Genomic DNA, 55377 nt, shown 5'->3' on the forward strand with positions numbered 1-55377 from the left:
GGTCGAGCTGACCGGCGAAGGCCGCCGCACGGCGGAGCGGGCGACCCGGGCGCACGGCGCCAACATCCGCCGGCTCGTCCTCGACTCGCTCACGCCCGGCCAGGCCGCGGCGATCCGGGCCTGGAGCGAGCAGCTGCTCGAGCAGACCTAGAAGAGCGCCGCGACCAGGGCGACCGCCGGGGGAACCGCCTGCGCGAGGGCGCCGCCCCGGCCCGCGCCGCGCGGCCGGCTGAGGGCGAGCAGGTCGGACACGCCCAGCACGATGCCGGCCAGGGCCATGTACGCGCAGGTGTAGAACACGAGCGCGCGTCCGGCGGCGGTCTGGCCGGTGTGCAGCAGGACCAGCCCGGCGATCGGCCCGGCGGCCAGGAACAGGTTGTAGAACCCGACGTTGAACGACCACAGCCGGGTGGCGGGCAGGTTCGCCGTGGGGATCTTGAAGATGCCCTCGTGCACCCCCGGGCGTTCGAACAGCAGGACCTCCCACGTGAACGCGAGCAGGTGCACCAGCGCCGCGATCCCGGCGCAGACCTGGACGACGGCGTTCACGGCCGCACCAGCTCGACGCCGTGCCGGCTCGCGATCTCCGGGATCCGCTCCGCCGGGGCCTGGTCGACGTCGCGGAAGAAGCGGCCCATGGCGTCGGTCAGGCTGACCGCGAGGAACTTCGCCGACGGCGTGTGCACGGTGAAGGTGTTGACCGCGCCCGCCGGGATGCTGATCGACGCGCCGGGGCCCAGGTCGTGCAGCTCGCCGTCGACGTAGACCGTGATGCGGCCGTGCAGCACGTAGAAGCTCTTCGCCCAGGGCTCGGCGTGCGGCGGGACCGACGGCCCGCGGGGCGCGTCGACCTCGAACAGCTCGTAGGCCCCGCCGGTGTGCTCGGCACCGACCTTGACGGTGATCCGGGCGTCCTTCGAATCGAGTTCCGGGCCTTCGCCCGGGGCGCTGAAGTGGGTCATGGCGCCGACGCTAGGAACCGGACGGGCGGGGGACCATCCCGGGAATGTGGGATACCCGCACCGGCGCGCGGCGGCGCATACTGCGCTCATGTGGGAGGGTCGGGCGCAGGGCGCGCGGCGTGACATCGCCGCACTCGCGACGGCGGGCCTCGGGGTCGCCGAGCTGCATGCCGCCGCCATCGAGCTGGTCGAGCGGGTGGTGCCCACCGAGCTCAGCTGCTGGGCGTCGCTGGACCCGGACACCGCGGTGATCAGCTCGATGACCAGCGGGCGCGCCCGGATCCCCGGCGAGTACGAGCCGCTGCTGGCGGCCTACGAGTACGACGGCGCCCAGCCGCACACCTTCGCCGAGCTGGCCGCGCGCCCGGTGCCGGTGGCCCGGCTCTCGGACCTGCCGCACCGGGACGTCGAACGCAGCGGCCGGCTCAACGACGTCTGGCGGCCGCTCGGCCTCGGCCACGAGCTGCGCGCGGTGTTCCGCGTCGACGGGACGTCGTGGGGCGCGGCCGGCCTGGTGCGCCGCGGCGAGTTCAGCGACCGCGAAGTCGAGTTCCTGACGGCGATCGCGCCGGCCGTGGCGGCGGCGACGCGGGTGGCCGCGCGCACGCGGGACGCGGGGGAGCGGGCGGACCCGGCGATCGTTGTGGCCGGCCCGGACGGCAGGCAGCGGGCGGCCACCGCGGCGGCCGCGGCGTGGCGGTCCGAACTGGACGAGATCGCCCCCGGCCGGTTCGCGGTGCTGCTGCGTGCGGTGGTGACCGGCGCGCGGGCGGCGGCGACCGGCACCTTCCGCGCCCGCGTCCGCGACGCGCGCGGCGGCTGGATCGTGTTGCACGCCAGCAGGTTGGTCGCCGAGGACGCCGACGAGACGGTGGTGACGGTCGCCCGCGCGTCGGGGGCCGAGCTGCTGAGCGTGCGGCTGGCGGCCTACGGCCTGACCGCCCGCGAGCGCGACGTCTGCCGCGAGGTGCTGGCCGGGCGGTCCACTGTGGACATCGCGGACCGGCTCGGCATCTCGGCGCACACGGTGCAGGACCACCTCAAGGCGGTGTTCGCGAAGGTGGCCGTCCGCAGCCGCGGCGAACTGACGGCGAAGCTGCTTTCCTGACCGTTTTCGCGGGGCGCCGGAAACCGCCGAAGAACTGCGGGGTTTTCAGCCCGGAATTGCGGTGCCGGTTTTCCCGACTGCATGCTACGGTCCGCAAATTGCAGGGCGGTCAAGCCGAGGGGGCAGCATGTCCGACGACACCACGCGCTACTTGTGCGCGGCTTCCTACCTCGATCCCCGCTACAGCACCGAGGCGATCACCGAGTTCCTCGTCGAGCCGACCCGGCCGGTCCCGCCGTCACCGGGCCTCGACGCCGGCCGGGTGCTCACCGAAGCCGTCCGGGCGCGGGCGCGCCGCAAGAACTACGACGGCCTGCTGGTGGGGCTGATGGCCGTCGTCATCGGGCTGTCGTGGGACAACCCGCTGCTGTACGGCTGGATCGTGCTGTCGGTCGTGCTGGTGCTCGCGCGGGCGGGCAAGAACGCGTACGCGAACGAGCGGGTGTTCACCCCGAAGACTATCGCCTTGCTGATCGCCGCCGTCGTGGTCGCGTGGCTGCTGCTGCTCTACTCGGACCAGATCTTCGACTCCTCGAGCTCGTATTCGTCGCGCTACGCCGAGGACATCGACTACGGCGACACTTCCGGCGACGGCACCGCCCGGTTCGTCGTCGGCGTCGTGCTGGCCGTGATCGTGCTCATGGTCGTCACGTTCGAACGCTGGTCGCTGTGGAACCTGCTGACGACCCGCTTCAAGCGCTTCGCCCCGCCGGCCCCGGACACCGGCAGCCTTTCCGGGCTGTTCACCGAAGACTTCCGCGAGCAGCTCGGCCGCTACCAGCGCGGCGACGAGTTCGCCGGGGTGCCCGGCGCGCCGCTGGTGGTGTACCGCGGCTACAAACCGTTCGTGGGCGCCGGTTTCCGCCGGGACGCGTGGTCGATGGCGATCCCGCTGGAGCGGCTCGAAGACGACGAGAGCGACCCGGAGACCCGGCGGGAGCTGACCACCGAGACGCTGTACGAGGAGATCCGCGCGGCGATCGCGGACCTGCGGCGGTCGGCCGCGCTGTCGCCGGACCGGCGGCTGGGCGGCCTGACCGTGACCGACGCGGTGTTCACCCCGGCCGCCGAGCTCATCGACCACCTCGCGGAAGGCGAGGCCGCGTCCTTCCTGCCGGACATCGAGTACCCGCCGCACACCCGGCTGACCGAGGCCGAGGTCGAGCGGCTCCGGCGCGAGCCCAAGGAGTGGGCGCGCTACTACCTGTGCTTCCAGGTGGAGACCTGGGACCGGGACCTGGTGCTCACGACGTTCCTGCACGTGGCCGTGGACGACACGACGCTGTACGTCGAGTGGACGCCGTTCATGCTGCCGCCGATCCGCGCCGAGTACCGCGTCGTGGACAAGATGCGGCAGGAGTCGCTGCGCCCGTTCGGGCAGGGGCTGCTCGCCTGGCTGGAGCTGCCGGCGAGCCTGCCGGGCCGGATCGCCAACCTGGCGTCGTGGATCCGGCGGCCGAAGCGCGAGGCCGGCGTGATCGACCCGGAGCGCTACGGCGCCGCACGCACCCTGCGCGAACTCGCGGCGGTGAACCTCTTCACCGACTACTTCCAGCTCGTCGACGTCGAACGCTACGAGAAGATCATCGGGAGCAGGCTGCTGCCGACGATCGGCAAGCTGCTCGGCGACGCCGGGTTCTCGACGGCGAAGTTCGAGGAGCAGGCGGCGGTCGTGATCAACAACGACATCAGCATCGGCGGCGACAACCGCGCCCCGATCACCCAGACCGGGCAGCGCGGCCCGCGGCCGCGCGTGCCGAAGACGAACGGCCGCAACGCCGGCACGGAGGCCTGATGGGACACCGGATCACGAACAAGGTCAGCATCGGCGGCGACAACTCGGGGAAGATCACCCAGACCGGTATCGAAGGCGCCGCCGCCGACGACCCGGTTCCCGCGCTGCTGCGGCTCGTCGAGCGGCTGACGGCCGAGGTGCGCGGGGAGGACCTCGCGAAGCAGGAGGTGCTCGAGGACGCGCTGACCGACCTCGCGGGCGACCTGCGCGCGGGTGAGGCGGCGGAGCCGGCCGTGGTGCGCAGCCGCTGGGAAAAGATCAAGGGGCTGCTCGGCGGGCTGGCGCAGTTCTCCGAGCTGGTCGCGAAGATCTCCGACCAGGTGCAGAAGATCTTCACCTGAGCCGGGTCAGAGAACCTTCCGCAGCAACGCGGTGACCTCGTCCGGCCGTTCCATCGCCGGCAGGTGGCCGGTGTCGGGGAGTTCGGCGAGCTCGGCGTTCGGCAGCGACGCCGCGAGGTGGTGGGACAGCTCGACGAGGCCGGGCGCGTCCGCCGTCCCGATCACCACCAGGGCCGGCGTTGTGATCTCGCCCAGCCGGTGCCGGGTGTCCGGGATCTTCTCCGTCCACTGTGGAGCCGTCCAGTCGTGCCGGTAGACCTGCTCGCACATCTCCCGCACCAGTGCGAGCATTTCCGGGGGCAGGACCGAGACGTCCCGCTCGGGCCCGGCGACGAGGTAGCGGATGTTGGCCTCCGCCATGGCGCGCACGTCCGCCTCGTCGACGTCGATTTCGCGGGCGGCGTAACGGGCGAGGCGCCCGGCCGGGTCCACCTCCGCGGTCAGCTTCGCGATGTCGGCCTGCATGTGGTCCGGCCAGGTGTGCCCGGTCAGGCCCGAGCCGAGCAGCGCGAGCCGGGTGATCCGCTCCGGCGCGGCCAGGGCGGCGTCCAGCGCGCACGCCCCGCCCATCGACGCCCCGACCAGCGCGGCCCGCTCGATCCCCCGGGCATCGAGCAGGGCCAGCAGGTCCTCGAAGTGGGCGTACTCGCCGGGGCCGTCGGCGGTTTCGCCGAAGCCGCGGCGGTCGTAGCGGATCACCCGGTGCGTGGCGGCGAGCGCGGTGAACTGGGCGTCCCACATCCGGCGGTCGCCGATCGCGGCGTGCAGCAGCACGACCGCGGGCCCCTCTCCCGCTTCGTCGTAGCCGAACGCCGTCCCGCCCACTTCGATCGTCGCCATGGCCCCAAGCTAGCCACCCGACCGTGTCACACACCGCAGTTTTCGCTCAGGGCGAGAAGCTAGGGTGCCAACCATGACCGACGGATTCGAGCTGACGCGCGACGGCGAAGTCGCCCGGCTCACGCTGACCCGCCCGGAGAAGATGAACGCGATCACCTACGGCATGTGGTCGGCGATCCCGGACGTCGTGGCCGAGGTCGAGGCCGATCCCGCGGTGAAGGTGCTCGTGATCGCGGGCGCCGGGAGGAACTTCTCGGCGGGCGCGGACATCAGTGAGTTCGGCGAGCTGCGCACCACGGCCGAGGGCGCGGCGAGCTACGACAAGGCGGTCGAGGGCGCGGTGGCGGCGCTGACCGCGCTGCGCAAGCCGTCAGTGGCGATGATCCAGGGCAACTGCATCGGCGGCGGCTGCCAGGTCTCGGTCGCCTGCGACTTCCGGTTCGCCGCCGACGGCTCCCGGTTCGGTATCACGCCGGCGAAGCTCGGCATCGTCTACCACTTCGACTCGACGCGCCAGCTCGTGTCGCTGGTCGGGCCCGCGCACGCGAAGTACTTCCTGCTGTCGGGCGAGCTGATCACCGCCGCCCGCGCACGTGAGATCGGCCTCCTCAACGACGTCTTCCCGGCCGCCTCACTGGAGTCGTCGACGCAGGAGTTCGTCGCGACGCTCTGCTCCCGGTCGCAGGCGTCGATCCGCGGGATGAACCGGATCATCGAGAAGATCGTCGCGGGCCAGGAGACGCCGGACGCCGAGGTCGAGGAGATCCGGTCCGAGGCCCTGCACGGCGTCGACTACGCGGAGGGCGTCGCCGCCTTCCTGGAGCGCCGCCCGCCGCGGTTCACGTTCCGCTGAGGAGCGCGCGGACTGTCGCGTTCGGACAGTCACGCATCCAGGTAGGGGCGGAAGTGCTCGGCGACGATGTCCGTCACGCCGGCGGGGTCGAGCCTGCCGTCGATCTCGATGACGCGGATGCCGAGCTCCCGGGCCGAGCGCACGGCCTGCGCGGCGAGCATCCGGTCGCGCGTCAGGCGGGTGCGCTGGCGCGGGATGGCGGGCGCGTCCGACTGGTGCCGCAGCTGGTGCTGGCGGAACAGCTCCGTCGGCACCAGCACGACCATCCGGCTCGGCGAATCCACCAGCGGCGCCACCAGTTCCGGGCGCAGCCCCCGGCCCTCGGCGACGATCGGCCGCGGCGAGGTCAGGGCGCGCAGGTCGGCCAGCGCGCATTCGAACCGCTGCCGGAACTCGGCCAGCAGCGCGGCCAGCTGGTCGCCGGCGGGGGCGTCGTCGGCCGGACCGGCAGCGGGCCGGGTCCGGTCGTCGTGGTGGTAGGTCGTCAGCCCGTGCCGCTCGGCCAGCAGCCGGGCGACGGTCGACTTGCCCGTCCACGGGGCACCACCGATCCAGAGCGTTTTGCGCAGAGTCCCGAACGGATCCGAGGTCATCGTTCGACTATTGCGGCACCGGCGCCCCGAGGCCAGCGTTCGGGCGCTGGTTGATCCGTTCAGCTCAGGGGATCGCTTTCGTCGTCGACCACGAGCACGGTGGAGTCGTCGGCGAAGTCCGGTTTCCCGCCCAGCCGGAAGTGGAACCGCGAGCCGGGCCGGACCGCGGCGATCACCTGGGTCTCGGCCGTGTCGAGCACGATGATCGCGAGCTCGGTCGTGATCGGTTCCGGCGGCCGCAGGACTTCCGGCACGACCGGGATCGGCAGCGTCCCGCTGACCGAGCCGGAGCCGTCTTCGCTTTCTTCGACCGGTTCGAACGGCGGCGGCGGGACGAGCCGCGGCCGGCGGCGCCACCAGAGCCCGGCGATCAGGCCGGTCAGCAGCCCGCCGGTGCCGCTGACGGCCGAGGCGAGCCCGACGCCGAGACCGGACGGTTCCTCGGTGGGTTCGGCCCGCGCTGGTGCGGGAGCCGGGGGAGTGGCGGGCAGCGGCCCGAACCGCACGGCGGGGTCGCGGGCGTCGTCGGGCAGCTGCAGCACCTGGCCGGGTTCGATGGCGGCGGGGTCGGTGAAGGGCGTCCCGTCGGGTCTCGGCCGGCCCTGGTTCAGCTTGAAGATCTCGGGGAACCGGTTGCCGTCGCCGAGGGCTCGCTCGGCGATCTTGAACAGCGTGATGTCTTCCGGGTTGTCCGCGTGCGGGACGATGAAGTACTTGACGGCCGGCGGAGGCGGCTGGGTCTGCGCGAGCGCGGGACCCCCGGCGAGCACGGCGAAGAGGACACCGGCTGCCCCGGCCCGCCCGAGCACGCGGCGCACCGCGGGGTTTGCGACCATCGTCGGCACCTCTCCCCGGTGACCCCGGCGGGTCCCGGTGTTGCCCCTCTACACGGGGGCGGAGCGGGTGCGGTTCAGATCTCGTCCCACGGCACGGTTTCGTACGCCTCGGCGAGCAGCTTCACCGCGCGGTCCGCGGGCGGCAGCACGAGGTCGTCGACGGAGGCGACCGCGCGCCCCGGCGTTTCGGAGTTCGTCACGAACATCGCGTCGAAGTCGCGCAGGTCCGCGGGCCGGACTTCGCGCGTCTCCTGCGGGACACCGAGGCGGCGCAACGCTTCCTTCTGCACCAGCATCGTGATGCCCGGCAGCACCGCGGCTTCCGGCCACACGACGGTGTCGCCGGCCAGGAAACCGGCGTTCCACACCGAGGCCTCGCTGATCCGGCCGGCCGGGTCGATGAACAGCGCGTCGTCGAAACCGGCCAGCTCGGCCTGGCGGGAGTGGTAGATCAGCCCGAACGTGCCGAGGCGCTTCACCTGCGGCAGATCCCGCTGGTAGCGGACCGTCGCCAGGCGCAGGGGCGCCGGCTCGGGCGGGTGCGGCGGGAGCGTCCGGACCAGGATCTCCGGGGTCATCGGCTCGGCGAACGAGCGCGTCACGACCATGACCCGCACCGAAAGCGCCGGTTCGCCGGCGATCGCCTGGCGGACGTAGGACCGCACGCGGTCGACGTCGAGGTCGGTGCCGAACAGCAGCCGGGTGCTCGTCGCGAGCCGTTCGAGGTGGAAGGCGAGCCCGCGGACCCGCCCGTCCCGGACCTGCATCGCGGTGAAGTGACCGTAGGAGGTCATTCCCGCGACGAAGGCGTCCGGGCCGAGCGGGTCCCCGTTCAGCTCGATGCGCGGCGCCACTACTGGACGGTCACGCCCGTGAACTTGACCTGCTTCGTCGGCGCCCCGGTGCCGTCCTGCGGGTTCGGGTTCGCGATGCCGGCCTTGGCGACGGCGTCGAGGACCTTCAGGCCCTCGTCGCTGATGCTGCCGAACACCGAGTAGTCCGCCGGGAGGCCGTCGGCGTTGCCGTAGACCATGAAGAACTGGCTGCCGCCGGAGTTCGGGGCGGACGTCTTCGCCATCGCGAGGATGCCGCGGCCGTACTTGATCTGCGGGAACGCCTCGTCCGGCATCGTGTAGCCCGGTCCGCCCTGGCCGTCGGCCGTCGGGTCGCCGGTGGCCGAGGGGTCACCGCACTGCAGCATCTGCAGGCCCTCGGTGCCGAGCCGGTGGCACATGGTGTCGTTGTAGAAGTTCTGCTTCGCCAGGCTGATGAAGCTCTGCACCGCGCACGGCGCCAGCGCCCGGTCGAGCGTCAGCGGGATGTCGCCCGCCGTGCTCTTCAGCGTCACGTTCACCGTGCCGGTCGACGGGACGTTCTTGCCGTCGGGCAGGTTCACCTTCTTCGGCGCCTTGCCCGTCGTGTCGGCCTTGAAGTCGCACGTCGTCGGGTTCGGCAGGGCCGTGGCCCGCTTCGGCAGCGCGGTGCGCTGCGTCGGGATTTGGAGGTCGGTCGGCGGCGGCGCGGCCGAAGACGACGCCGCCGGGTCGGCGGTGTTGTCGCTGCCATTGGCGCTCACGATCCACACCACCACGCCCGCCACGACGAGCACGGCCACGCCGACGACACCAGCGCCGATCCTCCTGCGTCGCTTCTGCTGCTCCAATCGGCGCTCGAGCTGCCTCTCGAGCTTGCGCTTCGCAGCTTCGCGGCGCTGCTGGTTGGTCGCCACCCCGTACCCTCCAGGTTTCCGCTCGTGTCACACGTCTGAGGTAGCGGCAGTGTATGGGCACAGCCTGTGAGGACCATGTACAGGGCCCGCTAGTCTCAACCCGATCGTGATCGGCGCCATCCGGCGCGGATGTCCGGGAGGCGTTCGGTGCTCGTCGTCGGGTTCGGCAGCGGCCCGCTGCAGGCCAACTGCTACCTGCTGGCGGAGGCCGCCGGCGGGCCGTGCGTGGTCGTGGATCCGGGGGAGGACGTCACCGCCCCGCTCACCGCCGCGCTCGCCGAGCACCGGCTGGTCCCGGCGGCGCTGGTGGCCACCCACGGGCACCCGGACCACGTCGCTTCGGCCGCGTCGCTGTCGGCCGAGCACGGCGTCGCGCTGCACCTGCACGCGGGCGACGCGGAGCTCTACGGCGGCGACTTCGTGCCGCTCGAAGCGGGGACTTTCGCCGGTTTGGCCGTCGACGTCCGGCACGTGCCCGGGCACACGCCGGGTTCGGTGGTGCTGAGCCTGGAGACGGCCGAGGGCGGGCGGCTCGCGCTGACCGGCGACACGCTGTTCGCCGGGTCGGTCGGCCGCGGCGCCGACGCGGAGGCCGTACGGGACCTGCTGGAGAGCCTGCCGGACGACACGGTGGTGCTGCCGGGCCACGGACCGGCCACGACGATCGGGCGGGAACGCGCGGGCAACCCGTTCCTCGCCGGGACGGGGGCCTGAGCATGGCGGAAGAGACGACCGAGCGGCTCGCGCTGTTCGAGGAGGACCCGCGGGGCCGCCGGCGCCGCGGGATCTCGGGCCTGATCGGCGTGCTGATCGTCGCCGCCGCGTTCGGCGGCGTCGCGGGCCTGATCGGCGGCACGCTGATCGGCCTGGTCGTGGCCCTGGTCATCGCGCTGCCGCTGCTGTACGTGATGGCGGTCAGCATCCGCCGCCGCGTCTGGCTGGAGGGCTCGACGCTGCTCGTGCGCACCTGGGGCCTGCGCCGCGTCGACCTCGTCACCGCGACGCGGCTCGACCTGGTGATCGGCGACGTCCGCGGCTCCCGCACGGTGAGCCTGCTGGTCAACGCCGGCCAGCGCGGCAAGGTCGGGAAGGTCGACCTCGCGGTGTTCTCCGGCACCGGCGGCCGCGAGCTGGGCATCCTCCAGCTGCGGAAGCTGGCGAACGCGCTGATGAACAACACCGAGGCGAACGGCCTGGTGTTCGGCGAGCTGCTGGTCGCCGAGCTGAAGGCCGAGGCGCGCGGCTCCGGCGTGGCCGACCGCCCGCTCTACCGGCTGGCGTCGGTGGCGCCGTCGGGCAAGTACGTGCAGCGGTTCACGATGGAGGCCGTCAGCCGGTTCGTGGCGACTCTCGACTGAGCTCCTCGTCCGCCTCGCGCAGCTGCTCGAGCTGGTAGACGAGCTCCGGCACCTCCTGCGCGATGTACGCGGCGAGGCGCTCGACGTGGTGCAGGGTGGCCCGGACGTCCTCGAGCGCCGCGGCGATGCGCGGCAGCGACTCCACGGCCTGGACGGTGGCGGTGACCACCCGCAGCGCCCCTCGGACGAGGTACCGCGGACCGGCGAGCAGGAACATGGCGCCTCCCGGGTCGGCTGCCGCCTTCCTACCGCGTTCTCGCCGGTCAGGCTCGGTCGGGGTCCGCCGGTGTTACGGGTGGGACGGAACGGCCTTCGTGGTGCTGCTGAGGTACCCGGCGGGCTCGCGGGAGGCGATCAGCGCGGCCAGGATCGTTGTCACCGGGACGGCCGCCACGATGCCGACGCTGCCCGCGAGCGTCCGGATGATCTCCTGCGCGATCTCCTCGCTGCCGAGCAGCGAGCCCAGCCCGACACCGGAGATCGACGAGTACAGCAGCACCGGCAGCGCGGCGCCGGCGTAGGCCATCACGAGCGTGTTGACCGCCGAGCCGACGTGGTCGCGGCCGATCCGCAGGCCCGAGTGGTACAGCTCCCGCCAGCTCAGGTCCGGGTTGGCGCGGCGCAGCTCCCAGACGGCGCTGGTCTGGGTGACGGTGACGTCGTCGAGCACACCGAGCGCGCCGATCACGACGCCGGCGAGCAGCAGCCCCCGGGAGTCGATGCCGTGGCCGAGCGACCCGATGAGCGTCGACGTGCTGTCGTCGAGCCCGGTCAGCGACGCCGCGGCGGAGAAGATCGCCGACAGGACGCCGATGAGGGCCAGGCTGACCAGCGTGCCGAGGACGGCCGCGGACGTTCTCGCCGACAGCCCGTGGGTCAGGTAGAGGGCGATGAACATGATCGCGCCGGACCCGGCGATGGCCACCACCAGGGGGTTCTCCCCGGCGAGGATGGCCGGGAGGATGAACAGCGCGATCACGACGAAGGACAGGCCGAGCGCGACCAGCGCGGCGAGGCCCTGCCAGCGGCCGAGCACCAGCACGGCGACCGCGAAGAGCGCGGCGAGCACGAGCAGCGGGGTGCCGCGCTGGAAGTCGACGAGCTGGAAGCTGGCCGGGTCGCCGGCGTTGCCGCCGTTGTAGGCGAGCACGACGGCGTCGCCCGCGGCGAACCGCGGCGTGCTCGGCTCGATCGGGACGGTCAGCTTCAGCTGCTTCCCGCTCGCCGGACCGTCGGTCATGGTGAGGTCGACGGTCAGGCAGGGCTTCGCGTTCGGGTCGGTCTGGTCGCCGACCTGGACCTGGCCCTGGGCGAGACAGGGGCCGCTGGCGGTGGCGCGGATGTCCGCGGCCACCGGCGTGCCCTGCGGGACGACGCTCTTCGGGTCCGGTTTGCCCCAGGGGTAGAGCACGATCATGCCGACGACGGTCGCCAGCGCGAGCGGGGCGAGCAGCCAGATCAGCAGGAGCTTGACGCGCTTCGACGCGGGTGCGGCGGGCCCGTGGCCGTGCCCATGCCCGTGCCCGTGGCCGGTTTCGGGCTCGGGTTTCTCGGCCGGACGCGGTTTTTCGGCCGTGCGGGCCGGGCGGCGGCCGGGTTCGGCGGCGCGCTGGGGCCCGGTGTCGCCGCGCTTGTCGCGGGGAACGCGCGCGGCGCCGGCGTCCTCGGCCGGGACTCGCTGGGGTCCGGTGTCACGCCGGGCGGCGGTGGGTCGTGCGCCGGTCGGGTCGGCCGGGACTCGCTGGGGTCCGGTGTCGGTGCGCCGGCGAGCGGGGTCGGCGGCGCGGCGCGCGCCTTCGGGTGGCGGCGTCCGGCGAGCGGGTTTCCGGGGCGTACCCGGCGTTCCGGACGCACCGCGCGCCGGCGAAGGGGACACCTCGTCCGTGATCCGGCGAATCGGGCCGGTTGCGTCGTCGTCGGTGTCGGGGCGGTCCACTCGCACATCCTGACAGCGGGATCGCGCCGCCCGCACGAGGGGCCGCCGAGGGTCCGGTTCCTCCCGATGCGTCAGCCGTACGCCTGGCGGACGTGGACGCGCCGGTAGGCCGACGGCGGGGTGTCGAAGTGGTCGAGAAAGGCCTGGCGCAACGTCTCCGTCGAGCCGAAGCCGCAGCGGCGGGCGATCGTCGCCAGGGGGAGGTCCGTGCCGGACAGCATCCTCGCCGCGTGCTCGGTGCGGACCGTGCGGACGTACTTGCCCGGTGTCGTGCCGAGGTGGGCGTCGAAGAGGCGGGTCAGCTGGCGGGTGCTCAGGCCCGCCCGGGTGGCCAGGGCCGGGGTGCCGAGGTCGGCGTCGAGGTGCTCGGCGATGTACGCGGTCAGGTCGCGGACCTCGCGGTGCTCCGGCGGCGGGCCGGCCAGGAACAGGCTGACCTGGGCCTGGTTGCCGGGCCGCTGCAGGTACGTCACCAGCGACCGGGCCACTTCGCGGGCCAGCGTCGGCCCGTGGTCGGCCTCCACGAGCGCCATGGTCAGGTCGAGCCCGCTGGTCACGCCGGCGGCCGTGTACACGTTGCCGTGCTGGATGTAGAGCGGCACCGGATCGACGGTCACCTCCGGGTAGGCGTCCGCCAGCCGCGCCGCCCAGCGCCAGTGGGTCGTCGCGCGGCGGCCGTTGAGCAGGCCCGCCGCGGCGAGCACCTCCGCGCCGGTGCAGACCGACGCCACCCGCCTGCTGGTCTGGGCGAGGCGCCGGATGTGGGCGAGCACCCGCTCGTCGGTCGCCGCCGTCGCGCTGCCCCAGCCACCCGCGACGACCAGCGTGTCGAGGTCGGCCGCCACCTGGTCGAGCCGCAGGTGGGGCTGCAGGACCAGGCCGGAGCACGTGCGGATCGGCTGGCCGTCGATCGTGGCGAGCCGGATCTCGTACGGCGGGCGGGCGCCGTGGCGGTTGGCGGCGTCGAGGACGTCGGCCGGGCAGGCGACGTCCAGCAGTTCGACGTCGGGGAATCCGACGATCGTGACCCGTCTGGGTGAGCCGGCCATGATCGCACGCTAGCAGCCGGACCGGCCTTCGGACGCGGTTCGCAGGATTTCGGACATCCGCGTCCGGCCTGGCGGGGGCCGCCGCCAGGGTGAGGGCCATGACCGCTGAGCAGAAGACCCTCGCCTTCGTCGTCTACCCGGGCCTGACGCCGCTGGACCTGGTGGGCCCGCTCCAGGTGCTGAGCGCCTTGGCGCAGCTGGACCCCGGCTACCGGACCGTCGTCGTGGGCGCCACCACGGACACCGTCGGGACCGACACGCCGCTGAGCGTCGCGCCGAGCCACACGTTCGACGAAGTCCCGTCGCCGTACGCGGTCCTGGTGCCCGGCGGCACCGTCCCGACGCTGCGGGCGATGGCGGACGAGCGCCTGCTGGCCTGGCTGCGCGCCGCGGCCGCCGGTGCCGAGCTGGTGACGTCGGTCTGCACCGGCTCGATGGTCCTCGGCGCGGCCGGGCTGCTCGAGGGCAAGCGCGCGACGACGCACTGGATGTTCCGCGACCTGCTCGCCGGCCTCGGCGCGACGCCGGTCGCCGAGCGCTGGGTCGAAGACGGCCGGGTGATCACCGCGGCGGGCGTCTCGGCCGGTATCGACCTGGCGCTGCACCTCGTGGAGCGGCTGGCCGGACGGCAGGTCGCGACGAACATCCAGTTCGCCATCGAGTACGACCCCGAGCCGCCGCAGGGCCGCCTGGACTGGGCGAACCAGCCGTACGGCGACCTCAAGCCGCTGCGGGAGCACACGCTGCGGGCCGGGCTGGCCGGCCACCCGGAGCTGCTGGGCAAACTGTTGGCAAAAGCCTGAACCAACGGCGTCGGCCATCCGGGTGATCGAGGGAAAAGCCCAGCTTCCGGCGGCTAGATTCAGCTCGCTCGATCAGGTGATCTCGCGGGTGGGGTGTAGCCGTGCGGTTCGAGGTCCTCGGTCCGATGACCGCCACCGTCGCGCTGCCGTCGGCGGCCCAGCCGCGGCGGCTGCTCGCCGTCCTGCTCGCGCGCGCCGGCCAGTTCGTCGGCCGCGACACGCTGGTCGACGAGCTGTGGCCGGACGGCGCGCCGTCGAGCGCCGCGGCGATCGTGCAGGTCACCGTGTCGAAGCTGCGCAAGACGCTCTCGCCCGGCCTCGGGGCCGCCGAGGCCGGGCAGCGCCTGCGGTCCGGGCCGCGGGGCTACGCGCTGTCCGTCGAGCCGGGGGAGCTGGACGCGGACGACTTCCTGACGCTGCTGTCCGCCGGTGCCGACGACCGGGCGCAACGCCGCCGCGCGCTCGAACGGGCGCTGGCGTGCTGGCGGGGTGACGCGTTCGCCGACGTCGCCGGCGGGCCGCTGCTGGAAGCGCACAAGCTCTGGCTGGAGGACCGGCGCTCGGCGGCGCTGCTGCAGCTGGTCGAGCTGGAACTGGCCGACGGCGACGGCCGCGCGGTCGTCGAGCGGCTCGACCCGGTCGTCGCGGCCCGGCCCGCCGACGAGCGCTTCGCCGCCCGGCTCGCGTCCGCGCTCGGCGCCGTCGGCCACCGCGAATCGGCCCTGGAAGTGCTTCGGCGGACGCGGCGGGCGCTGTGGGAAGAAGCGGGTGTGTGGCCGGGCGACGACCTCGTCGCGGTGTACCGCCGGATCGCCGGCACCGAGTGGACGACGCCGGGCCCGCCCGCCGAGCTCCCGCCGGCGGTGCCCGACTTCACCGGCCGCGGGGCCGAGCTCGCCGACGTCGGCCGCGCCCTGCGCGGCCCCGGACCGGTCGTGCTGCACGGCGCCGCCGGGGCCGGGAAGTCGGCGCTGGCCGTCCAGGCGGCCTGGCGAGCGCGCCGCCGCTTCCCCGACGGCCAGCTGACCGCCTCGCTGCGGGGCACCGAGCCGGCCACCGTCCTCACCCGGTTCCTGCGCCTGCTCGGCGCGACGCCGGCCGAACTGGCCGATCGCGCGGGCCTGACCGGGTTGTGGCGCAGCTACACGGCCGACCGCCGGCTGCTGGTGCTGCTGGAGGACGTCACGACCGAGGCGCAGGTGCGGGCGCTGCTGCCGAGCGGACCCGGCTGCGCGACGCTCGTGACCACCCGCCGCGAGCTGCCCGGCCTGTGCGGGGCGCGGCCGATCCCGGTCACCGGACTGTCCACAGAGGACGCCTGGGCGCTGCTCGCGGCGATCGCGGGGGAGTCGAGGCTGCGCGCGGAACCCGAAGCGGTGCAACGGCTTCTCGGGTGCTGCGCCGGGCTCGCGCTCGCCGTCCGGATCGCCGGCGCGAAGCTCGCGGCGCGCCCGAACCAGCGGGTCGCCGAACTGACGGCCCGCGTGGCCGACGACCGCCGCCGGCTCGACGAGCTGGCCACCGGTGACCTCGCCGTCCGGGCGGTGGTGACCTCGGCCCTGCGGGAGCGGCCGGCGCCGGATCGGTCGCTGCTGAGGCTGCTCGCGGCGTTCGAGGGGCCGGTGCCGGACTGGTGCGTGGCCGCACTGCTGGACTGCCCGCTGGACGAGGCCCGCGACCGGCTGGAAGCGTTGGCCGCGGCGCACCTGGTGGACCGGGCCGGACCGGCGTCGGGCGAGAGAACCGGTGACCGGCCTGGGGAAGGACTGCGCTCGCTGTCCGCCCTCGCCGGCCCGGCGGATCGAGCCGGCGAAGAACCCGGCGGCCGGTCCGGGCCGGCCGACCTCGCCGCATCGCGCTGGGCCTTACCGCCTTTCGCCCGGCTCCTCCTCACCGAAAGCCCGGAAACCGACACCGCCGCCCTCCGCCGGGCCTGCGAAGCCACCCTCGCCCTCGCCGAGCACGCCCGCGGCCGCCCGCCCGCCGGCCTGCCGAAGCCCGATCCCGCCGCCGCGAAACGGGTCGCCACCGATCCGGGCGCCTGGGCGGCGGAGGAGACCGCGCACCTCGCCGCGGCCGCGCGGCTCGCCGGCGCGCACGGCTGGCACGACCTCACCGAACGGCTCGCCGACGCCTGCACCGCGCTGGCCGGCACGCCGTGGCTCGGGCACGCCGCCCGGGCCGTGTCCGTGCTCGGGCTGGCCGCCGCCCGCCGTCGGCAGGATCCGCGTGCCGAAGCCGAGAAGCTCTACAACCTCGGCTCGGTGCACTGGCAGCACGGCCACGGCCGGCAGGCCCGCAACTACTTCGTCATGGCCGAGCACCGGTTCCGGCAGCTCGACGACCCGCAGGGCACCGGCGCGGTGCTGGCCGCGCTCGCCGACGTCCACCTCGACGGCGGCGACCCGCGGGCGGCCGAGGCCGAGCTGGTCGAGGCCCTCGGCCTGCTGGGCGCGTGCGGTGACCGCCACGGGCAGGCGGCCGCGGCCGCGCAGCTGGGCTCGCTCGCCGAGGACGTCGGGGACGTGCGCCGCGCGGTCGAGAGCTTCGAAGCCAGCATGCTGCTCGCGAGCGAATGCGACGACGAACGGGGGCACGACCAGGCGGCCAAGCGCTACGCCGACGTCCTGCGCCGCCACGGCGGCTACGACCGGGCCGCCGACCTGCTCACCGGCGCGCTCGGCGGCGCCGTCCGCACCCGCGAGCGGCACTGGGAGGCGCACGTCCTGCGCAGCCTGGGCGCCCTGCACACCGAGGCCGGCGAGCCCGGTGACGGCGAACGCTTCCTGACGCGGTCGCTGACTCTGTTCGAGCAGATCGGGCACCGGCACGCCGCCGCCTACACCCACCGCTGCCTCGCCGAAGCGCGCCGCAGCGCGGGCGACCCGGCGGGCGCGCGGTGGCACCTGCGCGTCGCGATGGGCGTGTTCCGAGAGCTGGGGGACCGCCGCGGCGCCGGCTACACGCTGCTCAGCCTGGGCCGGACCCACGCGGACGAGGGTGCCGGGCCGGAGGCCGCGCGGCTCCTGCGGACCTCGGCCGGCCTCTTCCGCGAGCTCGGGTTCCCGCTGTGGGAGCTGCGCGCGCTGCGTGAGCTCACCGCCGTCACCAGTGAATCCCCGGTCCGGGACCGCACTCGTGAAGTCTTGACGAAGATCAGCACCTGACCCGCCGCCGTCCCGGTCCGCGGGGCGGGCGTTTGGCGAAGTTATGGCCCTCCCGATTTGGCTGCCGCCGTTCGGATCGTCGTACCCGAGGAGGCAAGGCATGCCGGGACAACGGATGCTCGCGCGCGTGGCAGTGGGACTGACCGCTTCGGCCGCGACGGTGGTCTTCGCGACCATCGGCACCGCGTCGGCGACCGTCGAGGTCACCAAGCTCACCCAGGCGCAGGCGGCGTCGCAGCTGTCCGCCGCCGGTGTCACGCATTCGTCGAGCGGGAACTGCACGACGCGGTCCAACTCGACCTGCACGTCCTACGAGCAGATCAACCAGAGCACCGTCAGCGGCGTGATCACGCTGAAGCGGGCGAGCGGCTGCGCGATCAACATCACCGGCGGGACCGAGGTCGGCCACGCGTCGGGCACCTACAGCCACTACAACGGCTACAAGGTGGACATCTCGCACAACAGCTGCATCGACTCCTACATCAAGAACAGCTTCAGCTACATCGGGCTGCGCGGCGACGGCTACCCGCAGTGGCAGGCCGGCTCCGGCAACCTCTACTGCGACGAGGGCAACCACTGGGACATCACGTACTACACCTGCGGCTGCTGACTTTCCCCCGGGCCGGGGCCTGCCCGTTCCGAGGGCGGCGGGCAGTCCCCGGTTACCGGCCGCTACGACGGGGTACCTCTCCGGGGTGGAGGTGAGGAGATGACTTCGCACAGCACCCCGGCCGGCCGGCAGCGGACCGCCGTCATCGGCGCCGCCGCGGGCTTCGTCCTGCTCGCCGGCCTCTACCTCGTGCTCGCCCCGTGGGTCACCGGCTTCGGCGGGGCGGGCGTGCTCGCGCTGAGCAACACCGTCGTCGGCCTGGTCCTGGTCGCGCTGGCGATCGCCCGCACCGCGACGCGGCGCCTGCGGTTCCTCGGCTGGGTCGTCCCGGTGCTCGGCGCGTGGGCGGCGCTTTCGCCGTGGCTCCTGCGGTCCGCGGCCGAGACGCAGCCGTCCACGACAGCGCTCGTCGGCAACGTGGTCGCCGGCGTCGTGGTCGTCGTGGCGGGCGTGGTCGCGCTCCTGCGCGGCGACTGACCGCGCAGCGGGGGAGATGAGCCCACCGCGCCGGTGTTCGTACGGTCGATCGCATGACCCTCGCGGAATCGGCGCGGCCGGACTCCGCCCCCCGGCAGGCGGACCCCCGCCGCCTGGCGGCGCTCGTCCTGCTCTGCGCGGCCAACTTCATGGTGATCCTGGACGCCCAGAGCGTGATCATGGGCGTGCCGGTGATCGCGGCCGACCTCGGGCTCTCGCCCGTCGAGGCCCAGTGGATCCTCTCGGGCAACCTGCTGACGTTCGGCGGCCTGCTGCTGCTCGGCGGCCGGGCCGCGGACCTGCTCGGCCGCCGCCGGGTGTTCATGCTCGGCACCGCGCTGTTCCTGCTGGTCTCGATCCTCTCCGCGCTGGCGACGGCCGCGCCGCTGCTGCTGGCGGCCCGGGCCCTGCACGGCGTTTCGGCGGCGCTGATGGCGCCGACCGCGATGGCGATCCTCACCGACACGTTCCCGGAGGGCCGGGCGCGCAACAAGGCGCTGGCGACGTGGTCGGCGATCGCCGCGGTGGGCGCGACGACGGGTCTTCTCCTGGGCGGGGTGCTGCTCGACAAGCTGGGCTGGCAGGCGCTGTTCTACGTCAACGTCCCGGTCGCGATCGTCATGCTCGTGCTGAGCCCGGTGCTGCTGCGGGAAAGCCGGGACGCGTCGGCGTCGCGCACGTTCGACGTCGCCGGGGCGGTGCTCGGCACCGCGTCCCTCGCGCTCCTGGTCTACCTGCTGGTGGAGGCGCCGCAGCTGGGCTGGACCAGCTTCCCGGTGCTCGGCCTCGGCGCGCTGTTCGTGGTCCTGACCGGCTTGACGGTCCTGGTGGAGAAGCGCTCGGCGCACCCGTTGCTGCCCGCGCGGCTCTTCCGGTCGACCACCGTGCTGGGCGCGAACCTGCTGACGATCGTGGCGCTGGTGCCCGGCTTCGGGATGTCGGTCGTGCTTTCGCAGTACTCGCTGGGAGTTCTGGGCTACACGCCGATCCAGTTCGGGCTGAGCCAGTCGGCGATGCCGATCGCCTCGGTGGCGGGCGCGTTCGCCGCCCAGGCGGGCATGGCCCGGCGCGGTGTCCGCCCGGTCGCGGTGACGGCGTTGCTGCTGCTGGGGATCGGCTGCGCGCTGCTGGTCGGGATCTCGGCCGACAGCGGGTACTTCACGACGGTGTTCCCCGGCCTGGTCCTGTTCGGGCTCGGCCTGGGCGCGGGCCCGGTGGCGCTCGCGGCGGCGGCCCTTTCCGGCGCCACCAAGGCCGACGCGGGCATCGCGTCCGGCACGAGCACGGCGGCGTTCCAGATCGGCGGCGCGTTCGGGGTCGCGGTGGTGTCGACGATCATCGCGTCGAGCGCGGCCGCCACGCCCGGCCCGGCCGGGGCGCTGGCCGGGTTCCACGAGAGCCTGGTGATCTGCGCGGTGGTGGCGGTGGCCGGGGCGGCGCTCGCGGTGGTCCTGCTGAAGAACGCGCGGCGCGGCCAGCTCACCGTTCTCCCGCGGGTGCACTGAGGTTCCGGGCTCGGCCGCGCACCGGCGGCCGGGCCCGCCCGGTACCCTGGACGCTCCCGCGATCACCGCTGTGCGCGAGGCGGCGACCACCGAGCGGAAGGGGTGCCGGGCGCCGATGGCCGACAGGCTCGAGGAGTACCGCGGCAAGCGCGGCCGGGACCGCACCCCCGAACCCTGGCCCGACGGCCCGCCGGAACCCGGGGGCAACGACCTCTTCGTCATCCAGGAGCACCACGCTTCCCGGCTGCACTGGGACTTCCGGCTGGAACGCGACGGCGTGCTCGTCTCCTGGGCCGTCCCGCGCGGCCTGCCCCTCGCCCCCGGGGTGAACCGGCTCGCGGTGCACACCGAGGACCACCCCATGGAGTACCTGACCTTCGAGGGCGAGATCCCGGCCGGCGAGTACGGCGGCGGCCGGATGACCGTGTGGGACACCGGGAAGTACGAAACCCTGCACTGGAACGACCACAAGGTCGAGGTCGTCTTCCACGGCGAACGGGCGCGCGGCAAGTACCTCTTCCTCAACCGCCACAACGCCGACGACGACCGCGACTGGATGCTGCGGCGCCTCGACCCGGCCGAGCCCGGGCACGAGGACGCTCCCGAGTTCCTCGAGCCGATGACGGCGGTCCCGGGCGAGCTGCCGGCCGATGACGACGACTGGGCCTACGAGTTCGCCTGGGGCGGCCTGCGCACGATGCTGCAGATCTCGGGCGGCCGCGTCATCGCGCACGACGAAACCGGCGCCGACGTCACCGGCCGCTACCCCGACCTGCACAAGCTGGGCGAAGAGCTCGGGTCGACGGAAGTGCTGCTGGACGGCGAAGTCGTCGTCATCAAGGACGGCAAGCCCTCCGCGCAAGGCCTCGAGGAGCGCCGCCGGGCCGACGGCAACGCGGCGAAGCGGCTCAAGGCGCACTGCCCGGTGTTCTACTTCGCCTGCGACGTCCTGCACCTCGACGGCCGGCCGACCCTGGACCTGCCCTACACCGAACGCCGGGAGCTGCTGGCGGACCTGCCGGTGACCGATCGCCACTGGCAGGTGCCCGCCTACTTCGCCGGCGGCGGCGAGGACGTCCTCGGGGCCAGCCGCCAGCACGGCCTGCCGGGTGTGGTCGCCAAGCGGGCCGCCGGCCCGTACCGGCCCGGCTCCGGCGACTGGGTGTTCATCGGCAACTGACGGCCGCCGTAAAGCCGTGAAGGCCCCCTCCCGGCCACTAGTGCCGGTGAGGAGGCCTTCACGAACCGCGGGGACGTCAGTCGGTCTCCGCCATGGCTTCGGCGAACTGCGCCGCGTACAGCCGCGCGTAGGCACCGCCGCTGCGCAACAGCGTCTCGTGGTCGCCGTGTTCGACGATCCGGCCGTGCTCCATCACCAGGATCACGTCCGCGTCGCGGATCGTCGAGAGCCGGTGCGCGATGACGAAGCTCGTGCGCCCGCTGCGCAGCGAGTTCATCGCCCGCTGGATCAGCACCTCGGTGCGGGTGTCGACCGAGCTGGTCGCCTCGTCCAGAATGAGGATGACCGGCCTGGCCAGGAACGCCCGTGCCACGGTGATCAGCTGCTTCTCGCCCGCGCTGACCGTGCCGCCCTCGTCGTCCAGCACCGTCTCGTAGCCGTCCGGCAAGGTCCGCACGAAGCGGTCCACGTACGTCGCCTGTGCCGCTTCGATGATTTCCTCGCGGCTCGGGTCGTCCGCGCCGTAGGCGATGTTCTCCGCGATCGTGCCGCCGAACAGCCACGCGTCCTGCAGCACCATGCCGGTCTGGTCGCGCAGCTCCTCGCGGTTCATCTTCGCGATGTCGACGCCGTCGAGCGTGATCCGCCCGCCGTCGAGCTCGTAGAACCGCATGAGCAGGTTGACCAGCGTCGTCTTGCCCGCACCGGTCGGGCCGACGATCGCCACCGTCTGGCCCGGTTCGACCGTGAGCGACAGGTCGTCGATCAGCGGCTTGTCCGGCAGGTAGCGGAACGAGACGTCCTGGAACTCGACGCGTCCGCGGATCACCGCGGGCCGCTCCGGGTGCTCCGGTTCCGGCGCCTGCTCCTCGGCGTCGAGCAGCGCGAACACCCGCTCGGCCGACGCGACCCCGGACTGCAGCAGGTTCGCCATGCTGGCGATCTGCGTGACCGGCTGGCTGAACTGGCGCGAGTACTGGATGAACGCCTGCACCTCGCCGAGCGTCAGGCTGCCCGACGCGACGCGCAGCGCGCCGATCACGGCCACCAGCACGTAGCTCAGGTTGCCGATGAACATCATCGCCGGCTGGATCATGCCGGAGATGAACTGCGCCCGGAAGCTGGCTTCGTACAGCGTCTCGTTCTGCTTGTCGAAGATCGCCGCGGACTCGTCGCGCCGGCCGAACACCTTGACCAGCGAGTGCCCGGTGTACATCTCCTCGACGTGCGCGTTGAGCTTGCCGGTCGTCGACCACTGCTTGATGAAGTTCGGCTGCGCCCGCTTGCCGATCTTCGCCGCCACGACGGCCGACAGCGGCACCGTGAGCAGCGCGATGACCGCCAGCAGCGGCGAGATCAGGAACATCATGATCAGCACGCCGATCACCGTCAGCAGCGACGAGACGATCTGCGACAGCGTCTGCTGCAGCGACATCGCCAGGTTGTCGATGTCGTTGGTGACGCGGGAGAGCACCTCGCCGCGCGGCTGGCGGTCGAAGTACTTCAGCGGCAGCCGCGAGAACTTCGCTTCGACGTCCTCGCGCAGCCGGTACACCGCGTGCTGCACCAGCGTCGTCGTCAGCCGGGCCTGGATCAGCCCGAAGAACGACGCGATGACGAACAGCGCCAGCACGACCAGCAGGATCTGCCCGACCTTGTCGAAGTCGATGCCCACGCCGGGCACGAGGTCGACGCGGCCGTAGATGTCGGCGAGCGTGCCGTCCCCGCGGGCGCGCAGCCCGGCGACGACCTGCTCCTTGGTGACCCCCGGCGGCACCTGCTTGCCGAGCACGCCGGCCAGGATCGCGTCGGTGGCCTGGCCGAGGATCTTCGGCCCGATCACCGTCAGCGCGACGCTCGCGGCGCCGAGCACGAGCACCCCGATCAGGTGCAGCCGTTGCGGGGCCAGCATGCGCAGCAGCCGCTTGAGGGACCCCTTGAAGTCGAGGGCCTTCTCCGGTGGCGCGCCGCCGGCCATCCACCGGCCCGGTCCGACGGTCGCGGCTCCGGTGTTCTTGTGCCGCTCGGCGGTCGGCCGTTCCCCGGCGTCGGTGACGGCGGCCTTGGGCGATTCGGTCGTGCTCACGCCGCCTCCTGCTCGGTGAGCTGCGACAGCACGATCTCGCGGTAGGTCTCGTTGCTGTCGAACAGTTCGTGGTGGGTACCGGTGCCGACGACGCGGCCCTCGTCGAGGACGATGATGCGGTCGGCGTTGCGGATCGTGCTGACGCGCTGCGCGACGATGATCACCGTCGCGTCGGCGGTTTCGGACACGAGCGCGCGGCGCAGGGCCGCGTCGGTCGCGTAGTCCAGCGCCGAGAACGAGTCGTCGAAGAGGTAGATCTCCGGCTTGTGCACCAGCATCCGCGCGATCGCGAGCCGCTGCCGCTGACCGCCGGAGACGTTCGTGCCGCCCTGGGCGATCGGCGACTCCAGTCCTTCGGCCATCGCTTCGACGAAGTCCTTGCCCTGCGCCACTTCCAGCGCGTGCCACAGCTCTTCGTCGGTGGCGTCCGGGTTGCCGTAGCGCAGGTTGCTCGCCACCGTCCCGGCGAACAGGTACGGCTTCTGCGGTACCAGCCCGACCGCGCGGGCGAGCACCGCCGGGTCGAGGTCGCGCACGTCGACGCCGTCGACCTTGACCGTGCCGCGGGTCGCGTCCATCAGCCGCGGGATCAGGTTCAGCAGCGTGGTCTTGCCGGTACCGGTGGACCCGATCACGGCGGTGGTCTCACCGGGCCGCCCGATCAGCGAGATGTCCTGCAGCACCGGCTTTTCCGCGCCGGGGTAGCGGAACTCGACCCCGGAGAGCTCCAGGTGCCCGTGCACCGCGCCGGGGCGGATCGGCGACACCGGCGGGCGGACGCTCGACTCGGTGTCGAGGACCTCGCTGATCCGCTCGGCGCTGACCTCCGCGCGCGGCACCATCATGAACATGAACGTGGCCATCATGACGGCCATCAGGATCTGCAGCAGGTAGGACAGGAACGCCGTCATGGCCCCGATCTGCATGCTGCCGGAGTCGATCCGCTGCCCGCCGAACCACAGCACGGCGACGCTGGAGGCGTTCATCACCAGCATGACGATCGGGAACATCAGCGCCATCAGGCGGCCCACCCGCAGCGACACGGTGAGCAGCTGGTCGTTCGCGACGTCGAAGCGCTCGCGTTCGTGCTTGTCGCGGACGAACGCGCGGATCACGCGGATGCCCATGATCTGCTCGCGCAGCACCTGGTTGATCCGGTCGATCCGCTCCTGCATCAGCCGGAACGCGGGGCGCATCTTGGTGATGATCGTGCCGACCGCGATCGCCAGCACCGGCACGATCACCAGCAGCAGCCCCGACAGCGGCACGTCGAGGTTCAGCGCCAGGATGATCCCGCCGACGCACATGATCGGCGCGGACACCATCAGCGTCAGCGTCATGACCACGAGCATCTGGATCTGCTGGACGTCGTTGGTGGTGCGGGTGATCAGCGACGGCGTGCCGAACTGGCCGACCTCGCGGGCCGAGAAGTCCTGCACCCGGTGGAAGACGCCGGACCGGATGTCGCGGCCGACCGCCATCGCGGTGCGGGCGCCGTAGTACACCGCGCCGATCGAGCCCGCGATCTGGGCCAGCGTCACGGCCAGCATCACCGCGCCGACGCGCAGGATGTACTCCATGTCGCCCTTGATCAGCCCGTTGTCGACGATGTCGGCGTTGAGCGTCGGCAGGTAGAGCATGGCGATCGTCTGCACCAGCTGCAGGGCCACGATCACCCACAGCGTGGTTTTGTACGGGCGCAGGTGCGCACGCAGGAGCTTGACTAGCACAACGGTTCCCCCAGTGGTGTGGTGGTGGTGTTCGGTCCGGGTGGCGGTGCGGTGCCGCCGGTCAGGGTGGGCATCCCGGCGGCCAGCTCGTCCAGCAGCCGTTCCAGGGTCGGGAGGAACGGCTCGCCCTCGGTCATGAACCAGTTGACGAAGGCGACGCGGACAGCGCTTTCCACCGTGGAGGCCATCAGGCGGCACAGGAGGTGGTCCGCCCCGCCCGCCCGTTTCGCGATGGTCTCGGCGAGGACGCGTTCGACCGCCGCGTGGGCGTTGAGGAACTCGCCGCGCAGCATGAGCTGACCCATCAGCTCCCGGATACGCGCAACATACGCGCGATCCGGCTCGCCCTCACGCGAATATTGGTGGATCACCGCCTGCTTGACGGACTCCCAGAGCGGCTCGCCCTCCGGCCGCGCGAGCAGCGCTTCGCGCATCCCCTCGTGCCGGTCGACGACCATCGAGCAGACCGCCTGCTCCTTGCTGGAGAAGTAGTTGTTGAATGTGCGCGGCGAGACCCCGACCTCGTTGGCGATGTCCTCGACGCGGACGTTCTCCAGCCCGCGGTCCAGCGTCAGCCGCAACGCGGCCTGCGCGAGGGCCCGGCGGGCCTCGCGCTTCTTGCGTTCCCGCAGCGTCAGCTTCGGTGGTTCGTCCGGCGGCATGAACAGAGTGTAGCGAAAAACTTGCGTGCCCCGCAAAAATTTGCGTGGCACGCAAAATCAGGGCGAACCGGACACGGCCGGATTCCGCGGTGCGGGACCGCCCGGCCTGCGGTATCGGCCGCCGTGTGCGTTCTGTTGCGGGGCGCAAATTGCAAAAATGGACCGAATGGCCTAACGCACTGCGCTCACCAGGAGCTACGCCCCGAAAATCCGCTCACCGACCGCGATCGCGCGGGAACCGGCTGTGGACATCTGGCGAGACTTTCTGCTTGCATGTCGGGCGTCGCCGCCCGGGGGTCGGCGTCGCGTACTCGTTTTCCGCACCTGAGCATGGAAGAAGTGGGACCACATGGCGAGCCGGGCCCGGGAACTCCTGGATCGATCACGCGTCCTGCTGGACCGCTCGCGGGTCGCCGCCGCGCAGTTCCTGACGGCGCCGCCGAAGCACCCCGGGTACCCGGCCGCGCCCGCGGCGGGCCCGGCGATCGCGCAGCTGACACCCCTGGCGGTCCCGCCCGCCCCGCCGGACGACGCCGTGCTGGCCGAGATCTGCGCCAGCGTCGCCCTGCGCGACCTCAACCTGCTCGACCAGCTGCTGGCCCGGCTCGAGGAGCTGGAGGCGGGGGAGGAGGACCACCACCGCCTCGCCGAGCTCTACCAGCTCGACCACCTCGCGACCCGGCTGCGCCGCAACGCCGAGAACCTGCGCGTCCTGGCCGGCCAGGAGACCGCCGACGACGCCGCCCGCGCGACGTCGGTGCTCGACGTCATGCGCGCGGCGATGTCCTCGATCGACCACTACGCCCGGATCACCATCGGCCGCGTGGTGAACCTCGGCGTCGTCGGCTTCGCCGCGGAGGACCTGGGCCGGGTGCTCGCGGAGCTGTTCGACAACGCCGCCAACCAGTCCTCGCCCAGCTCGCCGGTGAACGTCAGCGCGCACCTGACCGAGCAGGGCAGCGTCCTCGTCCGGATCGAGGACGAGGGCATCGGCATCCCGGCCGACCGGATCGACGGCCTCAACGCCCGGCTGGCCGCCGGCGGCGACCTCGACGACGCCGCCGCGCGGCACATGGGCCTCGCGGTGGTCTCCCGGCTCGCCGCCCGCCACGACGTCACCGTGCGGCTGGACCGGCGCAGCCCGCACGGCACCGTGGCCACCGTGCTGCTGCCCACCGGCATCGTCACCGAGCTGGCCGAAAACGCGTGGTCGGGCACCCGGACCGTCACGGTCGAGCCGGTGCAGGCGCCGGCGGGCGAGCCGGCCGCCGTCGGCGGGTTGCCGCGCCGCCGCCCGGGCACCTTCCCCCAGGAAGAGCCGGTACGGGCCGTGCCGCGCAAGCCGAGCCCCCGCCCGCGGCCGCTCGAGACCGGCGGCACCACGGCCAACGGCCTGCCGCGGCGCGTGCCCGGCAGCATCCGCGGTGCCGCGCCCGAACCGCCACCACCGCCCCCGGCCGCCGAACCCGCCGCGAACGGGCACGAGCAGCTGCTCGCCGACCTCGGCGCCTTCGCCGACGGCGAGCGGGCCGCGCTCGCCGAGAACCACCGTGCCCAGCAGGACGAGACGCCCGGAGGAACCGCCTCGTGAGCGCCCCCCACCCGGCCCCGGCGAACTTCGCCTGGCTGCTCGACGACTTCGTGCGCAAGGTCCACGGCGTCAGCCACGCGCTGATCATGAGCGTGGACGGCTTCCCCCTCACCGCGTCCGACTCAGTCGGCGAAGCCGAGGCCGAGCAGCTGGCCGCGATCGCCAGCGGCCTGCTCTCCCTCGCCGGCAACAGCGCGGCGCTGTTCGGGAAGGGCGCCTGTGAGCAGATCATCATCCGGCTCACCCACGGCTACTTCCTGTTCATGGGCATCGGGTCCGGTGCCGGGCTCGCGGTGCTGACCTCGGGCGAGGCGGACATGAAGGTGGTCGCCTACGAGATGACCCAGTTCATCACCAACGCCGGCCACGCGCTCACCCCCGAGGTGCGCGCCGAACTGCGCCAGGTGCTCACCGCGCGCCGCCCCCGGGTGTGATCGAGATGCCCGACAACCAGTCTTTCGGGGGTCCGGGTGGCGGCGCCCCCGGCCCGGGGCGAAGCCCCGGAGAGCACAGGGATGTGATCTCAGTGTCCGAGAAGGACACCGCCTTGCCGCGGCGCAGCCGCCGGATCCGCGCGTACGCGCTCACCGGCGGCCGCACCAGCACCCGGCACCAGCTGCTGGTGGAGACGCTGGTCTCGGTCCCGCGCTACGACCCCGCGCTGAGCGGCACGCTCATGCCCGAGTCGCGCTCGCTCTACGAACGCGCCCGGGCGCGGTGCTCGATCGCCGAGCTGTCGGTCGGGCTCGACCTGCCGCTGGGCGTGGTGCGGGTGCTGATCGGCGACCTCGCGTCCCAGGGCGCGGTGTTCGTCCACCCCACCGCGCACGCCTACCACCACGACACCAACGTGCTCGAGAGGATCCTTGATGGGCTCAAGCGGCTCCCCGCCTGAGGGCGATCTGCTGACGATCTCCGCGAAGATCGTCGTCGCCGGGGGCTTCGGTGTCGGCAAGACCACGTTCGTCGGTGCGGTGTCGGAAGTGCCGCCGATGAGCAACGAGGCCTGGATGACCGAGGCCGGTCAAGGCGTCGACGAGATCCCGCCCGGCGGCAAGTCGACGACGACGGTGGCGATGGACTTCGGCCGGATCACGCTGCGCCCGGACCTGCTGCTGTACCTGTTCGGCACGCCGGGCCAGGCGCGGTTCTGGTTCCTCTGGGACGACCTGAGCCGGGGCGCCCTCGGCGCGGTCGTGCTGGTCGACACCAGCCGGATCGACGAGTCGTTCGCGGCGATCAACTACTTCGAGAACGACTCCGAGCTGCCGTTCGTGGTCGCGGTCAACCAGTTCGAGGGCATGCCGGTGCACGACCTCGACGAGGTGCGCGAGGCGCTCGCGCTCGACCCGAGCGTCCCGCTGGTCACCTGCGACGCCCGCGACCGCGCCTCGACGATCGCCACCTTGACCGAGCTGGTGAGCCACACGCTGTCGCTGGCCGTGCTGTCCGGTCCGCGCGAGCTGGCCGGCAGCGTCCCGAACGCCTGAGAAGGAGAGCGAGCTTCATGCGCAGGGTTCTGATCGTCGGCGCCGGGCAGTCCGGCTTGCAGCTGGCCCTCGGCCTGCAGGCGAAGGGCTACGACGTCACGGTGATGTCCGCGCGGACACCGGAGGAGATCCGGAACGGGCGCGTGATGTCGACGCAGTGCATGTTCCACGACGCGCTGCAGCACGAGCGGGACCTCGGGATCAACCAGTGGGAGGCCGACACCGTCAACGTCGAAGGCCTCGGCGTGTCGGTGGCCGCGCCGGACGGCGGCCGCGCGCTCGACTGGTTCGCCGAGCTGGACCACGTCGCGCAGTCCGTCGACCAGCGGGTCAAGATGGCGGGCTGGCTGGAGCTGTTCGAGGACCGCGGCGGCAAGCTGGTCATCCACGGCGTGATGACGTCCGAACTGGACGCGCTGGCGCGGCTCTACGACCTGGTGATCATCTCGGCGGGCAAGGGCGAGCTGGTCCAGCTGTTCGACCGCGTGCCCGAGCGTTCGCCGTACAGGAAACCGATGCGCGCGCTGTCGCTGGCCTACGCCCACGGCGTCCGGCCGCGGCCGGAGCACCCGGACAAGATGGCGGTGCGGTTCAACATCGTGCCCGGCGTCGGCGAGCTGTTCATGATCCCCGCCTACACCCTGAGCGGGAACTGCGACATCCTCTTCTTCGAGGGCGTCCCCGGCGGGCCGCTGGACTGCTTCGACGACCGCCCGGGCCCGGCCGAGCACTTCGCGCGGATCCTCGACCTGATGAAGCAGTTCGTGCCGTGGGAGTACGACCGCTGCCGCGACGCCGAGCTCACCGACGCGAAGGCCACGCTGGCCGGCGGCTACACGCCCGTCGTGCGCCGGCCGGTCGGCACCCTGCCCGGCGGGGCGATCGTGCTGGGCATGGCCGACGTCGTCGTCGCGAACGACCCGATCACCGGCCAGGGCTCGAACAACGCGAGCCACTGCGCGGCCACCTACCTGGACGCGATCGTCGAGCGCGGCGAGGAGCCGTTCGACGCCGGGTGGATGGACGCCACGTTCGAGCGCTACTGGGAGTACGCCCGGCACGTCACCGAATGGACCAACGCGCTGCTGCTCCCGCCGCCCCCGCACGTGCTCCAGATCCTCGGCGTGGCCGGCCAGAATCCCGCGGTCGCGCGGCGGTTCGCCAACGGGTTCACCGATCCGACGGACTTCCAGAACTGGTTCATGGACCCGGCACTCTGGGAGAAGTACCTGGCAGAGGTCTAGATCGCACTGTCGCCGGGGGACGATTCGGGCTACGGTAACTACGTAGCGTGAAGGGCGACCTCGGAGGTGCGTGGCATGCGGGCGATGTGGAAGGGCTCGGTGTCGTTCGGGCTGGTGAGCATCCCGATCCAGCTGTACGCGGCCACCGAGAACAAGAACGTCTCCCTCCGCCAGGTGCACGAGGCCGACGGCGGCCGCATCCAGTACAAGCGCTTCTGCACGATCGACGGCGCCGAGGTGCCCTACGCCGAGATCGCCAAGGGCTACGAGCTGCCCGACGGCGAGATGGTCGTGATCACCGACACCGAGATGGCCGACCTGCCACTGCCCACCCAGCGCACGATCGACGTGCTGGAGTTCGTGCCGCTCGAGTCGATCGACCCGATCCAGTACGACCGGACGTACTACCTGGAGCCGCAGAAGAACGCGGTGAAGCCGTACATCGTGCTGCGGGACGCGCTGCACAAGTCGAGCCAGGTCGCGATCGCCAAGGTCGCGGTGCGGCAGCGGGAGAGCATGGCGGTGCTGCGGGTGCACGCCGACGTGCTGGTGATGACGACGATGCTGTGGCCGGACGAGGTCCGCGAGCCCGACTTCCCGTTCCTGCGCGACGACCCGCCGCAGATCCGGCCGCAGGAGCTGACCATGGCCGGGTCGCTGATCGACTCGCTGGCCGAGCCCGTGTTCGAGCCGGAGAAGTACCACGACCACTACCGCGAGGCCCTCGAGGAGATGATCGAGGCCAAGGTGGCGGGGGAGGAGACGACCAAGCCCGCCGCGGTGACCGCGAAGGCCGACGTCGTCGACCTGATGGCCGCGCTTCAGGCCAGTGTGGACGCCGCCAAGAAGTCCCGCGGGGCGAAGTCCTCTTCGGAGGAGTCCGATGAGGACGGCGAGCCGGCCGCGAAGAAGAAGCCGGCGCCGCGGAAGCGGGCGCCGAAGTCGGCCTGATCCCCGGACGGGTGGTCGGGGCGACACGCCGTCGCGGTCGTCCCGCCTCCGCGTGGTTCGCGGTGGTACCAAGGGGTATGGAATGCGCTTCGTGTGATGCGGGCATCGACCACTGCCACGGCACGCTGGTGGTGCACCCGGAAGGCGGATTCACCGAGTGCACCGACGCGGCCTGTTCGGACGGTGACCGGGTCCGGCACGGCCTGATCGTCGACTGCCAGGCGCTCGGCAACGGGTGCGCCTGCGCCGCCGCACCCGGAAAACCCCTGCTGCGCCAAGCTTCCTGAGCCTCCCGCCAGGATCCGTGAAGGCCTTCCCGCCGCGCTTCGCCGTCGGCCGGGGAGGCCTTCACGGCGTTTGCGGAGGGTGCGGACGTAACACGATCGTGTATGCAGCTGTGTACACGGGCTTGGCGATGTGCTAACACTTACGGGGGTCCTTCGGCTCTCCCTCCCCCTCGGAGCCGGAGGACCCTTTTTCGCGCCTACCCGCCTGCGCGGCCGCGGGCCGGTCCCGGCCGCCGCGCGACAGCGGGCAGGCCGGGAGCCGGGAGCGCGTGGCGCGGTCGCGGATTCGCGGCAGAATTTGCTCTGCGCTTACCTTTCCGCGGTTCCCTTTCTTCGCCGCGATTGTGGCGGTGAAAAAGCCGAACGGCCTGACACGGCGAGCATTGCTGCTACGCCGTGCCAGGCCGTTGGTCACTAGCGGGCTAGTGGATCAGTACCAGTGCGCACGCCCACCGATCCGGCGGCCCGTGCCGCCCAGGATGGCCAGTGCCACACCGGCCACCGCGAGGATGATGCCGATGGTGTAAAGCACCGGGATACCCACGATGAACCCGATGATCAGGAGAATTACACCGAGAACGATCACTTTGACACACACTCCTTCGCATGGGACCCGTCCGGCATGCCGGCCGGGCGGATGCGCTGTCACGGGGAGGATGGCCACTTTCCCGCGGTGGCAAACTGCGTCAAATGGAGCAATCTCGGATCAGTACCGGTAGTGATCGAGCTTGTACGGACCTTCGACGTCGACGCCGATGTATTCCGCCTGGGCCTTCGTCAGCTTGGTGAGTTTCACACCGAGTGCGTCGAGGTGCAGCCGGGCCACCTTCTCGTCGAGGTGCTTGGGCAGCCGGTGGACGTCGGTGGCGTACTCGCCGGGCTTGGCGAACAGCTCGATCTGCGCGATGGCCTGGTTGGTGAACGAGTTCGACATCACGAACGACGGGTGGCCGGTCGCGTTGCCGAGGTTCATCAGGCGGCCTTCGGAGAGCACGATGATCGCGTGGCCGTCCGGGAACGTCCACTCGTGCACCTGCGGCTTGATCTCCTTCTTCACGATCCCGGGCAGCTTCGCCAGCCCGGCCATGTCGATCTCGTTGTCGAAGTGCCCGACGTTCGCGACGATCGCGTTGTGCTTCATCCGGCTCATCTGGTCCGCCGAGATGATGCCGAAGTTGCCGGTGGTGGTGATGAAGATGTCGGCCGTCCCGACGACGTCGTCCAGCTCCACGACGTCGAGCCCGTCCATCGCCGCCTGCAGCGCGCAGATCGGGTCGATCTCGGTGACCGCGACCCGGGCGCCCTGCCCGCGCAGCGCCTCGACCGCGCCCTTGCCGACGTCGCCGTAGCCGCAGACGACCACGCGCTTGCCGCCGATCATCACGTCCGTCGCGCGGTTCAGACCGTCCACAAGGGAGTGCCGGATGCCGTACTTGTTGTCGAACTTGGACTTCGTGACGGAGTCGTTGACGTTCATCGCGGGGAAGAGCAGCTCGCCGTCCTTGGCGAGCTTGTAGAGCCGCTTGACGCCGTTGGTCGTCTCCTCGGTGACGCCGCGGATCTCCTTGGCCATGCGGGTGAAGCGGTCGCCGTCGGCCGCGAGGCTCGCGCGCAGCGTCTCGAGGACGATCCGGTACTCCTCGGCGTCCTCTTCGGACGGTTGCGGCACCGCGCCCGCGGCTTCGAACTCGACGCCCTTGTGCACGAGGAGGGTGGCGTCGCCGCCGTCGTCGAGGATCATGTTCGGCGCCTGGCCGCCCGGGAAGGCGAAGAGCCGGTCGGTGCACCACCAGTACTCTTCGAGCGTCTCGCCCTTCCAGGCGAACACGGACGTGCCGGCCGGGGCGTCGACGGAGCCCTCCGGGCCGACGACGACCGCGGCGGCGGCCTCGTCCTGGGTCGAGAAGATGTTGCAGGACACCCAGCGCACCTCGGCGCCGAGGGCGACCAGCGTCTCGATGAGCACGGCGGTCTGGACGGTCATGTGCAGCGACCCGGCGATGCGGGCGCCCTTCAGCGGCTGCGTGGCGGCGTATTCGCGGCGGATCGCCATCAGGCCGGGCATCTCGTGCTCGGCCAGCCGCAGCTGGGTGCGGCCGGTGTCGGCGAGGGACAGGTCGGCGACGGCGAAGTCGAGGCCATTGCGGGTCTGCAGTTTGTCACTCATGCTTCGGTGCACTCCGGAGTTCGTCGGGATGCGCTCGGGAGGCAGCACGGAAGCCCGTGCGGACAAGAGAAAGGCACCTCCCTCGCGGGAGGCGCCCTTGGAGTCGTGGTGCGGGCCGAGCGTGGCGGAAAGAGTTCCGTCGCAGCGCCTCTCGGCCCGTGACCAGGATGGCAAAGCCGCCGGGAGGCTGTCAAGCGAGCGAGCGGGCCATGAGAACGTCGTCGACGTCGTGGCCGTCGACGCGGAATTCGGCCCGCAGCACGCCTTCCACGACGAATCCGCACGCCTCGTAGACGCGGCGGGCGGCGGTGTTGTGACCCAGCACGCGCAGCGTCACCTTGCGCGCGCCGCGCCGGCCCGCCTCGGCCACGGCGGCGTCGACGAGCCGCCGCGCGATGCCGAGCCGGCGCCGGTCCGGGTCGACGGCGAGCCCGCCGATGACCCGCACGTGGGCGTGGGCGGGGATGCCGAAGCCCTCGCCCAGGCGGACGTAGCCGGCGACCTCGCCGTCGTGTTCCGCGACGAGGACGTCTTCGGGCCGGCAGTGCTCGTCGAAGAACGGCGTGCCGGGCGGGGGCGGGGGAGCGGGGGACATCTCCGTCGTCCAGGTGCGTTGGTCGAGCTTCGCGAGCACGGCTTCGTCGTCGGCTCGCGCCGTCCGGATGGTGGTCAACCGAGTGCCTGCCAAGCCTGCTCGACGATCCCGGCCAGCTCCCGGGCGTCGTGGTTGCCTTCGCTGCTCAGGCTCCGCACCGCGACGGTCAAGCCCGGGCCGGTGCGCTGGCAGTTCAGGACGAAGGACTGGTCCGGCTCCGGGGTCGAGCCGGGTGCGGCCGGGGCGTTGTGCACCAGGCACTGCACGGCGCCGAAGCGCACCAGCTCGGTGCCCGGTTTGGCCTCGCCGAGGGCCTGGACGTCTTCGTAGGGCGCGAACAGCTCCGGCGACGGCGCGCGCACGGCGACCAGCTGGAAGGACCGCAGCAGCCCCTCGTCCTGGTAGTCCTGGACGACGGCTCCGGCGCCGGCGTAGGCCGCCGACACGCGCGCGGCCGTCTCCTGGTCCGTCTTGGCGATGCGGTCGATCCGGGCCTTGCCGCGCGTGGCGTCGACCTTCGCGATCGCGTCCTGGGCCTTGCTCAGGCCGCCGAGGATCGCCGGCGCGGCCGGGGCCTGCCCGCTCGGGCCGTCGAACAGGCTCAGCGCCAGCCACGGCACGCCGACGAGGACCGCGCCGACGAGGACGCCGAGCAGGCCGGCGACGACCGGCCGGGCGAGCAGCGGGCGCGGTGGGGGTGCCACGGTCGGCGGCGGTCCGGGTGCGGGTTCGAGCGGGAATCCCTCGGTCACCCGGGAATCCTGGCGCACTCCGGTCCGTCCCGGGAAGGGAATTCCGCCCCGCGGGGTCAGATCAGGTGCGCACGCCGCCAGATGCCTTCCGACCGGCCGCCGATCAGCCCCGCCTCGCGCAGGAACGGCACGATCTTCTCGGCCATCCACCGCCGCGTCTCGTGGAAGTGCGGGTTGGCGAGCGCCGCGGCGCGGCCCTCGCGCGGGTCGATCCCGACGCTGCGGTAGACCCGCGGGTCGACCATGCTGTCGATGACACCGAACGCGACCAGCGCGGTCCGCACCCGGTGCCGCTGCAGCGCCGCCTTCGACAGCTTCGGCGTCTCCCGCAGCACCTCCTCCTTGGCGAACCGGACGTGCCGGGCCTCCTCGACGACGTGGATCCGGTTGACCGAGCGGATCAGCGGCTGGATGCCGTCGTCGTCCATCATCGACCGCTGCAGCCGGTCGGTGGTCTCCTCGGCGACCAGCACGCTGGCGAACATCGACGGCCCGGCCGCGGTCGCGCCGAACACCTTCGCGGCGCGGTGCACGACCTTCGGGACGCCGTAGCGCGGGACGCCCAGCCGTTCGGCGGTGCGGGCGAACATCACCGAGTGCCGGGTCTCGTCGCCGATCTCGGTCATCGCGTACTGCGCGTGCTCGGTGCGCGCGTCGAGGTCGAAGACGTACCGCGCGAGCAGCTGCATGAGGACGATCTCGAACCACAGGCCGACGCTCATGATGCTGGCGATCTCGTGCTTGGACAGCTCGATCCGCTGCTCCGGCGTCAGCTTCGCCCACAGGTCGGTGCCGTAGAGGGACACGCGCTCCAGCGGCATGTACGCCTTGCCTTCGGCGAGCGGCGCGGCCCAGTCGATGTCGACGTACGGGTCGTAGGAGTTCTTCGCGGAGCTCTTGAGCAGCCTCGCCGCGGTGACGTCCCGGTCCTGGGCCTCGACGCCCATGGCGACCTCCGAAATTAGGGGGTACACGCTGTACTAGCTACTTCGGCAGCGTACACCGGCTCACCGGACTTGAGTAGGCTTCCCGGGTGACCAAGGTCGACGGACGGGCGACGCGGTGGGCGGGCCAGCAGGAACGGCGCCGCGCGGAGTTCGTCGACGCGGCCCTGGCGGCGATCGCGGAACACGGCCCGGACGTCTCGACCGAGCAGATCGCCGAACGCGCAGGCGTCGCCCGGACGCGGCTGTACAAGCACTTCGCCGACGCGGCCGACCTGCAGCGGGCCATCGCCCAGCGCGCGGCCGAACTGGTGACGGCCGAGCTGGAGCCGCTCTGGCACCCGTCAGGCTCGCCGAACGAGATGATCTCGACGGTGATCGCGACGCACCTGCGCTGGCTGACCGAGCACGCCTCCCTGCACCGCTACCTGACCCGCGCGGCACCGGGGCCGACGGACGTCCGCGACACGATCGCCCGCCACCTGAGCGGTCTCTTCACCGGCTACCTGACGGCATTCGGCCGCGACCCCGCCCCGGCGGACACGATCGCGTTCGGCCTGGTCGGCTACGTCGAATCGGCGACGACCCGCTGGCTCGACCACCCGGGCGCGCTCACCCTGGACCAGCTGACCGCCCAGCTCAGCGGCACGATCTGGGCGATGCTCGACCACACGCTCCGGGCGGTCGGCGTCGAACTGGACCCGGACCGGCCCCTGCCGCTTCCGGACGGGCTCTAGTCGTACTGACCTGTGAGGTTGGGACGCGGCCGGCGGGTGGCCGGCCTGCGAGTGCGGCCGGTCCCCACCGTCGCAGCACCCGGACTTTGATGACCCGTCGCTCACGCCAAGATCGTCCGATCACGTGTCACCACGATCGCAACCTCCCCAGGCAGTACGTCTAGTCCTCGCGCGGGAACTCCGCGCGCACCCCCAGCAGCCGCACCGCGCGCGTCAGCTCGAACATCCCCAGCACCTCCTGGGCCGCGCGGTCGATCTCCGCCGCGTCCGACGTCGGCTCGGGGAGCGTGATGCTGTGGGTGTGGGTCAGGAACGGCACGAACCGGACCTTCACCGCGACCCGCGCCGCCGGGCGGCCTTCGTCCAGGACGTCCTGGGACACGCGCTTCGCCAGCGCCGACACCTCCGCCGCCATCTCCGCGGGGTCGGTGAGGTCGCGCTGGAACGTCGTCTCGCGGCTGCGGGAGCGGGCCACGTACGGTGTCGCGCTCACCTCCGCGTCGCTGATCCCGCCGCCGAGCAGGCGCAGCCAGGGGCCGGTCTTCGGGCCGAACCGCGCCGCCAGCCCGGCCGGGTCGGCGCCGGCCAGGTCGAGGACCGTCGCGATGCCCAGCTCGGCGAGCTTCTTCGCCGTCTTGCCGCCGATGCCCCACAGCGCGTCGGTCGGGCGCGCGGCCATGACGTCCCACCAGTTCGCCTGCGTCAGCCGGAAGATCCCGCCGGGCTTGCCGAACCCGGTGGCGAGCTTGGCCCGCAGCTTGTTGTCCCCGATCCCGACCGCGCACGACAGCCCGGTTTCGCGCGCGACGGCGTCCTTGATCGCCACCGCCAGCGCCTCGGGGTCATCGGTCTCGGCGCCGACGAACGCCTCGTCCCAGCCCAGCACCTCCACCACGACGGGGAACTCCCGCACGGCGGCCATGACGTGTTCGGAGACTTCGAGGTAGGCCGGCGGGTCGCTGGGCAGGAAGACGGCGTCCGGGCAGCGTTTGGCGGCGATCCGCAGCGGCATGCCGGACTGGATCCCGAACTCGCGGGCCTCGTACGACGCGGTCGCGACGACGGCGCGTTCCGTGGGGTCGCCGTTGCCGCCGACGACCACGGGCTTGCCGCGCAGCTCCGGGTGGCGGGCGATCTCGACCGCGGCGATGAACTGGTCGAGGTCGACGTGCAGGACCCACTTCACGCCGCCCAGTGTTGCCTCACACGCGGTGGCGCGCCACGTGGGTCCAGACGGTGCCGGTGAGGGCGAGGATCCCGCAGAGCGTCACGCCGGGGTCGGGCAGGACGAGCCCGAGGACCAGCAGCGTCACGGCGACGGCGTCGACGACGATCAGGAGGGCGCTGCGGAGCGCGCGCGACTTCGGGCGCTTGCCCTCGCGGAGGGCGGTGGCCAGGTCAGGGTCGGTGACCTCGAGGTACCGCTCGATCTTCTCGAGCTCGGTGCGATCGTGGTGGCTGAGCATCGGGGTACTCCTTCGGCGCCGAACGCACCGTATCGCCAGAGCGAATACCCAATCGTCCTCCCGACGAACCGCCAATCGCCCTCTCATTTTGTGCTTTTTGCTGCTCCGACCGGGTGATCCGCGCTCCGTGACCGCTCCGGAACGCGTTAGGTTCGCCTGGCACGAGGCCGGTCAGGCCGGCTTCGCGCCGGGTCGAGGCCGGTCAGGACCTTCAAGCAGCGGAGGACTCCATGACCCTGCCCACCGAACCGATCGGCAGCATCCCGCGTCCCGAGTACCTGATCGAGGGGCTCGGCGCCTTCGCGGCCGGACGGATCGACGCCGCCGCGCTCGCCGAGCTGGAAAGCCGGGCGCTGGCCGACACGATCAGCCGGTTCGAGGAGACCGGCTCACCCGTCGTGTCCGACGGCGAACAGGGCAAGCCGAGCTTCGCGACCTACCCGCTGGCGGGGCTGACCGCGCTCGCGCCGGACGGCGTCGTCATCCCCTTCGCCGACGGCCACACCCGCCAGCTGCCGCGGCTGACCGCGGGCCCCTTCCGCTACGCGACGCACGCGGACGCTTACCTGACGCGCGCGAAAGCCCTTACCGGCAAGCCCGTCAAGCAGGCCGTGATCGCCGCTTCGGCGCTCTCGCTGATCTACCCGGCCGACGGCATCGAGGGCTACTCGCAGGACCAGTTCGTCGCCGACCTCGTCGACGAAGCCGAAGCGGACATCCGGCGCAGCCTCGACGCCGGCGCGCACAGCGTCCAGATCGACTTCACCGAGGGGCGGCTGTCGCTGAAGCTCGACCCGTCGGGCGGGCTGCTGCGGCAGTTCGTCGACCTCAACAACGCCGTGCTGGACCGCTTCACGGCGGAGGAGCGCCAGAAGATCGGTGTCCACACCTGCCCGGGCGGCGACCAGGACTCGGTGCACAGCCTCGACGTCGACTACGCGGGCCTGCTGCCGGCGCTTTTCGAGTTGAACGTGGGCAACTTCTACGTCCAGCTCGCGAGCGAGGCCGAGCCGGAACGCGCGTTGCAGGTGATCGCCGACCACCTGGGGGAGGGCCAGCGGATCTTCGTCGGCGTGATCGACCCGATCGACCCGCGGGTCGAGACGCCGGAGGAGGTCCGCGACCGCGTGCTGAGGGCGGCGAAGTACCTGCCGGTGGACCGGCTGGGCACGTGCGACGACTGCGGGTTCTCGCCGTTCGCGGACGACACCTCGACCTCGCGCGACATCGCGTTCGCCAAGATCCGGGCGCGGGTCGAGGGGACGGCGCTGGCGGCCGGGCAGCTGTGACGGCCGGGGCCCGCTCCGGCGGGCCCCTCAGGCCGTCTCGGCGGCGACCTTCAGCCCGAGCGCGACGAGCACGCTGCCGAGCACGGCGTCGAGGCCCCGCCGGACGCGCCCGTCGCCGAAGAACCGCTTGAGCGCGCCGACGACGAGGGCGAGGGCGGCGAACCAGGCGACGGTCCCGGCGGTGGCGATGGCGGCCAGTTCGAGGGTCTGGGCGGTGGAGCCGTCCGCGGGGAGGAACTGGGGGAGCAGGGCGAGGAAGTAGACGGCGACCTTCGGGTTGAGCAGGTTGGTGAAGAGGCCCTGCCGGAAGGCGGCGCCGGCGCCGAGCGACCGGTTCGCGGGGTCGTCACCGAGGTCCCGGTACTCGCCGCGCCGGACGGCGAGCCAGGCCTTGACGCCGAGGAAGACGAGATAGCCGGCCCCGACGAGCTTCACGACGCTGAAGGCGACGGCGGAGGCGGTCAGGACGGCGGCAACGCCGAAGGCGATGGCGACCACCCAGGCGAAGACACCGAGCGCAACCCCGCCCCCGGCGGCGACCCCGGCCCGCCGCCCACCGGCGAGGGAAGACCGGGTGACGACGACGAAGTCCGGCCCGGGTGACATCGCGCCGAGGATCACGACCAGCAGGAACGAGGCGGCGGTGGCACCGGGGATCATGCGGTCGAGCATACGAGGGCCGCGCCAGCGGATTTCGCGGCCGGAGAGGTTCGCGTCACCTTCGTGAAGGTGCATCCGCCCGAGGGTTCCACGTATTCGCCCTTCTTGGTCGTGAACCGCATCGGGCCCCGTTGACCTCGAGATCGTTCGCGATGATGTTGTTCCCGGAGTCATCGCGCCACCGGGCCCAGCAGCCATGACCGCCGGTGGCAGGTGCGGCGGGAGCGGGAGGGCGGAGGCGGTGGTCACGCCGGTGTGCCACCCGACGACGTCGTACGTGACCCGGTCGTTGAACTGCCGGCACAGCGCTCCGGTCGACAACGCCATCAGCGGTGGCGCGTTTTCCCGGCTGAATCCGGATTCGACGCCCTTCTGGAAGATCGTCTTCGGATTGCCTCCCGGCTCCACGCCGAACAGTGATGATCGCGGCGGCGAGGACGAGAGCCGACATGAGGACTCCGCCGCCCAGCAACCAGGGCCAAAGTGGACGCCGGCACTGCGTCGGAGGATCTGGCGCAGCCGGTTCGGGGGCGACGGGTGTGGTCATGCTCTGACTCCTCTTCAGCGCTTGCGCGAGGAGACGGTCGGAAGGCCCACGCTGTTGCGGAGGTGAGCTTCGAGACACCGAAAGGTTCCCGATCCGGGAAGAACCGGTGATCCACTGGTGTTCGCACCGGTGTCGGCCAGAGCACGATGTTCGAATTTGAACTTCCGGTAGGGTCGGCCGAGTGGGCGATCCCAGGGGAGAGAGCATGACGGCTGAGGTGCGGACGCGGGTGCGGATCCCGCTGCGGCTGCACGGCGGCATCGAGGTCGACGCCGAAGCCGTCACCTTCCGGAACCTCGCCGATGGTGGTGAGCACCTCGCCTTCGTCCTCGGTACGCCCGGGGACGTGCCGCTCGTGCGGCCGCACTCCGAATGCCTCACCGGGGACGTCTTCGGGTCCGCGCGCTGCGATTGCGGTCCGCAGCTGGCCGAAGCCGTCGATCGGATCTCCGCCGCCGGTGGTTATCTGCTCTACCTGCGTCAAGAAGGCCGGGGGATCGGCCTCTACAACAAGCTCGACGCCTACGCGCTGCAGGACCAAGGCCTCGACACCTACGCCGCCAACGCCGCGCTCGGCCTGCCCGAGGACGCCCGCGACTACACCGTCGCCGCGCAGATGCTCCAAGCGCTCGGCGTCGCCGAAGTGAACCTGCTGTCGAACAACCCGGACAAGGCCGCGCAGCTCGAAGCGGCCGGGATCGCCGTGCGCGACCGGGTGCCCACCGGCGTCTTCGCCACCGACAACAACGTCCGCTACCTGCGCGCGAAGGCCGAACTCACCGGCCACACCCTGCCCGGGCTGGCCAGCTAGCTGAGGCGCTGGGCCGCCGCGGCCGCCGGGCTCGTGGTGAGCTTCTCCAGCAGTCCGATGAGGACCGTCTGCTCCGACGGCGACAGCGACGCCGCCCACGCCCGCTCGCGCGCGTTGTGCGCCTGGTAGGCGTCGGTCACCGCACCACGCCCCACGTCGGTCAGCGCGAGCCGGACCGCCCGCCGATCCTCGGGGACCTGCGTGCGCGTCACCAGCCCGTCCCGCTCCAGGGTCTTGACCAGTGCCGACACCGCCGCGCGGCTCATCCCGGCCAGCCGCGCCGCGTGGCGGGACTCGAGCGGGCCGGCCAGCCACAGCACGAACAGCACCCGGAACCCGCCCCAGCTCAGGCCGCGCGGGCGGTGCACCGTCGACTCCCAGTCGTAGACCAGCGCGCCCGCCAGCCGGTGCAGCGTGAGGCCGAGCCGCATCGCGACGGGGTCGGTGTCCGGCAGCTCCGCCTTCGTCTTCCCGATCGCGTAGTCGACGAACGAGAGGTAGTCGAGGTCTTCGGCCGGTCGGTCGGTCATGCGGCCAGGTTAGGGGAAGGGGTTCCGCGAGCGGTCCGGCCGGGTTAGTGTGACCCGGGAGATAGTCAAACCTTTGATCAAAGGAGCGCTCGCCGTGACGAAGAAAGCCTTCGCCTCTTCGGCCGACCTGGCGGAGAAAGCGCAAACCCTCGAAGTCCTGGCCGACGGCGTCTACGCGCTGACTGCCGAAGGTGACCCGAACATCGGCGCGATCGAGGGCGAGGACTTCCTCGTCTGCTTCGAAGCGCTGGCGACGCCGGTCGCGGCGCGCGAGTGGCTCGCGAAACTCCGCGAGCACACCGACAAACCCGTGCGCTACCTGGTGTTGAGCCACTACCACGCGGTGCGCGTGCTGGGCGCGTCGGCGTTCGACGCCGAAGTGATCGTCGCGCACGAGAACACCCGGGCGCTGGTCGCCGAGCGCGGCAAGGAGGACTGGGCGAGCGAGTTCGGCCGGATGCCGCGGCTGGCCAAGGGCGCGGACTCGGTGCCGGGCCTGACCTGGCCGACGCTGACCTTCTCCGACCGGCTCACGATCGACCTCGGCGGCGACCGCGGCGACCTCGTCCTGCAGTACTGCGGGCGCGGGCACACCGAAGGCGACCTCGTCGCGTGGCTGCCGCGGCAGAAGATCCTCTACGCCGGCGACCTCGTCGAAGCCGAAGCCGCGCTCTACACCGGCGACGCGTTCCACCGCGACTGGGCTTCGTCCACTTTGGACCGGGTGGCCGCGTTCGGCGCCGAGTCGCTGATCGGCGGCCGCGGCGGGGTGAGCCGCGGCCGCGACGCCGTCGACGCCGCCATCGCGCAGACCCGGCACTTCCTGGACACGATGATCCGCGAGGTCGGCGCGGTCCGCGAAGCCGGCGGTACGCTCAAGGAAGCCTTCGAACGCACCCACGCGGCCCTGAACGACCAGTACGGCCACTGGCCGATCTTCGAGCACTGCCTGCCCTTCGACGTCTCCCGGCTGTGGGACGAGCTCGGCGGCATCGAACGGCCGGTGGTGTGGACGGCCGAACGCGACCGCGAAGTCTGGGACCAGCTCCAAGGATGAGGGTCGCCGTCCTGGGCAGCGGCCCGGTCGGCCAGACGGCCGCGCTGCTGCTGGCGCGCTGGGGTGTGCCGGTGGTGCTCGTCGACGAGCACGAGGTGCGCGATCCCGTGGGGTCCAAGGCCATCTGCCAGCAACGGGACACTTTGGACGTCTGGGCGTCGCTCGGCGCGGGCCGCCTCGCCGAGGAGGGCCTCACCTGGACGACCGCGCGGACGTTCCACCGCGCCACCGAGCTGTTCTCGCTGAAGCTCCCCGACGGCGGGTCGGCGCTGCCGCCGTTCGTCAACCTGTCGCAGGCCCGCGTCGAGGAGGTCCTGGACGAGCTGATCGAGCGGGAGCCGCTCATCGACGTCCGCCGCGGCCACCGCGTCCGCGGGCTGACCCAGCCCGGCCGGGTGGTCCTCGAGTGCGACACGGCGGACGGGCCGCGCCGGATCGAGGCCGACTACGCGATCGCCTGCGCGGGCGCGCGGGGCGACACCGTGCGGCGGGCGCTCGGGCAGCACCTCGAAGGGGTGTCGTTCCGGGACCTGTTCCTGATCTGCGACATCCGCGCGGACCTGCCGGGCTGGGCGGCCGAGCGGCGGTTCTACTTCGACCCGCCGTGGAACCCGGGCCGCCAGGTGCTCATCCACCCGTGCCCGGGCTCGCAGTTCCGGATCGACTGGCAGGTGCCCGAGGACTACGACCTCGCGGCCGAGGAGTCGGGCGGGGCGATGGAGACGCGGATCCGGGCGATCATCGGCTCGGTGCCCTACGAGGTGCTCTGGCGGTCGGTGTACCGCTTCCACACGCGGCTGGTGCCGCGGATGCGGGTCGGCCGGGTGCTGCTGGTCGGCGACTGCGCGCACCTCGTCGCGCCGTTCGGGGCGCGCGGGCTCAACTCCGGCGTGGCCGACGCGGAGAACGCGGCCTGGAAGCTGGCCGCCGTCCTGCGCGGCGACGCGGGGGAGGAGCTGCTGGAGAGCTACCACACCGAGCGGCACGCGGCCGCGGTGGAGAACGCGGCCGTCACGACGGCCACGATGGACTTCCTGGTGCCCCAGGACGACGAGCAGCACCGGCGCCGGCTGGACGTCCTCACGCGCGCGGCGCACGACCCGGCCGCGTGCGAGCAGGTCGACTCGGGCCGCCTGGCGGAACCGTTCTGGTACGTGGATTCGCCGTTGACCACGACGGATCCGCTACGGCCGTTCGCCGGCCGGCCGCCGCGTGGGACGGTCCCGCCGCCGGGGCCGGGTGTGCTGCTGCCGGACGTCACCGTCGCGAGTGGACGGTTGCGGGACTTGGCCCGGCGGGGGTTCCTGCTGCTGACGACACCGGGTGTGCGGGCGGAGGGCGTGCGGTCGGTGGAGATCCCGCTGGGCGGGGTGCTGGGTGCGCGTCCGGGCGAAGCCTGGCTGGTCCGCCCGGACGCGTACGTCGCCGCCGTGCTACGGGTAGGAGACCAGCGGGCTCACCTGGTGCCCGGTGTTCGCGGCGTCACCCGAGTCGTTGATGACGTGGGCGATCGTGCCCACACCGCCGAGTGACACCGACACCAGGTTGTGGAACCGGACGCCGCTGTTGTTCGGCACCTCGAACGAATGACTGGCCACAATGGACGGGTTGGTGTTGAAGAAGCAGTAGCTGCCCAGGCCCCAGCCTTCGTGGCTGGTCACCGAGTCGGCCACCTTGTACGCCGCCCAGCCCTGCCGGCCGCCGCCGCTGGACCAGGACGCCTGGTCCGGCGGGTCGTACGGCATCTCGTTCTGGAAGAAGTACGTCCGCCCGCCGTTGCCGTTCCAGAGCACCTCGTACTGCTGGTAGTGCTCGACGAACAGGCCGTACATCGTCACGTTGGCGCCGTTGACGACCAGGCCGTTCGCCGCGGTGTTGACGTTCCAGCCGACGCCGTTCGAGTGGTCGCCGCGCCACAGCCACATGTGGTCGCCGATGACGTTGTTCGAGTTGACCACCAGCGTCTGCGTGGCCTTCCCGACGGCCGCGCCGCCGATCCGGAAGAACACGTCGTGCAGCGACGTCGGGTCGGCCGCGTGGTTCGCGTTCGAGCCCGGCTGGCCGACCTGCACCAGCACCGGCGAGTTCACCGCGCCCGCGTCGATCAGCAGCCCGGCGATCTTCACGCCGTCCACATCGGACGTCGTGATGGCCGCCGTCCCGTTGGTCGGCATCAGCGTCGCCAGGCCGAGGCCGAGCACCACGGTGTCCGGGCGCGTCACGTTCAGCGCCTGGTCGAGGTGGTAGACGCCGGGCGTGACGAGCAGGTTCTTGCCCGCGGCCAGCGCGGCGTTGAGCGTCGCCGCCGAGTCGGACGGGTGCGCGACGTAGAACTCGCTGAGCGAGATCGACTGCCCGGCCGGCGCGCCGTGGCCCCAGCTGGTGCCGGACGAGTTCTGCCGCAGTGCCGGGACGAACACGTTGTAGCTGCCCGAGCCGTCGACGTAGAGGAACGGCTTCTCGCGGATCACCGGCGTCTGGCCGACGACCGTCTCCGGCGGGTTCGGGAACGACGCCGGCGGCGTGCCGGTCGAGCCGACGAACACCATGTTCCAGACGCCGCCCTGCCAGCCGCCCAGCTCGCTGTTGCGGGTCAGGAACTGCTGCTGCGACCCGGAAACGGCGACACCGTCGATCTTGCTGTCGGCGATCAGGCCACCGCTGGCCCAGCCGTCCCCGCCGTTCCACAGCTGGATCTGGCTGCCCTTGAGGTGCATCCGGCGGTAGGGCGCGGCCTGCGCGACGGCCCAGCGCTCGACCTGGCCGGCCGGCAGCGTCACCGACAGGTTTTCGGCCGACCGCCAGAAGTTCTGCGTCGCGTTGCCCTTGTTGGCCGGGTTGTCGCCCTGCTGCAGCCAGTCCGCCTCGACGCGGACGTGGCCGTTGAGGTTGACGTCGTCCGGCGACAGGCCCAGCCCCGCGACCTGTTCGTAGAAGCCGAGGTTGACGTCGGCGTTGTAGCTGCCCGGCTTGAACAGCACGGCGTAGCGCTCGTTGCCGAACTGGTTGGTGTGCTGCTGGTCCGCGATCTGCGTCAGCCGGTTCTGGATCGTCGCGGCCGGGGTCGACGGGTCGAACACCGACACGTTCGGCCCGAGGTCTGGGTTGCGCGGGTCGGTCGGCGGGATGGTCGTCCCGCCGCCGGTGCCGTGCACGGCGACTTCCCACAGGGAGTAGCCGTAGCCGGTCGCCCGCTGGGTGCCGTAGACCCGCAGGTAGCGCGCGGTGCCGGTGAGGGGCACGGTCTGCGTGCCGCCCGCGCCGGTGGTGGTCGAGTACGCTGTCGTCCAGCTGTTCGCGTCCGAGGACAGCTGGACGCTGAACGCCTTGGCGTACGCGGCTTCCCAGGTGAGCGCCACGTCGCAGAGCTGCTGCGCGGAGCCCAGGTCGACCTGCAGCCACTGCGGGTCGCTGAACGCGCTGGACCAGCGCGTCCCGGTGTTGCCGTCGACCGCGGCGGACGCGGGCGTCCCGCCGTTCTCGGTCGAGGAGGCGGTCGCGGGGTGGCCCTGCGCGAGGTTCGCCGTGCCGCACGCGGCGGCCTGGGCCGGCGCGGAGCCGACCACCGCCGCGGTGGTGACCGCGGTGACGAAGGTGGTGGCGATGACGAGGAGGCGGTGTACGGGGGAGAACGTCGTTGATCTCATCGGCCTGCCTGCTGATCGGGGGGAGGACGTGCGAAACGGACCGGGCGAGCCCCACAGCTCGCGCCGGCGTCGGGTGGTGCGGCGGGTCCGCCCCCAGGTCACCCGCCCGGCGCCGTGAGCCGGAGGAGCGGTACCGGGTGGTGCGAGGAGCGCGGACCAGTCAGCCCGAAGGGTGCGTGTCGCGGCGGAACTGTCCCGGTGGCGGTCACGGAACCGGTTCCGTCGGTGAGATCGCAGTTAACAGCGCCGGGCTCGGCGGAGTCAAGGCTCCGGCGCGGATTCTCCTCGCCCGGACCAGTCTTCCGCGTGGTCCGCGACCGTCCGGCGCAGGGAAGTTGACATTTTACGGCTCTTTATTTATATCCTGAACTAAGAGCGTGCCGACGGCCGGGCCCCACACCCGCGTCGAAGACCACGTGAGCCGATCCGCGCCGGGGCAAGGCCGTCCCGGCGCCGGTTCGCCGTGGAGGTGCCCATGCAACGCCGCATGCCGAGGATCCGGGTTCTCGCCGTCCTCGCCCTGACCCTGGCCGCCCTGCTCACCGCGCCGGTGGCGCAGGCCGCGCCCGTCCTGCTCTCCCAAGACCGTCCGGTGACGGCGTCCTCGACCGAGTCCGCCGCGTTCCCCGCGTCCGCCGCCGTCGACGGCGACCCCGGTACCCGCTGGTCCAGCGCGTTCAGCGACCCGCAGTACCTCCAGGTCGACCTCGGCTCCACCCAGCAGCTGTCCCAGGTCGTGCTGAACTGGGAAGCGGCCTACGCCAAGGCGTTCACGATCCAGGCGTCCGCCGACGGCGCCACCTGGAGCACCCTCTACTCGACCACCACCGCGACCGGCGGCAACCAGACGCTGCCCGTCACCGGCAGCGGCCGGTACGTCCGGCTGACCGGCACCCAGCGCGCCACGCAGTACGGCTACTCGCTGTGGGAGTTCCAGGTCTACGGCGGAGGCGGCACCACCCAGCCCGGTGACGTCCTGCTGTCCTACGGCAAGCCCGGCACGGCGTCCTCCTACCAGGACGACGGCGCGTGCCCCGGCTGCGTCCCGGCCAAGGCGTTCGACCACGACCCGGCCACGCGCTGGGCGACCAGCGCGACCACCGGCTGGGTCGACCCGGGCTGGATCACCGTCGACCTCGGCGCGCCTGCCGCGATCCACCAGGTCGTCCTGCAGTGGGACCCGGCCTACGCCGTCGCCTACCAGATCCAGGTGTCGAACGACAACGCGAACTGGACCTCGATCTACTCGACCACCACCGGCAAGGGCTTCAAGGAGACGCTGACCGTCAACGGTTCCGGCCGGTACGTCCGGATGTACGGCACCGCCCGCTCCAACGGCTACGGCTACTCGCTGTGGGGCTTCGACGTCTACGGCACCGGCGGCAACCCGACGCAGCCGCCGCCCGCCCCGCCGGCCCCGCACTTCCCGGGCACGCTGGTCTGGAGCGACGAGTTCAACGGCGCCGCGGGCGCGGCCCCGGACGCGAGCAAGTGGACCGCCGAGACCGGCCCCGGCGTCAACAACGAGCTCGAGTACTACACGAACAACAACAACGCCAAGCAGGACGGCCACGGCAACCTCGTCATCCAGGTCCGCCGCGAAGCCACCCCGGGCAGCGCCTGCCCGGTCGACCCGGTCAGCGGCAGCGGCACCTGCCAGTACACGTCCGGCCGGATCAACACCGCGGGCAAGTTCAGCTTCACCTACGGCCACGTCGAGGCGAACATCAAGGTGTCCGGCACGCAGGGGCTCTGGCCCGCGTTCTGGCTGCTGGGCGCGAACTTCTTCAGCGGCACACCGTGGCCGAACTGCGGCGAGATCGACATCATGGAGCACGTCGGCAAGTCGCCGAACCTGGCTTACTCGACAATCCACGCGCCCGCGTACAACGGCGCCGGTGGCATCGGCGCGCCGTTCGACCTCGGCCAGGACGTCTCGGCCGGCTTCCACAAGTTCGGTCTCGACTGGGACGCGTCGCACATGACCTTCTACGTCGACGGCAACGCGTTCGAAACGATCAACCGCGACACGGTCGAGAGCACGCGCGGGCCGTGGGTGTACGACCACCCGTTCTTCCTGATCCTCAACAACGCCATCGGCGGCGACTTCCCCGGCCCGCCGGGAGCGGGGACCGTGCTGCCGCAGGACATGGTGATCGACTACGTGCGGGTGTACCAGTGAAGCGGCTGGCCCTCGGCGCCGTGGTCGCGGTGGGCCTGCTCACCGTGCCGCTGTTCACCGCCCAGGCGGCCCCGGCGCTGCTCTCGCAGGGGCACGCCGTGACCGCGTCGTCGACCGAAAACGCCGCGTTCCCGGCGTCGGCCGCGGTCGACGGCGATCCGGGCACCCGGTGGTCGAGCCTGGCGGCCGACCCGCAGACGCTGCAGGTCGACCTCGGGGCGTCCCACACGCTCAACCAGGTCGTGCTCCAGTGGGAAGCGGCCTACGCCAAGGCGTTCACGCTCCAGGCGTCGGCCGACGGAACCCAGTGGTCCACTGTGTACTCGACGACGACGGGCACCGGCGGCACGCAGACGCTGCCGGTGTCCGGCACCGGCCGGTACGTCCGCCTGACGACGACCCAGCGGGCCACCCAGTGGGGCGTGTCGCTGTGGGAGTTCCAGGTGTTCGGTGATGGTTCGGCCCAGGCGTGCGGCAGCGCGAACGCGGCGCTGCGGCAACCGGCGACGGCCTCCAGCGTCCAGTCCGACGCCTTCCCGGCTTCGGCGGCGTTCGACGGCGACGGCGGGACGCGCTGGTCGAGCCTGGCCGCGGATCCGCAGTGGATCCAGGTCGACCTGGGCAGTGCGCGCCCGGTCTGCGGCGTGGACCTGACGTGGGAGGCGGCGTACGCGAGCGCGTACACGATCCAGCTGTCCGCCGACGGTTCGTCGTGGACGACGGCGGCGACCGTGACCGGGGCAGGCGGTACCGAGCACCCGGCCGTGTCGGGGACCGCTCGCTATGTCCGGATGAACGCGACGGCCCGGGCAACGCAGTGGGGTGTGTCGCTGTGGGAGTTCGCCGTCCACACGTCCGACAGCGCCCCACCGACGACCACGCCGACCAATCCCGGTGGCTGCCCGTGGGTGGGGTCCACCGCGCCGGTCGCCGACCGCGTCACCCAGCTGATGGCCGTGATGACGGCCCAGCAGAAGGTGAAGGTGCTGCACGGCAACGGCGCGACCGGGCCGTACATCGGCAACACCGACGCGGTGCCGGAGCTGTGCATCCCGGCGCTCGGCCTGCAGGACGGCCCGGCCGGGGTCGGCGACGGCCTCGACGGCGTCACCCAGTTCCCGGCACCGGTCTCGGCCGCCGCGACCTGGGACACCGGCCTGATGAACCGGTACGGCAGCGCCATGGGTGCCGAGTTCGCGGGCAAGGGCGTCGACATCGCCCTCGGCCCGACGATCAACCTGGTCCGCGACCCGCGCTGGGGTCGCAACTTCGAAACCTACAGCGAGGACCCGTACCTCGCCGGCGCGGCCGGGACCTCGACGATCCAGGGCATCCAGAGCCAGGGCGTGATGGCGCAGGCCAAGCACGCGGCCGCCTACAACGTCGAGGCTGGGGCGTCGCGCGGGACGCCGTCGGACAACGTCATCATCGACGACCGGACGCTGCACGAGCTGTACCTGCCGGCGTTCCAGCAGGTGGCGAGCCAGGGCCAGGTCGCGTCGATGATGTGCGCCTACAACCAGATCAACGGCGTCCCGGCGTGCCAGAACAGCGGCGTGCTCACCACGGCGATCAAGCAGGACGCCGCCTGGGGCGGGTTCGTCGGCTCCGACTGGGGCTCGGCGACCGGCGGGGCCCGGCAGCTGGCCAACGGCGGGCTCGACATGGAGATGCCCGGCGGCGCGTTCTTCGGTCAGGGCCTGCTCGACGCCGTCTCGCGCGGTGAAGTCACGCAGGCGCGCGTCGACGACATGGTCCGCCGGGTGCTGACGCAGATGTTCAAGTTCGGCGTCTTCGATCGCGCCCGGCGGGGGACACCGGCGTCGGTGGTGACCAACGCGGCCAACGTGACGACCGCGCGGGACGTCGCGGCGGCCGGGTCGGTGCTGCTGAAGAACACCGGCGTCCTGCCTTTGACGACGTCGACGAAGTCGATCGCGTTGTCCGGCGGCGACGGGATCGACCCGCAGAACATCGGCGGCGGCAGCGCCAAGGTCAACCCGTCGCCGGCATCGGTGAACCCGATCAACGGCATCAAGGCCCGGGCCGGCTCCGGCGTCACGGTGTCCTATGTGGACGGCGCCGGCGAGCACGTCCAGACACCGAACATCCCGGCGGCGGTCGCGGCGGCCCGCACCGCGGACGTCGCGATCGTGTTCGCCAGCTACGGCGAGTCCGAAACCCAGGACCTCGACACGATCGACCTGCAGAACCAGCAGAACGACCTGATCGACGCGGTGGCCTCGGCCAACCCGCGCACGATCGTCGTGCTCAACACCGGGTCGGCCGTCACCATGCCGTGGCTGGCCAAGGCGGCCGCGGTGATCGAGGGCTGGTACCCGGGCCAGGAGAACGGGAACGCGCTCGCGTCGCTGCTCTACGGCGACGTCAACCCCTCGGGCAAGCTGCCGATCAGCTTCCCGAAGCAGCTCGCGGACCTGCCGACGGCGAGCGTCCAGCAGTTCCCGGGCGCGAACGACCGGATCGAGTACTCCGAAGGGCTCAACGTCGGATACCGGTGGTACGACAGCCGGAACCTCGACCCGCTGTTCCCGTTCGGCTTCGGCCTGTCGTACACGACGTTCGGGTTCTCGAACCTGGTCGTCACCCCACAGGGTACGAACGGCACCGCGACCGTGACGGCCACGGTGACCAACACCGGCACCCGCGCGGGCGCCGACGTCGTCCAGCTCTACGTCGGGCAGCCCGCCGGCAACGGCGAGCCGCCCAAACAACTGAAGGGGTTCAAAAAGGTCCAGCTCAACCCGGGACAGAGCCAGACGGTGTCGTTCCCGCTCACCCCGCGGGACCTCGCGCACTGGACCGGGTCGTGGACGACCAACGCGGGCCAGTACCGCGTCTACCTCGGTGATTCCTCGCGCAACGTCCCGCTGTCGGCGGCGCTGACCGTCACCTGAGTCGATTCGCGGATCACCAGGGACGTCGGGACGATCAGCGGCTCGTCCGGCTGGGGTGCCCCACCCAGCCGGGCGAGCAGCTGCCGGGCCGCCGTCTCGCCCATTTCGCGCAGGGGCTGGCGGATCGTCGTCAGCGCCGGCTGGGTGTGCGCGGCGAGGGGGATGTCGTCGAACCCGACCACGGCGACGTCCCCCGGCACCGCGCGCCCGGACTTCCGGAGGCCGGCCAGCACCCCGGCCGCCGTGAGGTCGTTGTGCGCGAAGACGGCGTCGAACTCGGGGCCGGTGGCGAGCAGCTGCAGGATCGCGGCCTCGCCGCTTTCGCTCGTGAAGTCGCCTTCGATGATCAGACGCGGGTCCAGCGTCAGTCCGGCTTCGCGCACGACGTCGTTGAAACCGTTGAGGCGATCGGTGGTGCAGCCGAAGTCGCGCGGCCCGGTGACGGTGGCGAACCGCGTGCGGCCGGTGTCGAGGAGGTGCCGGGCCGCGGCCGCGCCGCCCTGCCGGTTGTCCGTGCCCACCGACGGGAACGCGGGCCGCCGGCCGCGGTCGTCGATCACCACCACCGGCAGCCCGGAGTCGTGCAGCACGCGCAGGTGCCGCACGGCGTCCGGCGGTTCGACGAGCAGCAGCCCGTCGAACGCCTTCGCCGACACCTGGCGGGAGAACTCGTCGAGGGAGTCCGCGCCGCGGTTGGCCGTCGACAGCAGCAGGCCGTAGCCCTTGGCCTCCACGACGTCGGCGACGCCCTGCAGCACTTCGCCCATCCACGGCCAGGTCAGCCCCGGCACCAGCATCCCGACCGTGCGCGTCACCCCGCGGGCCAGCCCGACCGCGCCGGCGCTCGGGATGTACCCGGTCGCCGCGATCACCTCGCGCACCCGGATCGCGGTCGCCGCGTCCACATCGGCCTTGTTGTTGAGCACCCTCGACACGGTCGTCTTGCTCACCCGCGCCCGGCGGGCGACCTCGGCGATCGTGACGCGCATCCGTCCTCCCGGGGGCCCTGTGCTGCCAAGGTACTCGCCCCGGGACCCACCGCGAACGGTGCGAGATCGATCAAGTCCGGACAGACAGCCGCGAAAGGCTCGCGTCGCCGCTCCGCCAGCGCGTCCGGACGGCCACGTACCGGGCCGGCCCGGTGTCCGCGGTCGCGTAGGTGACGCCGTCGACGCTGGTTTCGACGGTCGCGGCGGGCACGCGGCCGCGGGTCCAGGCCAGTTCGACCGCGGAAACCGCCGTCACCGCCCCGAGATCGACGACCATCCGCCCGTCGGGGCCCGGCCGCCACGCCGTCGCCGGGTCGTCGTCGACGGCCGCGGCGGGGCTGGACATCCCCGGCGGCAGCGGTTCGGCGGGGAAGGTGGTCCGCCCGAGCGCGCGGTCGGGCAGCGGGTAGGGGCGGACGTCGCCGAAGACGACCGGCACGGTCCGGCGCGGCGGCAGCAGCACCGGCCGGGCGCGACCGCCGTCCGGCGTCACCGTGACGAGCACGGGCAGCAGCCCGGCGGGTGCGGTGAGGTCGACCCGGCTCGCGTCGCGGACGACCGCCTTCAAACCGACGGGGCCGCGCACGGTGAACCACGGCGGTTCGATCCGGCCTTCCGCCGCGGCCAGTGCGTAGGAGATCTCTGTGCCGGTCCGGGTGACGGTCTGCTCGCCGCGGTACAGCCGGTTCTCTCCTTTTTCCGCGGGGAGGACCGCCGTGCCGCTCGCCGCGGCGCCGGAGAGGTTGAGCAGCACGAGGAACCCGTCCGTGACGGTGGCTTCGACCGCGGCGGCGCCGGACGGGACCCGGCCGGACGCCTGCGCCGGGCCGGGACGCAGCTCGGCGACGAACGGGGCGGCCGGGCCGTCGGAGAGCGTGACGCGGTCGCCGGTGACCGTCAGCGGGTTCGGGCCGGCGACGGTGATCCCGGCGCGGCCGTCGATGTCCAGCCGGCCCTTGGTGCTGCTGAGCGCGGGCACCGGGTAGGTTGCCGCCGTCGTCCAGGTCAGGCCGTCTTGCGAGGTTTCGACGCGGTACTTGCGTCCGGCGGCCGCTTCCCAGCTCAGCCGGACACGGTCGACGGTCCGCGGCGCGCCGAGGTCGACGGCGAGCCAGCTGTCCGCCCGCGGCCGGTCCGATGTGGACACTGCCCAGCGCGTCGTGGCGTCGCCGTCGTTGGCGTACTTGGCTTCCTTGCCCGGGCTCGCCGAGGACGCCGACGCGGTTCCGGTGCGCGCGAGGTCGGGGCCGTCGCCGTCGCTGACTTCGAAGGCCCAGAGGGAGTAGCCGTACTGCGGGTCCGGCTGGACGCCGAGCATGCGGACGTACCGGGCGGTGACCGGGGCGAACACCAGGTCGTCGGTGCGGGCGCCGGTGGCCGGGGCCTGCGCCTTGATCGTCACGGAACCTTCGGCGGCGGTGTAGGTGCGATCGCCGTCGAGGCCCGGGACGCCCGGCATGACGAGGTTGTAGACGTTCAGGACGCCTTCGCCCTCGGCGACGCCGGTGCTGGCGTACACGGCGGCGCCGGTCGGGAGGGTGGCGAAGGCGGCGTACCCGGTGTCGAAGCGGAGGACGCCGACGGTGCCGTCGAAGCCGTCGCGGACCTTCGCGTAGGTGGTCGCGTGGCGTTCCTGCACGGCGATGTTCGTGGCCGGCAGCAGCATCGGGTTCGCGCCGCCGAGGACGAAGAGCCAGTCGTCGTGGTGCGGCTGCCAGGCGAACTTGACGAAGCCGGGCTTGGTGACGGTGGCCGCCCAGGCGGCGGGGGAGCGGTGCGCGAGCAACCCGGGCCCGGTCCCGAAGTCGGCGGCCCCGGCGGCGTGGGCGTCGAACTCCTGCTTGCTCACCGGGGTGACCGGACCTTGCCCGGCCCGCCACTCGTGCAGGAGGTAGCTGATGGCGAGTTCGGCCCGGGCTTCCGGCTCGTACTTGGGCTCGCCGGAGAACTTCGTGATCCGGTCGGCGGGCGCGTAGGCCTGGTAGGGCTCGAGCCGGGCGGCCAGCTGCGCCTCGGCGTAGGCGGCGTGGCGGTCGCCGAGGACCTGGGCGCGGAAGGCGAGCGGGACGACGTCCCGGCCGTAGAGGTGTTCCCGGTCGGCGACCATCGGCATCAGCGGCTCGCCGGCGTCGCTGGTCATGAGCAGCATGGTGCGCCAGAGGAGCTCGCCGTTCGGCTGGGCGGTGAGGACCTCGGGCAGCGGCGTGCCGGCGGCGAGGAAGTGCATCGAGTTGCGGCCGGAGGTGCGCCAGAGCTCTTCCTGGTAGTGCGGGCCGAAGGAGCCGTGGTTCTCGACGAGGAAGGTGTCGTAGAGGTTGGTGGCGGTGTTCGCGCTGATGGGCCGGCCGTCGACGAGCCGCGGGTTGGCGAGGTCGGCGGCGGGCAGCCCGCCTTCGTTGCGGCTCCAGGTGCCGAAGGCCGCTCGCCAGTCGTTCGCTCGTGGGTCGTTCGGTGCCCAGGCGAGGGCGGGCGCGAGTGATTGCGCGTAGACGCCCATTTCTTCGAGTTTGGTGTCGCCCTGGAAGCCGCCCTCGAGGCCGTTGGGGGTCCAGCCACCGGAGGCCGGGTCGTCGTTCGTGCCGAGGGCGGTGGTGTAGGCGGCTTGCCCGGTGGTGATGCGCTCGACGTTCTGCCGGGTGGCGTCGTCGAGGTCCGTCCACAGTAGACGCGCGGCGAGCAGGAAGTACGACTGGAACGTCGTGTCGAAGAACAGTTTCCGGCCCCATTCGGTGCCGCCGGTGAGCAGGTTCGACGCGGCGAAGTGCTTGATGGTGGCGAGGGTGTGGGCTTTGAGCTGGTCTTTTTCGATGCCGGCGATGGCGGCGTCGTAGCCGTCGCGGGTGAGGAGGAGGGCGTTGCCGAGGACGACGGCGAAGGTGAAGTCCTTCGCGGGGTAGATCCCG

The 55377-nt window shown here is 72.1% G+C and carries 52 protein-coding genes and 1 riboswitch (2 of these 53 running past the window's edge); of the genes, 27 read left to right on the forward strand and 25 right to left on the reverse strand.

All coding sequences use genetic code 11. The features are described 5' to 3' along the window. A protein-coding gene (locus tag ACIRSS_RS48850) for a MarR family winged helix-turn-helix transcriptional regulator (RefSeq protein ID WP_400908998.1) crosses the window boundary here: on the forward strand, window positions 1-151 show its end. The gene continues 272 nt to the left of window position 1, outside the view; only the last 151 of its 423 coding nucleotides appear in the window; the start codon falls outside the window, past its left edge; its stop codon occupies window positions 149-151. Here the strand turns inward: ACIRSS_RS48850 and ACIRSS_RS48855 are convergent. Both ACIRSS_RS48855 and ACIRSS_RS48860 read right to left on the reverse strand, forming a co-directional pair. Then, window positions 148-549, reverse strand: a complete 402-nt coding sequence (locus ACIRSS_RS48855) for a DUF1304 domain-containing protein (RefSeq protein ID WP_400909001.1) — start codon at window positions 547-549, stop codon at window positions 148-150. The genes ACIRSS_RS48850 and ACIRSS_RS48855 overlap by 4 nt on opposite strands. Beyond that, entirely contained in the window at window positions 546-962 is a 417-nt protein-coding gene (locus ACIRSS_RS48860) for a cupin domain-containing protein (RefSeq protein ID WP_400909004.1), read from the reverse strand. Before ACIRSS_RS48860 ends, ACIRSS_RS48855 begins: the two co-directional genes overlap by 4 nt. An 88-nt stretch (window positions 963-1050) precedes the next feature. Between ACIRSS_RS48860 and ACIRSS_RS48865 the strand changes: the two genes are divergently transcribed. The 3 genes from ACIRSS_RS48865 to ACIRSS_RS48875 all read left to right on the forward strand — a co-directional run bounded on the left by ACIRSS_RS48865 (window position 1051) and on the right by ACIRSS_RS48875 (window position 4206). Next, window positions 1051-2070 carry a LuxR C-terminal-related transcriptional regulator gene (locus ACIRSS_RS48865; RefSeq protein WP_400909006.1) on the forward strand — a complete coding sequence of 340 codons (1020 nt, stop codon included), beginning with the start codon at window positions 1051-1053 and terminating at the stop codon, window positions 2068-2070. A 127-nt stretch (window positions 2071-2197) separates the two neighbouring features. Further along, window positions 2198-3865: a hypothetical protein gene (locus ACIRSS_RS48870; protein WP_400909009.1), complete on the forward strand. Its 1668-nt coding sequence runs from the start codon at window positions 2198-2200 to the stop codon at window positions 3863-3865. Then, a complete protein-coding gene (locus ACIRSS_RS48875) occupies window positions 3865-4206 on the forward strand; it encodes a hypothetical protein (protein ID WP_400909012.1) in 342 nt (113 codons plus the stop codon). The genes ACIRSS_RS48870 and ACIRSS_RS48875 overlap by 1 nt, the downstream gene beginning before the upstream one ends. Window positions 4207-4212: 6 nt before the next feature. On the opposite strand, the gene ACIRSS_RS48880 is transcribed toward ACIRSS_RS48875, so the two are convergent. Continuing rightward, window positions 4213-5046 carry an alpha/beta fold hydrolase gene (locus ACIRSS_RS48880; RefSeq protein ID WP_400909015.1) on the reverse strand — a complete coding sequence of 278 codons (834 nt, stop codon included), beginning with the start codon at window positions 5044-5046 and terminating at the stop codon, window positions 4213-4215. 73 nt (window positions 5047-5119) lie between these two features. Here ACIRSS_RS48880 and ACIRSS_RS48885 point away from each other — a divergent pair, with 73 nt between their 5' ends. Beyond that, complete coding sequence (locus tag ACIRSS_RS48885) at window positions 5120-5899, forward strand: enoyl-CoA hydratase/isomerase family protein (protein ID WP_400909018.1); 780 nt, start codon at window positions 5120-5122, stop codon at window positions 5897-5899. Window positions 5900-5928: 29 nt separating this feature from the next. On the opposite strand, the gene ACIRSS_RS48890 is transcribed toward ACIRSS_RS48885, so the two are convergent. The 4 genes from ACIRSS_RS48890 to ACIRSS_RS48905 all read right to left on the reverse strand — a co-directional run bounded on the left by ACIRSS_RS48890 (window position 5929) and on the right by ACIRSS_RS48905 (window position 9057). Further along, the gene (locus tag ACIRSS_RS48890) at window positions 5929-6492 is read right to left on the reverse strand and encodes a hypothetical protein (RefSeq protein ID WP_400909021.1); all 564 of its coding nucleotides are present in this window, start codon (window positions 6490-6492) and stop codon (window positions 5929-5931) included. A gap of 59 nt (window positions 6493-6551) precedes the next feature. Further along, a complete protein-coding gene (locus ACIRSS_RS48895; protein WP_400909024.1) occupies window positions 6552-7328 on the reverse strand; it encodes a LysM peptidoglycan-binding domain-containing protein in 777 nt (258 codons plus the stop codon). 74 nt (window positions 7329-7402) lie between these two features. Beyond that, on the reverse strand, window positions 7403-8182 hold the full coding sequence (locus tag ACIRSS_RS48900) for an aminotransferase class IV (protein WP_400909026.1): 780 nt from the start codon (window positions 8180-8182) through the stop codon (window positions 7403-7405). After that, window positions 8182-9057 (reverse strand): peptidylprolyl isomerase, encoded by an 876-nt coding sequence (locus tag ACIRSS_RS48905; RefSeq protein ID WP_400909028.1) that lies wholly within the window; start codon window positions 9055-9057, stop codon window positions 8182-8184. Before ACIRSS_RS48905 ends, ACIRSS_RS48900 begins: the two co-directional genes overlap by 1 nt. Before the next feature lie 147 nt (window positions 9058-9204). Here ACIRSS_RS48905 and ACIRSS_RS48910 point away from each other — a divergent pair, with 147 nt between their 5' ends. Together ACIRSS_RS48910 and ACIRSS_RS48915 are read left to right on the forward strand one after the other, a co-directional pair. Continuing rightward, window positions 9205-9771: an MBL fold metallo-hydrolase gene (locus ACIRSS_RS48910; RefSeq protein ID WP_400909525.1), complete on the forward strand. Its 567-nt coding sequence runs from the start codon at window positions 9205-9207 to the stop codon at window positions 9769-9771. Window positions 9772-9773: 2 nt separating this feature from the next. Further along, entirely contained in the window at window positions 9774-10415 is a 642-nt protein-coding gene (locus ACIRSS_RS48915; RefSeq protein ID WP_400909031.1) for a hypothetical protein, read from the forward strand. Here the strand turns inward: ACIRSS_RS48915 and ACIRSS_RS48920 are convergent. The 3 genes from ACIRSS_RS48920 to ACIRSS_RS48930 form a co-directional block, all read right to left on the reverse strand. Continuing rightward, window positions 10387-10632: a hypothetical protein gene (locus ACIRSS_RS48920; protein ID WP_400909033.1), complete on the reverse strand. Its 246-nt coding sequence runs from the start codon at window positions 10630-10632 to the stop codon at window positions 10387-10389. The genes ACIRSS_RS48915 and ACIRSS_RS48920 overlap by 29 nt on opposite strands. A 72-nt stretch (window positions 10633-10704) precedes the next feature. Then, window positions 10705-12351, reverse strand: coding sequence for a YibE/F family protein (locus ACIRSS_RS48925; protein ID WP_400909036.1), 1647 nt, complete (start codon window positions 12349-12351; stop codon window positions 10705-10707). 71 nt (window positions 12352-12422) lie between these two features. After that, window positions 12423-13400, reverse strand: coding sequence for a GlxA family transcriptional regulator (locus ACIRSS_RS48930; protein ID WP_400909038.1), 978 nt, complete (start codon window positions 13398-13400; stop codon window positions 12423-12425). Between the two features lie 98 nt (window positions 13401-13498). Between ACIRSS_RS48930 and ACIRSS_RS48935 the strand changes: the two genes are divergently transcribed. From ACIRSS_RS48935 to ACIRSS_RS48960, 6 genes are all read left to right on the forward strand, one after another. Beyond that, on the forward strand, window positions 13499-14203 hold the full coding sequence (locus ACIRSS_RS48935; protein ID WP_400909041.1) for a DJ-1/PfpI family protein: 705 nt from the start codon (window positions 13499-13501) through the stop codon (window positions 14201-14203). Between the two features lie 101 nt (window positions 14204-14304). Next, complete coding sequence (locus ACIRSS_RS48940; protein ID WP_400909043.1) at window positions 14305-17370, forward strand: BTAD domain-containing putative transcriptional regulator; 3066 nt, start codon at window positions 14305-14307, stop codon at window positions 17368-17370. A gap of 100 nt (window positions 17371-17470) precedes the next feature. Further along, complete coding sequence (locus ACIRSS_RS48945; RefSeq protein WP_400909046.1) at window positions 17471-17980, forward strand: hypothetical protein; 510 nt, start codon at window positions 17471-17473, stop codon at window positions 17978-17980. 99 nt (window positions 17981-18079) lie between these two features. Further along, a complete protein-coding gene (locus tag ACIRSS_RS48950; RefSeq protein ID WP_400909048.1) occupies window positions 18080-18457 on the forward strand; it encodes an SPW repeat protein in 378 nt (125 codons plus the stop codon). A gap of 53 nt (window positions 18458-18510) precedes the next feature. Then, complete coding sequence (locus ACIRSS_RS48955) at window positions 18511-19962, forward strand: MFS transporter (RefSeq protein ID WP_400909050.1); 1452 nt, start codon at window positions 18511-18513, stop codon at window positions 19960-19962. Between the two features lie 115 nt (window positions 19963-20077). Then, a complete protein-coding gene (locus tag ACIRSS_RS48960) occupies window positions 20078-21142 on the forward strand; it encodes a DNA polymerase ligase N-terminal domain-containing protein (RefSeq protein WP_400909052.1) in 1065 nt (354 codons plus the stop codon). Window positions 21143-21218: 76 nt separating this feature from the next. Here the strand turns inward: ACIRSS_RS48960 and ACIRSS_RS48965 are convergent, their stop codons facing one another. From ACIRSS_RS48965 to ACIRSS_RS48975, 3 genes are read right to left on the reverse strand one after another with little or no spacing between them, the layout of a single operon-like run. Beyond that, entirely contained in the window at window positions 21219-23228 is a 2010-nt protein-coding gene (locus tag ACIRSS_RS48965) for an ABC transporter ATP-binding protein (RefSeq protein ID WP_400909054.1), read from the reverse strand. Next, complete coding sequence (locus ACIRSS_RS48970) at window positions 23225-24958, reverse strand: ABC transporter ATP-binding protein (RefSeq protein WP_400909057.1); 1734 nt, start codon at window positions 24956-24958, stop codon at window positions 23225-23227. Before ACIRSS_RS48970 ends, ACIRSS_RS48965 begins: the two co-directional genes overlap by 4 nt. Next, the gene (locus ACIRSS_RS48975) at window positions 24952-25620 is read right to left on the reverse strand and encodes a TetR/AcrR family transcriptional regulator (RefSeq protein ID WP_400909060.1); all 669 of its coding nucleotides are present in this window, start codon (window positions 25618-25620) and stop codon (window positions 24952-24954) included. The genes ACIRSS_RS48970 and ACIRSS_RS48975 overlap by 7 nt, the downstream gene beginning before the upstream one ends. 349 nt (window positions 25621-25969) lie before the next feature. Here ACIRSS_RS48975 and ACIRSS_RS48980 point away from each other — a divergent pair, with 349 nt between their 5' ends. The 7 genes from ACIRSS_RS48980 (at window position 25970) to ACIRSS_RS49010 (ending at window position 31183) form a co-directional block, all read left to right on the forward strand. After that, the gene (locus ACIRSS_RS48980; RefSeq protein ID WP_400909063.1) at window positions 25970-27211 is read left to right on the forward strand and encodes a sensor histidine kinase; all 1242 of its coding nucleotides are present in this window, start codon (window positions 25970-25972) and stop codon (window positions 27209-27211) included. Further along, window positions 27208-27645, forward strand: a complete 438-nt coding sequence (locus tag ACIRSS_RS48985; protein WP_125315245.1) for a roadblock/LC7 domain-containing protein — start codon at window positions 27208-27210, stop codon at window positions 27643-27645. The genes ACIRSS_RS48980 and ACIRSS_RS48985 overlap by 4 nt, the downstream gene beginning before the upstream one ends. A gap of 92 nt (window positions 27646-27737) precedes the next feature. Beyond that, window positions 27738-28106, forward strand: coding sequence for a DUF742 domain-containing protein (locus ACIRSS_RS48990; protein WP_086678176.1), 369 nt, complete (start codon window positions 27738-27740; stop codon window positions 28104-28106). After that, a complete protein-coding gene (locus ACIRSS_RS48995; RefSeq protein WP_400909066.1) occupies window positions 28081-28701 on the forward strand; it encodes a GTP-binding protein in 621 nt (206 codons plus the stop codon). Before ACIRSS_RS48990 ends, ACIRSS_RS48995 begins: the two co-directional genes overlap by 26 nt. Window positions 28702-28718: 17 nt before the next feature. Further along, window positions 28719-29945 (forward strand): styrene monooxygenase/indole monooxygenase family protein, encoded by a 1227-nt coding sequence (locus ACIRSS_RS49000; RefSeq protein ID WP_400909069.1) that lies wholly within the window; start codon window positions 28719-28721, stop codon window positions 29943-29945. Between the two features lie 75 nt (window positions 29946-30020). After that, on the forward strand, window positions 30021-30896 hold the full coding sequence (locus ACIRSS_RS49005) for a Ku protein (protein WP_400909072.1): 876 nt from the start codon (window positions 30021-30023) through the stop codon (window positions 30894-30896). A gap of 77 nt (window positions 30897-30973) precedes the next feature. Beyond that, window positions 30974-31183 (forward strand): hypothetical protein, encoded by a 210-nt coding sequence (locus tag ACIRSS_RS49010; RefSeq protein WP_400909075.1) that lies wholly within the window; start codon window positions 30974-30976, stop codon window positions 31181-31183. A gap of 430 nt (window positions 31184-31613) precedes the next feature. On the opposite strand, the gene ACIRSS_RS49015 is transcribed toward ACIRSS_RS49010, so the two are convergent. From ACIRSS_RS49015 to ACIRSS_RS49035, 5 genes are all read right to left on the reverse strand, one after another. Then, window positions 31614-31769: a hypothetical protein gene (locus ACIRSS_RS49015; RefSeq protein WP_086678182.1), complete on the reverse strand. Its 156-nt coding sequence runs from the start codon at window positions 31767-31769 to the stop codon at window positions 31614-31616. Between the two features lie 120 nt (window positions 31770-31889). Further along, entirely contained in the window at window positions 31890-33350 is a 1461-nt protein-coding gene (gene ahcY / locus ACIRSS_RS49020; RefSeq protein WP_400909078.1) for an adenosylhomocysteinase, read from the reverse strand. Window positions 33351-33432: 82 nt separating this feature from the next. Then, window positions 33433-33509: riboswitch (S-adenosyl-L-homocysteine riboswitch) on the reverse strand. Window positions 33510-33540: 31 nt separating this feature from the next. After that, window positions 33541-34023, reverse strand: a complete 483-nt coding sequence (locus ACIRSS_RS49025) for a GNAT family N-acetyltransferase (protein WP_400909081.1) — start codon at window positions 34021-34023, stop codon at window positions 33541-33543. Beyond that, window positions 34020-34697: a hypothetical protein gene (locus ACIRSS_RS49030; protein WP_400909084.1), complete on the reverse strand. Its 678-nt coding sequence runs from the start codon at window positions 34695-34697 to the stop codon at window positions 34020-34022. The genes ACIRSS_RS49025 and ACIRSS_RS49030 overlap by 4 nt, the downstream gene beginning before the upstream one ends. Window positions 34698-34753: 56 nt before the next feature. Next, entirely contained in the window at window positions 34754-35644 is an 891-nt protein-coding gene (locus ACIRSS_RS49035; protein WP_400909086.1) for a diiron oxygenase, read from the reverse strand. 86 nt (window positions 35645-35730) lie between these two features. Between ACIRSS_RS49035 and ACIRSS_RS49040 the strand changes: the two genes are divergently transcribed. After that, window positions 35731-36378, forward strand: a complete 648-nt coding sequence (locus tag ACIRSS_RS49040; RefSeq protein ID WP_400909089.1) for a TetR/AcrR family transcriptional regulator — start codon at window positions 35731-35733, stop codon at window positions 36376-36378. 160 nt (window positions 36379-36538) lie between these two features. Here ACIRSS_RS49040 and ACIRSS_RS49045 read toward each other — a convergent pair whose 3' ends face one another. Beyond that, a complete protein-coding gene (locus tag ACIRSS_RS49045) occupies window positions 36539-37564 on the reverse strand; it encodes a DNA polymerase IV (protein WP_400909092.1) in 1026 nt (341 codons plus the stop codon). A 16-nt stretch (window positions 37565-37580) separates the two neighbouring features. Continuing rightward, window positions 37581-37844, reverse strand: a complete 264-nt coding sequence (locus ACIRSS_RS49050) for a DUF3040 domain-containing protein (protein ID WP_400909094.1) — start codon at window positions 37842-37844, stop codon at window positions 37581-37583. A gap of 230 nt (window positions 37845-38074) precedes the next feature. Here ACIRSS_RS49050 and ACIRSS_RS49055 point away from each other — a divergent pair, with 230 nt between their 5' ends. Beyond that, window positions 38075-39133: a cobalamin-independent methionine synthase II family protein gene (locus ACIRSS_RS49055; protein WP_400909097.1), complete on the forward strand. Its 1059-nt coding sequence runs from the start codon at window positions 38075-38077 to the stop codon at window positions 39131-39133. A gap of 27 nt (window positions 39134-39160) precedes the next feature. Here the strand turns inward: ACIRSS_RS49055 and ACIRSS_RS49060 are convergent, their stop codons facing one another. After that, a complete protein-coding gene (locus ACIRSS_RS49060; RefSeq protein ID WP_400909100.1) occupies window positions 39161-39793 on the reverse strand; it encodes a LysE family translocator in 633 nt (210 codons plus the stop codon). Between the two features lie 752 nt (window positions 39794-40545). Between ACIRSS_RS49060 and ribA the strand changes: the two genes are divergently transcribed. Further along, the gene (gene ribA / locus ACIRSS_RS49065) at window positions 40546-41151 is read left to right on the forward strand and encodes a GTP cyclohydrolase II (RefSeq protein WP_400909103.1); all 606 of its coding nucleotides are present in this window, start codon (window positions 40546-40548) and stop codon (window positions 41149-41151) included. Here ribA and ACIRSS_RS49070 read toward each other — a convergent pair. Beyond that, window positions 41148-41681 (reverse strand): MarR family winged helix-turn-helix transcriptional regulator, encoded by a 534-nt coding sequence (locus ACIRSS_RS49070; protein ID WP_400909106.1) that lies wholly within the window; start codon window positions 41679-41681, stop codon window positions 41148-41150. The genes ribA and ACIRSS_RS49070 overlap by 4 nt on opposite strands. 94 nt (window positions 41682-41775) lie before the next feature. Here ACIRSS_RS49070 and ACIRSS_RS49075 point away from each other — a divergent pair, with 94 nt between their 5' ends. Together ACIRSS_RS49075 and ACIRSS_RS49080 are read left to right on the forward strand one after the other, a co-directional pair. Next, window positions 41776-42738: an MBL fold metallo-hydrolase gene (locus tag ACIRSS_RS49075; RefSeq protein ID WP_400909109.1), complete on the forward strand. Its 963-nt coding sequence runs from the start codon at window positions 41776-41778 to the stop codon at window positions 42736-42738. After that, entirely contained in the window at window positions 42735-44270 is a 1536-nt protein-coding gene (locus ACIRSS_RS49080) for an FAD-dependent monooxygenase (protein ID WP_400909111.1), read from the forward strand. Before ACIRSS_RS49075 ends, ACIRSS_RS49080 begins: the two co-directional genes overlap by 4 nt. On the opposite strand, the gene ACIRSS_RS49085 is transcribed toward ACIRSS_RS49080, so the two are convergent. Then, a complete protein-coding gene (locus tag ACIRSS_RS49085) occupies window positions 44172-46385 on the reverse strand; it encodes a discoidin domain-containing protein (RefSeq protein WP_400909114.1) in 2214 nt (737 codons plus the stop codon). The genes ACIRSS_RS49080 and ACIRSS_RS49085 overlap by 99 nt on opposite strands. A gap of 475 nt (window positions 46386-46860) precedes the next feature. On the opposite strand from ACIRSS_RS49085, the gene ACIRSS_RS49090 reads away from it, so the two are divergent. Then, a complete protein-coding gene (locus tag ACIRSS_RS49090) occupies window positions 46861-48567 on the forward strand; it encodes a discoidin domain-containing protein (protein ID WP_400909117.1) in 1707 nt (568 codons plus the stop codon). Beyond that, the gene (locus tag ACIRSS_RS49095) at window positions 48564-51485 is read left to right on the forward strand and encodes a glycoside hydrolase family 3 C-terminal domain-containing protein (protein WP_400909119.1); all 2922 of its coding nucleotides are present in this window, start codon (window positions 48564-48566) and stop codon (window positions 51483-51485) included. Before ACIRSS_RS49090 ends, ACIRSS_RS49095 begins: the two co-directional genes overlap by 4 nt. Here the strand turns inward: ACIRSS_RS49095 and ACIRSS_RS49100 are convergent. Next, a complete protein-coding gene (locus tag ACIRSS_RS49100; RefSeq protein ID WP_400909121.1) occupies window positions 51428-52474 on the reverse strand; it encodes a LacI family DNA-binding transcriptional regulator in 1047 nt (348 codons plus the stop codon). The two genes, ACIRSS_RS49095 and ACIRSS_RS49100, sit on opposite strands and share 58 nt — an antisense overlap. Before the next feature lie 70 nt (window positions 52475-52544). Beyond that, window positions 52545-55377, reverse strand: the 3' portion of a protein-coding gene (locus ACIRSS_RS49105) for a discoidin domain-containing protein (protein ID WP_400909124.1). 218 nt of this gene lie beyond the right edge of the window; the window shows 2833 of its 3051 coding nt (coding positions 219-3051); the start codon falls outside the window, past its right edge — the gene reads right to left on this strand; it ends in the stop codon at window positions 52545-52547.

It is taken from the genome of Amycolatopsis sp. NPDC101161, assembly GCF_044768185.1.
Classification (GTDB): domain Bacteria; phylum Actinomycetota; class Actinomycetes; order Mycobacteriales; family Pseudonocardiaceae; genus Amycolatopsis.

What these genes read in the sequence shown, in the direction of transcription:
- ACIRSS_RS48860 (WP_400909004.1), bottom strand. Translation starts at nt 962, where the DNA reads ATGACCCACTTCAGCGCCCCGGGCGAAGGCCCGGAACTCGATTCGAAG.
- ACIRSS_RS48865 (WP_400909006.1), top strand. Translation starts at nt 1,051, where the DNA reads ATGTGGGAGGGTCGGGCGCAGGGCGCGCGGCGTGACATCGCCGCACTC.
- ACIRSS_RS48870 (WP_400909009.1), top strand. Translation starts at nt 2,198, where the DNA reads ATGTCCGACGACACCACGCGCTACTTGTGCGCGGCTTCCTACCTCGAT.
- ACIRSS_RS48875 (WP_400909012.1), top strand. Translation starts at nt 3,865, where the DNA reads ATGGGACACCGGATCACGAACAAGGTCAGCATCGGCGGCGACAACTCG.
- ACIRSS_RS48880 (WP_400909015.1), bottom strand. Translation starts at nt 5,046, where the DNA reads ATGGCGACGATCGAAGTGGGCGGGACGGCGTTCGGCTACGACGAAGCG.
- ACIRSS_RS48885 (WP_400909018.1), top strand. Translation starts at nt 5,120, where the DNA reads ATGACCGACGGATTCGAGCTGACGCGCGACGGCGAAGTCGCCCGGCTC.
- ACIRSS_RS48890 (WP_400909021.1), bottom strand. Translation starts at nt 6,492, where the DNA reads ATGACCTCGGATCCGTTCGGGACTCTGCGCAAAACGCTCTGGATCGGT.
- ACIRSS_RS48895 (WP_400909024.1), bottom strand. Translation starts at nt 7,328, where the DNA reads ATGGTCGCAAACCCCGCGGTGCGCCGCGTGCTCGGGCGGGCCGGGGCA.
- ACIRSS_RS48915 (WP_400909031.1), top strand. Translation starts at nt 9,774, where the DNA reads ATGGCGGAAGAGACGACCGAGCGGCTCGCGCTGTTCGAGGAGGACCCG.
- ACIRSS_RS48920 (WP_400909033.1), bottom strand. Translation starts at nt 10,632, where the DNA reads ATGTTCCTGCTCGCCGGTCCGCGGTACCTCGTCCGAGGGGCGCTGCGG.
- ACIRSS_RS48930 (WP_400909038.1), bottom strand. Translation starts at nt 13,400, where the DNA reads ATGGCCGGCTCACCCAGACGGGTCACGATCGTCGGATTCCCCGACGTC.
- ACIRSS_RS48935 (WP_400909041.1), top strand. Translation starts at nt 13,499, where the DNA reads ATGACCGCTGAGCAGAAGACCCTCGCCTTCGTCGTCTACCCGGGCCTG.
- ACIRSS_RS48945 (WP_400909046.1), top strand. Translation starts at nt 17,471, where the DNA reads ATGCCGGGACAACGGATGCTCGCGCGCGTGGCAGTGGGACTGACCGCT.
- ACIRSS_RS48950 (WP_400909048.1), top strand. Translation starts at nt 18,080, where the DNA reads ATGACTTCGCACAGCACCCCGGCCGGCCGGCAGCGGACCGCCGTCATC.
- ACIRSS_RS48955 (WP_400909050.1), top strand. Translation starts at nt 18,511, where the DNA reads ATGACCCTCGCGGAATCGGCGCGGCCGGACTCCGCCCCCCGGCAGGCG.
- ACIRSS_RS48960 (WP_400909052.1), top strand. Translation starts at nt 20,078, where the DNA reads ATGGCCGACAGGCTCGAGGAGTACCGCGGCAAGCGCGGCCGGGACCGC.
- ACIRSS_RS48975 (WP_400909060.1), bottom strand. Translation starts at nt 25,620, where the DNA reads ATGCCGCCGGACGAACCACCGAAGCTGACGCTGCGGGAACGCAAGAAG.
- ACIRSS_RS48980 (WP_400909063.1), top strand. Translation starts at nt 25,970, where the DNA reads ATGGCGAGCCGGGCCCGGGAACTCCTGGATCGATCACGCGTCCTGCTG.
- ACIRSS_RS48995 (WP_400909066.1), top strand. Translation starts at nt 28,081, where the DNA reads ATGGGCTCAAGCGGCTCCCCGCCTGAGGGCGATCTGCTGACGATCTCC.
- ACIRSS_RS49000 (WP_400909069.1), top strand. Translation starts at nt 28,719, where the DNA reads ATGCGCAGGGTTCTGATCGTCGGCGCCGGGCAGTCCGGCTTGCAGCTG.
- ACIRSS_RS49005 (WP_400909072.1), top strand. Translation starts at nt 30,021, where the DNA reads ATGCGGGCGATGTGGAAGGGCTCGGTGTCGTTCGGGCTGGTGAGCATC.
- ACIRSS_RS49010 (WP_400909075.1), top strand. Translation starts at nt 30,974, where the DNA reads ATGGAATGCGCTTCGTGTGATGCGGGCATCGACCACTGCCACGGCACG.
- ahcY (WP_400909078.1), bottom strand. Translation starts at nt 33,350, where the DNA reads ATGAGTGACAAACTGCAGACCCGCAATGGCCTCGACTTCGCCGTCGCC.
- ACIRSS_RS49035 (WP_400909086.1), bottom strand. Translation starts at nt 35,644, where the DNA reads ATGGGCGTCGAGGCCCAGGACCGGGACGTCACCGCGGCGAGGCTGCTC.
- ACIRSS_RS49050 (WP_400909094.1), bottom strand. Translation starts at nt 37,844, where the DNA reads ATGCTCAGCCACCACGATCGCACCGAGCTCGAGAAGATCGAGCGGTAC.
- ACIRSS_RS49055 (WP_400909097.1), top strand. Translation starts at nt 38,075, where the DNA reads ATGACCCTGCCCACCGAACCGATCGGCAGCATCCCGCGTCCCGAGTAC.
- ACIRSS_RS49060 (WP_400909100.1), bottom strand. Translation starts at nt 39,793, where the DNA reads ATGATCCCCGGTGCCACCGCCGCCTCGTTCCTGCTGGTCGTGATCCTC.
- ribA (WP_400909103.1), top strand. Translation starts at nt 40,546, where the DNA reads ATGACGGCTGAGGTGCGGACGCGGGTGCGGATCCCGCTGCGGCTGCAC.
- ACIRSS_RS49070 (WP_400909106.1), bottom strand. Translation starts at nt 41,681, where the DNA reads ATGACCGACCGACCGGCCGAAGACCTCGACTACCTCTCGTTCGTCGAC.
- ACIRSS_RS49080 (WP_400909111.1), top strand. Translation starts at nt 42,735, where the DNA reads ATGAGGGTCGCCGTCCTGGGCAGCGGCCCGGTCGGCCAGACGGCCGCG.
- ACIRSS_RS49085 (WP_400909114.1), bottom strand. Translation starts at nt 46,385, where the DNA reads ATGAGATCAACGACGTTCTCCCCCGTACACCGCCTCCTCGTCATCGCC.
- ACIRSS_RS49090 (WP_400909117.1), top strand. Translation starts at nt 46,861, where the DNA reads ATGCAACGCCGCATGCCGAGGATCCGGGTTCTCGCCGTCCTCGCCCTG.
- ACIRSS_RS49100 (WP_400909121.1), bottom strand. Translation starts at nt 52,474, where the DNA reads ATGCGCGTCACGATCGCCGAGGTCGCCCGCCGGGCGCGGGTGAGCAAG.